General features: G+C 36.7%; 53 protein-coding genes (1 of these 53 only partly in view). 44 read left to right on the plus strand and 9 right to left on the minus strand.

Annotation, left to right across the window (positions count from 1 at the left end):
• From P7D84_RS08560 to P7D84_RS08650, 19 genes are all read left to right on the plus strand, one after another.
• Positions 1-23: the end of a zinc-binding dehydrogenase gene (locus P7D84_RS08560; RefSeq protein WP_311806056.1), read on the plus strand. It extends 1,036 nt beyond the left edge of the window; only the last 23 of its 1,059 coding nucleotides appear in the window; the start codon falls outside the window, past its left edge; the stop codon is at positions 21-23.
• 215 nt (positions 24-238) lie between these two features.
• Complete coding sequence (locus P7D84_RS08565) at positions 239-2,332, plus strand: BglG family transcription antiterminator (protein ID WP_311806058.1); 2,094 nt, start codon at positions 239-241, stop codon at positions 2,330-2,332.
• A gap of 214 nt (positions 2,333-2,546) precedes the next feature.
• On the plus strand, positions 2,547-3,005 hold the full coding sequence (locus P7D84_RS08570; protein ID WP_311806059.1) for a PTS sugar transporter subunit IIA: 459 nt from the start codon (positions 2,547-2,549) through the stop codon (positions 3,003-3,005).
• 19 nt (positions 3,006-3,024) lie between these two features.
• Entirely contained in the window at positions 3,025-3,327 is a 303-nt protein-coding gene (locus P7D84_RS08575) for a PTS sugar transporter subunit IIB (RefSeq protein ID WP_137603650.1), read from the plus strand.
• Between the two features lie 97 nt (positions 3,328-3,424).
• Entirely contained in the window at positions 3,425-4,846 is a 1,422-nt protein-coding gene (locus P7D84_RS08580) for a PTS galactitol transporter subunit IIC (RefSeq protein ID WP_311806061.1), read from the plus strand.
• Between the two features lie 21 nt (positions 4,847-4,867).
• A complete protein-coding gene (locus tag P7D84_RS08585; RefSeq protein WP_311806062.1) occupies positions 4,868-5,929 on the plus strand; it encodes a galactitol-1-phosphate 5-dehydrogenase in 1,062 nt (353 codons plus the stop codon).
• 65 nt (positions 5,930-5,994) lie between these two features.
• Complete coding sequence (locus P7D84_RS08590) at positions 5,995-6,690, plus strand: L-ribulose-5-phosphate 4-epimerase (RefSeq protein WP_311801433.1); 696 nt, start codon at positions 5,995-5,997, stop codon at positions 6,688-6,690.
• Positions 6,691-6,712: 22 nt separating this feature from the next.
• Positions 6,713-6,895 carry a hypothetical protein gene (locus tag P7D84_RS08595; RefSeq protein ID WP_137603646.1) on the plus strand — a complete coding sequence of 61 codons (183 nt, stop codon included), beginning with the start codon at positions 6,713-6,715 and terminating at the stop codon, positions 6,893-6,895.
• A 28-nt stretch (positions 6,896-6,923) separates the two neighbouring features.
• Complete coding sequence (gene rhaD / locus P7D84_RS08600) at positions 6,924-7,769, plus strand: rhamnulose-1-phosphate aldolase (protein ID WP_311806064.1); 846 nt, start codon at positions 6,924-6,926, stop codon at positions 7,767-7,769.
• The gene (locus P7D84_RS08605) at positions 7,762-8,787 is read left to right on the plus strand and encodes an NAD(P)-dependent oxidoreductase (protein ID WP_311806065.1); all 1,026 of its coding nucleotides are present in this window, start codon (positions 7,762-7,764) and stop codon (positions 8,785-8,787) included. The genes rhaD and P7D84_RS08605 overlap by 8 nt, the downstream gene beginning before the upstream one ends.
• Positions 8,788-8,928: 141 nt before the next feature.
• Positions 8,929-9,729: an SDR family oxidoreductase gene (locus P7D84_RS08610; protein ID WP_137603643.1), complete on the plus strand. Its 801-nt coding sequence runs from the start codon at positions 8,929-8,931 to the stop codon at positions 9,727-9,729.
• 19 nt (positions 9,730-9,748) lie between these two features.
• Positions 9,749-11,590, plus strand: coding sequence for a BglG family transcription antiterminator (locus P7D84_RS08615; protein ID WP_311806066.1), 1,842 nt, complete (start codon positions 9,749-9,751; stop codon positions 11,588-11,590).
• A gap of 56 nt (positions 11,591-11,646) precedes the next feature.
• Positions 11,647-12,159 carry a transcriptional regulator GutM gene (locus tag P7D84_RS08620; protein WP_137603641.1) on the plus strand — a complete coding sequence of 171 codons (513 nt, stop codon included), beginning with the start codon at positions 11,647-11,649 and terminating at the stop codon, positions 12,157-12,159.
• 110 nt (positions 12,160-12,269) lie between these two features.
• Positions 12,270-12,830, plus strand: a complete 561-nt coding sequence (gene srlA, locus P7D84_RS08625; RefSeq protein WP_137603640.1) for a PTS glucitol/sorbitol transporter subunit IIC — start codon at positions 12,270-12,272, stop codon at positions 12,828-12,830.
• A 60-nt stretch (positions 12,831-12,890) separates the two neighbouring features.
• Complete coding sequence (gene srlE, locus P7D84_RS08630) at positions 12,891-13,895, plus strand: PTS glucitol/sorbitol transporter subunit IIB (protein ID WP_137603639.1); 1,005 nt, start codon at positions 12,891-12,893, stop codon at positions 13,893-13,895.
• Between the two features lie 21 nt (positions 13,896-13,916).
• Positions 13,917-14,270 (plus strand): PTS glucitol/sorbitol transporter subunit IIA, encoded by a 354-nt coding sequence (locus tag P7D84_RS08635; RefSeq protein WP_137603638.1) that lies wholly within the window; start codon positions 13,917-13,919, stop codon positions 14,268-14,270.
• Between the two features lie 125 nt (positions 14,271-14,395).
• Entirely contained in the window at positions 14,396-15,640 is a 1,245-nt protein-coding gene (gene mtnK, locus P7D84_RS08640; RefSeq protein WP_311806068.1) for an S-methyl-5-thioribose kinase, read from the plus strand.
• A gap of 55 nt (positions 15,641-15,695) precedes the next feature.
• On the plus strand, positions 15,696-16,751 hold the full coding sequence (locus P7D84_RS08645; RefSeq protein WP_311806070.1) for a s-methyl-5-thioribose-1-phosphate isomerase: 1,056 nt from the start codon (positions 15,696-15,698) through the stop codon (positions 16,749-16,751).
• Positions 16,752-16,763: 12 nt separating this feature from the next.
• Positions 16,764-17,405 carry an L-fuculose-phosphate aldolase gene (locus P7D84_RS08650; protein ID WP_311806072.1) on the plus strand — a complete coding sequence of 214 codons (642 nt, stop codon included), beginning with the start codon at positions 16,764-16,766 and terminating at the stop codon, positions 17,403-17,405.
• Positions 17,406-17,472: 67 nt separating this feature from the next.
• Here the strand turns inward: P7D84_RS08650 and P7D84_RS08655 are convergent, their stop codons facing one another.
• Complete coding sequence (locus tag P7D84_RS08655; protein ID WP_311806073.1) at positions 17,473-18,393, minus strand: alpha/beta hydrolase; 921 nt, start codon at positions 18,391-18,393, stop codon at positions 17,473-17,475.
• 252 nt (positions 18,394-18,645) lie between these two features.
• Between P7D84_RS08655 and rbsR the strand changes: the two genes are divergently transcribed.
• The 8 genes from rbsR (at position 18,646) to P7D84_RS08695 (ending at position 23,719) form a co-directional block, all read left to right on the plus strand.
• A complete protein-coding gene (rbsR, locus tag P7D84_RS08660) occupies positions 18,646-19,638 on the plus strand; it encodes a ribose utilization transcriptional repressor RbsR (RefSeq protein ID WP_311806074.1) in 993 nt (330 codons plus the stop codon).
• 104 nt (positions 19,639-19,742) lie between these two features.
• Positions 19,743-20,648 carry a ribokinase gene (gene rbsK / locus P7D84_RS08665; protein ID WP_137603632.1) on the plus strand — a complete coding sequence of 302 codons (906 nt, stop codon included), beginning with the start codon at positions 19,743-19,745 and terminating at the stop codon, positions 20,646-20,648.
• A gap of 16 nt (positions 20,649-20,664) precedes the next feature.
• Positions 20,665-21,060 carry a D-ribose pyranase gene (gene rbsD, locus P7D84_RS08670; RefSeq protein ID WP_137603631.1) on the plus strand — a complete coding sequence of 132 codons (396 nt, stop codon included), beginning with the start codon at positions 20,665-20,667 and terminating at the stop codon, positions 21,058-21,060.
• A gap of 23 nt (positions 21,061-21,083) precedes the next feature.
• Complete coding sequence (gene rbsU, locus P7D84_RS08675) at positions 21,084-21,971, plus strand: ribose/proton symporter RbsU (protein WP_311806075.1); 888 nt, start codon at positions 21,084-21,086, stop codon at positions 21,969-21,971.
• Positions 21,972-22,134: 163 nt separating this feature from the next.
• Positions 22,135-22,536: a hypothetical protein gene (locus P7D84_RS08680; RefSeq protein ID WP_137603629.1), complete on the plus strand. Its 402-nt coding sequence runs from the start codon at positions 22,135-22,137 to the stop codon at positions 22,534-22,536.
• Positions 22,537-22,577: 41 nt separating this feature from the next.
• Complete coding sequence (locus tag P7D84_RS08685) at positions 22,578-22,880, plus strand: DUF5960 family protein (RefSeq protein ID WP_311806076.1); 303 nt, start codon at positions 22,578-22,580, stop codon at positions 22,878-22,880.
• Between the two features lie 188 nt (positions 22,881-23,068).
• Positions 23,069-23,398 carry a hypothetical protein gene (locus P7D84_RS08690; RefSeq protein ID WP_311806077.1) on the plus strand — a complete coding sequence of 110 codons (330 nt, stop codon included), beginning with the start codon at positions 23,069-23,071 and terminating at the stop codon, positions 23,396-23,398.
• 6 nt (positions 23,399-23,404) lie between these two features.
• Positions 23,405-23,719, plus strand: coding sequence for a hypothetical protein (locus tag P7D84_RS08695; RefSeq protein WP_137603626.1), 315 nt, complete (start codon positions 23,405-23,407; stop codon positions 23,717-23,719).
• Between the two features lie 96 nt (positions 23,720-23,815).
• Here the strand turns inward: P7D84_RS08695 and P7D84_RS08700 are convergent, their stop codons facing one another.
• Positions 23,816-24,991, minus strand: a complete 1,176-nt coding sequence (locus tag P7D84_RS08700) for a NupC/NupG family nucleoside CNT transporter (protein WP_137603625.1) — start codon at positions 24,989-24,991, stop codon at positions 23,816-23,818.
• Positions 24,992-25,263: 272 nt separating this feature from the next.
• Here P7D84_RS08700 and P7D84_RS08705 point away from each other — a divergent pair, with 272 nt between their 5' ends.
• From P7D84_RS08705 to P7D84_RS08715, 3 genes are all read left to right on the plus strand, one after another.
• Positions 25,264-25,902 (plus strand): GntR family transcriptional regulator, encoded by a 639-nt coding sequence (locus P7D84_RS08705; protein WP_137603624.1) that lies wholly within the window; start codon positions 25,264-25,266, stop codon positions 25,900-25,902.
• Positions 25,903-26,028: 126 nt separating this feature from the next.
• A complete protein-coding gene (locus P7D84_RS08710) occupies positions 26,029-27,222 on the plus strand; it encodes a quaternary amine ABC transporter ATP-binding protein (protein ID WP_137603623.1) in 1,194 nt (397 codons plus the stop codon).
• Positions 27,215-28,939, plus strand: a complete 1,725-nt coding sequence (locus P7D84_RS08715) for an ABC transporter permease/substrate binding protein (RefSeq protein ID WP_170999772.1) — start codon at positions 27,215-27,217, stop codon at positions 28,937-28,939. The genes P7D84_RS08710 and P7D84_RS08715 overlap by 8 nt, the downstream gene beginning before the upstream one ends.
• Positions 28,940-29,021: 82 nt before the next feature.
• On the opposite strand, the gene proC is transcribed toward P7D84_RS08715, so the two are convergent.
• Positions 29,022-29,834, minus strand: a complete 813-nt coding sequence (gene proC, locus P7D84_RS08720) for a pyrroline-5-carboxylate reductase (RefSeq protein ID WP_311806079.1) — start codon at positions 29,832-29,834, stop codon at positions 29,022-29,024.
• Positions 29,835-30,050: 216 nt separating this feature from the next.
• On the opposite strand from proC, the gene P7D84_RS08725 reads away from it, so the two are divergent.
• The 11 genes from P7D84_RS08725 to P7D84_RS08775 all read left to right on the plus strand — a co-directional run bounded on the left by P7D84_RS08725 (position 30,051) and on the right by P7D84_RS08775 (position 37,333).
• Entirely contained in the window at positions 30,051-31,010 is a 960-nt protein-coding gene (locus P7D84_RS08725) for a helix-turn-helix domain-containing protein (RefSeq protein WP_311806081.1), read from the plus strand.
• On the plus strand, positions 31,003-31,311 hold the full coding sequence (locus P7D84_RS08730) for a hypothetical protein (protein WP_137603620.1): 309 nt from the start codon (positions 31,003-31,005) through the stop codon (positions 31,309-31,311). Before P7D84_RS08725 ends, P7D84_RS08730 begins: the two co-directional genes overlap by 8 nt.
• A gap of 83 nt (positions 31,312-31,394) precedes the next feature.
• Complete coding sequence (locus tag P7D84_RS08735; protein ID WP_137603619.1) at positions 31,395-31,745, plus strand: iron chaperone; 351 nt, start codon at positions 31,395-31,397, stop codon at positions 31,743-31,745.
• On the plus strand, positions 31,738-32,115 hold the full coding sequence (locus P7D84_RS08740; protein WP_311806083.1) for a VOC family protein: 378 nt from the start codon (positions 31,738-31,740) through the stop codon (positions 32,113-32,115). The genes P7D84_RS08735 and P7D84_RS08740 overlap by 8 nt, the downstream gene beginning before the upstream one ends.
• 293 nt (positions 32,116-32,408) lie before the next feature.
• A complete protein-coding gene (locus P7D84_RS08745) occupies positions 32,409-33,275 on the plus strand; it encodes a sulfite exporter TauE/SafE family protein (RefSeq protein WP_137603617.1) in 867 nt (288 codons plus the stop codon).
• A 122-nt stretch (positions 33,276-33,397) separates the two neighbouring features.
• Entirely contained in the window at positions 33,398-34,051 is a 654-nt protein-coding gene (locus P7D84_RS08750) for an HI_0552 family protein (protein ID WP_311806085.1), read from the plus strand.
• Between the two features lie 104 nt (positions 34,052-34,155).
• Positions 34,156-34,386, plus strand: coding sequence for a DUF1858 domain-containing protein (locus P7D84_RS08755; RefSeq protein ID WP_137603615.1), 231 nt, complete (start codon positions 34,156-34,158; stop codon positions 34,384-34,386).
• Positions 34,386-35,714 carry a DUF438 domain-containing protein gene (locus P7D84_RS08760; protein ID WP_137603614.1) on the plus strand — a complete coding sequence of 443 codons (1,329 nt, stop codon included), beginning with the start codon at positions 34,386-34,388 and terminating at the stop codon, positions 35,712-35,714. The genes P7D84_RS08755 and P7D84_RS08760 overlap by 1 nt, the downstream gene beginning before the upstream one ends.
• 161 nt (positions 35,715-35,875) lie before the next feature.
• A complete protein-coding gene (locus P7D84_RS08765) occupies positions 35,876-36,103 on the plus strand; it encodes a heavy-metal-associated domain-containing protein (RefSeq protein ID WP_311806087.1) in 228 nt (75 codons plus the stop codon).
• Between the two features lies 1 nt (position 36,104).
• Complete coding sequence (locus tag P7D84_RS08770) at positions 36,105-36,638, plus strand: ferritin-like domain-containing protein (RefSeq protein WP_311806089.1); 534 nt, start codon at positions 36,105-36,107, stop codon at positions 36,636-36,638.
• Positions 36,639-36,673: 35 nt separating this feature from the next.
• The gene (locus tag P7D84_RS08775; RefSeq protein ID WP_311806090.1) at positions 36,674-37,333 is read left to right on the plus strand and encodes a Crp/Fnr family transcriptional regulator; all 660 of its coding nucleotides are present in this window, start codon (positions 36,674-36,676) and stop codon (positions 37,331-37,333) included.
• A gap of 71 nt (positions 37,334-37,404) precedes the next feature.
• Here the strand turns inward: P7D84_RS08775 and P7D84_RS08780 are convergent, their stop codons facing one another.
• The 4 genes from P7D84_RS08780 to fitA are packed head-to-tail and all read right to left on the minus strand — an operon-like array spanning position 37,405 to position 41,082.
• Positions 37,405-38,361, minus strand: a complete 957-nt coding sequence (locus P7D84_RS08780; RefSeq protein WP_311806091.1) for a siderophore ABC transporter substrate-binding protein — start codon at positions 38,359-38,361, stop codon at positions 37,405-37,407.
• Positions 38,362-38,417: 56 nt separating this feature from the next.
• On the minus strand, positions 38,418-39,176 hold the full coding sequence (locus P7D84_RS08785) for an iron ABC transporter ATP-binding protein (protein ID WP_137603609.1): 759 nt from the start codon (positions 39,174-39,176) through the stop codon (positions 38,418-38,420).
• Complete coding sequence (locus P7D84_RS08790) at positions 39,173-40,138, minus strand: iron chelate uptake ABC transporter family permease subunit (protein ID WP_137603608.1); 966 nt, start codon at positions 40,136-40,138, stop codon at positions 39,173-39,175. Before P7D84_RS08790 ends, P7D84_RS08785 begins: the two co-directional genes overlap by 4 nt.
• The gene (gene fitA, locus P7D84_RS08795; RefSeq protein ID WP_137603607.1) at positions 40,135-41,082 is read right to left on the minus strand and encodes an iron chelate ABC transporter permease FitA; all 948 of its coding nucleotides are present in this window, start codon (positions 41,080-41,082) and stop codon (positions 40,135-40,137) included. The genes P7D84_RS08790 and fitA overlap by 4 nt, the downstream gene beginning before the upstream one ends.
• A 388-nt stretch (positions 41,083-41,470) precedes the next feature.
• Here fitA and P7D84_RS08800 point away from each other — a divergent pair, with 388 nt between their 5' ends.
• Both P7D84_RS08800 and P7D84_RS08805 read left to right on the plus strand, forming a co-directional pair.
• Complete coding sequence (locus tag P7D84_RS08800) at positions 41,471-42,238, plus strand: SDR family NAD(P)-dependent oxidoreductase (RefSeq protein ID WP_137603606.1); 768 nt, start codon at positions 41,471-41,473, stop codon at positions 42,236-42,238.
• A gap of 146 nt (positions 42,239-42,384) precedes the next feature.
• The gene (locus P7D84_RS08805) at positions 42,385-43,929 is read left to right on the plus strand and encodes a zinc ribbon domain-containing protein (protein ID WP_311806093.1); all 1,545 of its coding nucleotides are present in this window, start codon (positions 42,385-42,387) and stop codon (positions 43,927-43,929) included.
• 34 nt (positions 43,930-43,963) lie between these two features.
• On the opposite strand, the gene P7D84_RS08810 is transcribed toward P7D84_RS08805, so the two are convergent.
• Together P7D84_RS08810 and P7D84_RS08815 are read right to left on the minus strand one after the other, a co-directional pair.
• Positions 43,964-44,242, minus strand: a complete 279-nt coding sequence (locus P7D84_RS08810; protein ID WP_311800300.1) for a hypothetical protein — start codon at positions 44,240-44,242, stop codon at positions 43,964-43,966.
• Between the two features lie 149 nt (positions 44,243-44,391).
• Positions 44,392-44,607: a zinc ribbon domain-containing protein gene (locus P7D84_RS08815; RefSeq protein ID WP_137603603.1), complete on the minus strand. Its 216-nt coding sequence runs from the start codon at positions 44,605-44,607 to the stop codon at positions 44,392-44,394.
• Positions 44,608-44,911: 304 nt separating this feature from the next.
• On the opposite strand from P7D84_RS08815, the gene P7D84_RS08820 reads away from it, so the two are divergent.
• Positions 44,912-45,868 (plus strand): cation diffusion facilitator family transporter, encoded by a 957-nt coding sequence (locus tag P7D84_RS08820; protein ID WP_137603602.1) that lies wholly within the window; start codon positions 44,912-44,914, stop codon positions 45,866-45,868.
• The last annotated feature ends 103 nt before the right edge of the window (positions 45,869-45,971 follow it).

A 45,971-nucleotide genomic window follows, 5' to 3' on the forward strand; every position in this document is an offset into this window, starting at 1 on the left:
AGTCTAATCCAGGAGAATTTTAAACAAAATAAGTAAGCTATACCAAAATACTTGGTATAGCTTTTTTAATTTCAGGAGTATTTTTATAGAAATCATTTGAATATGTGGATCCAAACATAAATACAATATTGATTAAATCTTATATAAATGTTATTTTAAATCAACAATATAAAGAAAGCGTTTACTATCATTTTTGTTTGAGCTAGACTGGAAGTAAAATAAAAAAGGAGGAAAATAAATGGATTTAGATAATCGAAGTGTTCAAGTTTTACAACTTATTGCTTCTACAGTAAATATTTCTTCAAAAGAAATTATAGAGAAATATGACTTAACTCGTAATCAATTGGATTATGCATTAAAAAAAATCAATGCTTATTTACAAGAAAATGACTATCGAAAAATCATTCGCTCACGTAATGGTACTTTTGTAGTAGATACAAAAGTAGTTAATTCTTTTTCGGGAATTGAGAATAGTGAGAGTCAGTTGATGGCAGATGAATATAGTTTTTTAGAGGAAGATTATCGTCTTTTAGTTATTTTATTACTAATTTTTTCTGCTGATTATCTTTCACTGTATCATTTTTCTGAGAGTTTAGAAGTTAGTAAAAATACAATTGTTTCTGACATAAAAAAATTAAAAAAACAACTGAAACAGTACAAACTAACGATCGATTATTCCAGAAAGAATGGTTACTATTTTCGAGGAGATGAAGAGACTATTCGGGGACTGATTCTTGTAGTAACAGATCAAGTAATCGACTCAATTTATAATCACCAAATTTTTGAAAAATATTTAGCTATACAATCAAAAGAAATTGAAACACAAAGAAAGCTACTACGTTCAATCGAGAAAGAATTACAAGTTCAATATACTGATAATCGGATACAAACAGCTCCTTATTTTTTAGTACTATTAGATCGTAGAATAAAAAATCATCACTATATTGAGAAATATTTCGGTTTACAAGCAAAAGAAATTATGGATACTAATGAATATGCAGCTGTTGTAAAAGTATTAGCTGGTAAAAAAATGTTGCCAAAGTCGTATACAGATCACCTTTATCTCTGCCTTTATATCCTCTCACTTAAGATAACTGATTTAAGTAATATTTTTTCCCTTAATAAAGAGACATTACGAATACATATCGAAATGTTTATCACCACATTAGAAAAAAATACAATCATCCAACTAAATGATAAGGAACGATTGATTGAAAATTTGATTCTTCATTTGATACCGGCATATTATCGAATTCGATATGGCTTAACTTCTGATTATATGTTAACAGATATTGTTAAAAATCAATTGGACCCGTTATTTTTTATTGTGAAATCATCGATTGCTCCTTTGGAAGTATTTTTTGAAGAGCGGATACCAAATGATGAGATTTATTTGATTACTATGTTTATTGGAGCTTATATGCAAAAAGAAAAACCTATTAATCTTGATAATACGATTGTAAAAGCCGCAGTTGTCTGTCCAAATGGTATTATTAGTTCAAAACTTTTGGAAAATACATTAGACAATTGGTTTCCAATGATTCACTTTAGTACGTCTCTATCGATTCGTGATTTTTATGAAAAGGAGAAAACTTTAGATATTCAATTAATTTTTTCGACTACTCCATTAAAAACAGATCTACCTGTTATCGTTGTTGGCAACGATCTTTCAGATATGAATAAAACTTTGATTGTCAATGAGGTGATTCAGTTAATTTATAAAATTGATAGTTATAAATTACAACCAGATCATATTCTATCAATCATTAAAAAGCACCTTCCAATGAATACTGAAACAGAAGGGAAAATTCGTAAAGAATTGATGATCTCTTATAATTCAATTTTCCAAATTCAAGATCAAGAAATTCTAACAAATGAAACAAAGTTAAATTTGAGTGATTTGATTACGAAGGAAAGTATCATCATTTTGGAGAATAAATTGAGCTGGTCAGAAGTTTTACAGGCAGCAACAAACAATTTAATTGATCGAAATATTGTTGAGGCTCGTTATTTGAAACACTTAGAAAATCAATTTCCTGAAGTGACCCCTAATATTTTATTAGGAAATAAAATTGTTATTCCCCATACAGTTCCTGAAAACGGAGCTAATGAATTAGGAATGTGCTTAGCGAAGGTAACACAAGGGTTTATGAGTCAAGGAAAAACATATCATTATGTCGTTGTTATTTCTGCAACTGATAAAAAAATGCATATCCAACCTATGATGCAATTGTTAAAAATTGCTAGTGATCCTAAGATAATCCGATGTCTAGATAATGCAAATGATAAAGAGTCACTATTAGCAATTATCCAAAAATTTAAAAAAATATAAATTTAGGTCTACTCTAAGTTAGAGTGGCCTTTTTTCTTTTCAATTACTTAATTAATTGAAAAGAAACACTTGATAAATTAATGTTTTCAGCAAGTCATACAAATATTCAGGAATAGGTTCAGTAAAAAATGAGTTCAAAACAAATTCAAAAGAAAGCGTTTGCGTGATATCTTTTGATTAAGCAAGAAGCAAAAAATAGAACAGGAGGGATAAAGTGATTAAACGAGAATTGCTTTTTAGCAAAATGAAACCACAAGATTACGAAGAAATAATTACATTTCTAGGACAAAAGATGGAGGAACTAGGGTATGTTAAATCAACCTACGTTCCAGCGGTTTTAGAAAGAGAAAAGAGTCTCCCAACAGGATTACAGATGGGAGATTATGGTATTGCGATTCCTCATACGGATCGAGAACATGTGCGTCAATCGATTTTGGCAGTGGCTACTCTGAAAGAACCTATTGAAGTTCATTCAATGATTAATCCAGAAGAAAAGGTACGTGTTTCATTAGTCATTTTAATGGCAGTTGAGGATCCTGATGGTCAGGTTAAAATGCTCAGCAAATTAATGGGACTTTTTCAAGATATTGAGACACTAAAACGTTTAGAAAAAGCATCATCTGTAGAGGAAATGTATACCATCATAACAAAAATGGAATTAGAAATTGCGTAAGCAAAAAGGAGGAATAATAATGAAAAGATACAATGTATTGTCAGTTTGTGGTTCAGGAACAGTAACATCATCAATGGTGGCAGAAAAATTGAAAGAAACATTAGGAGAAAAGGGATATGCTATCGATACAACAGAGGCCAATCCCAATGAAGCTTTGTCGTTAGCAAATACAGGTAAATTTGATTTCATTACGTATACTAGTCCGTTACCTGAAGGTGATTATGGAATTCCAGTAGTAAATGCGATCGGTTTCTTAACGGGTTTTGGTGAAGAAGAATTTCTAGAAGAAGTGGATGAAGTTTTACTGACACTAGATAAATAATTTTTTGAGAAAAGGCTGTTTTTGGTTTCTTACAGAAAGTATTGATTTATTTAGCAAAGTAAAAAAATAAATATATTAAAAAAGAAGGAGTAATGAGATGTTAGAAACATTAAAGAGTGTTTTTGATACATTTGGCTCAGCGGTTTTTGTTCCTGTAATGATTTTTGTCGTTGCCAAAGTATTGAAAGTGAAAACTCAAAAAGCATTTTTATCTGGATTATATGCGGGTGTAGGGCTGATGGGTTTCACCTTGATTTTGAACTCATATACACCAATTATTTCCAAAGTGGTTCAACAGATGGTCGATCAAACAGGGATCAATCTCCCAGCCTTTGATGTAGGTTGGCAAGCAACTGCATTAGTTGCCTATTCGACAGAAGCAGGGATGATCTATCTAGTTATCGCATTGGTGCTACAAACAGTACTTTTCTTAGTGAAATGGACCAATGTATTCCAACCTTCAGATTTATGGAATAACTATTCCTATATGGTTTGGGGTTCGATGGTATATCTAGCTACGAAGAATATGATCTTAGCAGTTGTTTTAATGTGTTTATTAAATATGTACAGTTTATTATTGTCAGAAATGTTAGCCAGAAGATGGTCTAGTTATTATCATTATCCAAATTGTACAATTATAGCAATGCATAATATCGAACCAGGCATCTTTGCTTTATTAATGGATCCGATTTGGAACATGATTGGCTTGCATAAAGTTCGTTTAAATCCTCAAGGGTTACAGAAAAAATTAGGCTTTTTAGGTGAACCAATTTCTTTAGGATTGTTTTTAGGTCTATTTTTAGGAATTCTAGGAAATTTAAGTAATTTAGCTGAATTATCTGCTTGGGGACAGATTACAGAGGTTGGAATTGCAACGAGTGCGGTAATGGCAATCTTCCCTAAAGTAGCAGGAATTTTTGCACAGGCATTCAATCCAATATCACAAGCAGCAAGTAAAAATGTTCGTGGCAACAATGAAGGACGCGAGTGGTATCTAGGTGTAAATGATGCAACCGGATATGGTGAACCAGCAACATTGATTTCAGGAATACTTTTAATTCCGATTATGGTTTTCATTGCAATGATTTTACCTGGAAACCAAACGTTACCAGTTGTAGACTTGTTAGCGATTCCGTATATGGTCCAAGCATTAGTATGTTTATCAAATGGAAATATTGCAAAGACATTAATTAACGGTGTGATCTGGTTTAGTCTAGGTTTATATATGTGTACTTACACAGCACCAATGTTTACAGAAATTGCACAAACGGTAGGTGTTACTTTACCAGCTGGTGCATTAATGGTAACAAGTTTTAACATTTTAGGAAAACCGATTTTTGGTTTAATCTTCTTAGCATTTTTAAGTCAGAATCCATTATGGATCGGCTTGACAATCGTTGCATACTTTGTCGTATACTTCTTATTCCGTAAAAATAAAGAAGCGTTTTATGGATATGTTGAACGTGCTGCGGCAAAAAATAGTGTCGAGAGTCCTGAAGCCAAAACTAAGGTAGCTTAATAGAGAAGGATGAAAGATATCATGACAAAAAAAATGAAAGCAAGCGTATTAGTAAAACCTGGCGTATTGGAAGTTAAAGAAGTAGATATTCCGGATATTAGTGAAGAAGAAGTATTAGTTAAAGTTGCTTACGCGGGGATCTGTGGCTCAGATGTACCCCGCGCAAACTTAGAAAAAGGTGCAAGAATGTATCCGCTCATTTTAGGGCATGAATTTAGTGGTACTGTAGATCGGGTAGGATCACAGGTCACAAAATTTCAAGTAGGAGACAAGATCGCTGTTGCACCATTGATCCCAGATCCAAATTCTGAATACACAAAAGAAGGGTCTTATGGGCTCAGTGATAATTATAACATAATCGGTACAGGCAGTAATGGAGCCTTTGCAGAATACGTAAAAGTACCTGAAGAACATTGTGTAATGATGCCAGAAGATTTAGATTTGTTATCAGCTGCTGGAGTGGAACCAGCAACAATTAGTTGGCATGCGATGCAACGCTCAGATATTAAGGTAGGAGATACAGTCGCAGTTCTTGGTTGTGGACCGATTGGACAATTTGCGATTCAAATTGCAAAAATATTTGGTGCGAAAAAAGTAATTGCAGTTGATATTTTTGATGAAAAATTGAACTTGGCAAAACAACTTGGAGCAGATGTAATAATCAATAGTAAAAATCAAGATTTAGAAGAGGCCATCAAGGCAGAAACTGGTCTAGGAGTACATGTAGTAATTGAAACGGCAGGAAGTAAGTTTACTCAAAAACAAGCACTTTTAATTACTCGTAAGCACGGGACAATAGTGCTAGTTGGGATATCGCACCAAGACTTGCCGTTATCTGAACATGAAGCAGAACGAATTATGCGAGCAGAGTTAACAATTAAAGGTTCATGGAATTCTTATACGGCACCTTATCCTGGTCGTGCCTGGGAAGCAACGCTAGATGAAATGTCTAAACATCGTATCAAGTTTAAAGAAATGATAAGTCATGAAATTACATTAGATGATTTACCAGATATATTGCCTAGGATGTTTAAGCGAGAACTTATCTATAACAAAATCGTTGTTGCAATTGATCCAGAATAAAGATCAGACACATTTTTTTGAAGAAAAAGAATAATTCTAATAAAAAGAATAAGGGGTCTTAAACGATGTTAGAACAATTAAAAGAAGAAGTATTTCAAGCAAATTTAGCATTACCTAAACATGGTTTAATTAAATACACTTGGGGAAATGTCAGTGCGTATGATCCTGAGACTAAGTATTTTGTTATCAAACCTAGTGGTGTCAGTTATGAAGAAATGACAGCTGATGACATGGTTGTAGTTGATTTGGATAATAACGTCATTGAAGGGAATTTAAATCCGTCATCTGATACACCGACTCATGCGGTTTTATACAAGGCATTTCCGGAAATTGGTGGTGTTGTTCATACCCATTCAACCTGGGCAGCAGCTTGGGCACAATCTGGCTTGGATGTTCCAGCAATGGGAACTACTCATGCTGATACATTTTATGGCTCAGTCCCTTGCGCTCGTTTCTTAACACAAAATGAAATTGATAAGGGTTACGAACACGAAACTGGGAATGTGATTATTGAAACTTTTCGTGAAAGGGGAATTAAACCTTTAGAAGTTCCAGGAGTTTTGCTACACGGACATGGCCCATTCACTTGGGGAAAAGATGCAAATAGTGCAGTAATGAATGCTGTAGTATTAGAAGAAGTCTGCAAGATGAATTTATTAACACGACAATTAAATTCCTTTGCAGAAGAATTACCACAGCGAGTATTGGATAAGCATTATTTACGGAAACATGGTGCGAATGCTTATTATGGACAAAAATAATTAGTAGTTTAGGAGGATTAAGATGATTAGTAATTTGTTTATTTTGATTGGATTAGCCTTTTTTATCAAAATATTTTTTGATGGTGCTAAAAGACTGGTCATTGGTGCCAATGGTGATGTCGTAAAAAGCAAAACTTATTGGATTCATGGCTTGTTAGGTGTGGCTTTTATGATCGTGGCACGACTAATTACGATCCTCCTTTAATTAAGTATAAATAGTGGAGGATGATGGGATGAAACTGCATGAGATCAATCAAGCTCCTTTTATTCGAGAAATGTGTGAAGCAACTAGTCAGTTGTGGGCCTATGGATGGGCTGAAAGAAATGGAGGAAATATTAGCTATCGATTACCACAAGAGGAAGTTAAGTATTATCTCGATCTTAATCGAGTCAAAAAAATAGTAGCTTTAGATTTTACTGTAAAAAGTTTAGCTGGAGAAATCTTTCTCGTCTCTGGTTCAGGTAAGTATTTCAAAAATATTCAAAAAAATCCGGCAGACAGTCTAGCAATTATTCGAATAAATACAGAAGGAGATTGCTATGAATTATTATGGGGACTAGAAGGTGATGATTTACCAACCAGTGAGTTAGCTTCTCATTTACAATGTCATGCAGTTCGTATTAAACAAGACTCAGAGCATCGAGTTATTTTGCATACACATGCAACAGCAATTTCAGCGATGACATTTATACATGAATTGGATGAAAAGAAATTTACTAAAACGCTATGGCAAATGATTACAGAATGTTTGGTCGTATTTCCTGATGGAGTATCGGTTCTTCCGTGGATGGTGGCTGGTACAAGTAAGTTAGGTGCTGCATCAGCAGAAAAAATGCAGGCCTCTAGAATAGTAATCTGGCCACATCATGGAATTATGGGTGCAGGACAGACGATGGATGATGCTTTTGGTTTAGTAGAAACCGCTGAGAAAGCAGCAAAGATTTATTTACAGATTTGTTCAACTCGACAAGAAATTAAACAACAAATTACTGATCAACAACTTTTAGCTTTGGCTACAGAATTTCATGTGAAACCGAAAGCGGGAATATTAAGGGGAGAAGGTAGACAAGATGACTAACATAGTCGTAATTGGCGATCCTTTTGTTCCAGCAAAAAATCTCGCTTCAGCAGCAAAAGGGTTAATACTCGAACAACCACTCAACATTCAAATGTTTGATTGGTATGCTGAAAAATCTCGTTCAGAATTTCGTGAGATTATTAAAATATTGGAACATGACGGACCGAATGATTTTGAATTATCTACAGATATACTGACTGCAATGGAAACAGCTGATTATCTTTTAGTTCATTTGGCACCAGTTTCACGAAATTTATTAACTCGTGCAAGAAATTTAAAAATCATTGGAACTTGCCGCGGTGGTCTAGAACACATCGATTTAGCAACAGTTAAGGAAATGACTAATCTTTCTGTAATTAATGTTATTCGTAATGCAGAGCCTGTTGCAGACTTTACGATTGGATTGATGTATGCGACCGTCCGTAATATTGCGACCTCTGCAATTCAAGTAAAAAATGGTAAATGGCCACAAAATTTTCCTAATGATGCATATAAAACGTCATTTTCCAATCAAAAAATTGGTTTGGTAGGTTTAGGACATATTGGAAAAATTGTAGCAAAACGTTTAACTGCTTTAGGATTAGAAGTTAGTGCGTATGATGCTTTTATTGATCAAAAAACTCTAAATCAAGAAGGCTATCAGATCAAGTTAAAAAGTTTAAAAGAGATTTTTAGTGATTCAGATGTAGTATCTTTACATTTACGGGTAGTACCAGAAACAAAAAATCTTGTTGATCAATCATTGTTAAAATTAATGAAACCAAGTGCATATCTGATTAATACTGCTCGTCCAGATATCATCAACCAGGCCGACTTTGTTGAGTGTTTAAGAAATAAGCAGATCGCTGGTGCGGGTATCGATGTATTATGGGAAGAACCAATTCGTTTGCAGGAGCCCTTATTGGAACTGGATAATGTAGTGATTACGTCGCATATTGCAGGAGATACGATTGATGCAATCGAACGTTCTCCACAATTACTACAAGCAGAAATGAATAAAGTATTACAAAAAGCTTAAGTAGACGAATCTACTTAAGCTTTTTTTATTGTGTTTCATAAATTAGTGTACCTTTTTAAACTGTTAGAAAAAAAAGTATGTATTAATTATTATCGGAAAGCGCTTTATAATCAATTTGTATTTAAGAGGAGGGAACCAAAGATGTCAGATTGGTTAAATGTTTCAGGAAAAAAAGTGATTGTAACAGGTGGATCTTCAGGAATTGGAGCAAGTATTATTGATGAATTATTGGAGCAAGGAGTGGTTGTAGTAAACTTTGATCTTCAACCAGGAAAGGTAGAGCATGATCGTCTTTACTATTTTCAGACAGATATTTCTGATCGAAAACAAGTAGAAAAAAATGTTGCAGCAGTCATTGAAAAATTAGGTAAAATTGATGGATTAGTTAATAATGCTGGAATCAATGTTCCAGGTTTGTTAGTAGATGAGGCAGATCCACATGGAAAATTCGAATTATCAGATAGTATTTTTGATAAGATGATAGCAATCAATCAAAAAGGATTATTTCTAATGACGCAAGCGGTAGCACGAACAATGCTCAAAACACATGAAGGTGTAATCATCAATATGTCTTCAGAAAGTGGGTTAGAAGGATCTGAGGGACAAAGTCCATATGCTGCAACGAAAGCAGCAGTTAATAGTTTTACACGTTCATGGTCTAAAGAATTAGGTAAACAAGGTATTCGAGTAGTAGGGATTGCTCCTGGAATTATGGAAGAAACTGGCTTGCGAACGGAAGCCTATGAGACTGCATTAGCTTATACACGTGGTATCACTGTTGAAGAGCTTCGTAAAAATTACGATAAAACTACGACAATCCCGTTAGGACGAAGTGGAAAACTCAGTGAAGTTGCTGATTTAGTATGCTATTATTTATCTGATCGGTCTAGTTACATTACTGGGGTTACAACCAACGTTGCTGGAGGAAAAACACGAGGATAAATGAAGGTGGGGTAATAAAATGGCATTAATCAATCGCTGGTATAAATTGCTGCAGAATTTTATTACTTATGACCGCTTGAATTTAGAAGAATTACAAAAAATAACTGATACAAGCGCACAGACCACTAAAAAAGCGATTCAATTGTTAAACGATCAAATGGAAAATATTGCAATAATTGAAGAAAAAGAGAACCTTTATTCATTAAAAGTAAAAGATTCTCATCAATTTTCAAAAATTATGAATGGTAGTTTGAAACAACAAACAGATTTCAATTCAAGTACCAAACGTATGGCTGTTCTAATTGATTGTTTTATAAAGGACAAAGATTATGTCGTTATTGATGACTTATCAGAAGTATTAGGGGTCAGTCGTTCAACAGTCAATAAAGATTTACGGAATTTAAAAAAAATAATGAGCAAGTATCAAATTTCTTTGATTGGTACACCTAATAAAGGGTTGAAGATTTCTGGAACAGAATCTCAGCTACGATTGCTGTATTTATACCATGCGTATGACTATCTTGAACAGCCAACATTAAGTACTGAACTGTTGCAGCAGGTCGATGCAATTGCTTTAAATAAGAAAATGGATTTCCGTACATTGGGTTTATTACAAAAAAACATTATTTTAACAATTCAACGAATTAAAGCTGGAAAACCATTAACACAATCGGTGCCCCATTATATTAATTATTTTTCAGAAGATCAATTATTGGAAGAATTGTTCGTTAGCTTAGCTACGAATTATGGTATAACAATTAGCAAATTTGATTTTGATTTTCTCTGTTTTCCATTGAATATCTTTAATAATAATCTGGTTCCAGAATATAAGGGTAACAATGCAGAAGTAAACACCTTATTTCACTATATGATGAATCAAATTAATTCGGCAGTTATCATCAATTTGGATCAAGAAATATTATTTCAAAATATTCGATCACATTTCATGTTTTTAATTAATCGGATCATTTTTCAAGTCGAAACCTATGATATTTTCCGTAATGAATTTAAGCAAAAACATGCTTTTGCTCATGAGTTAGCAGAAATAGGTATCACGGCATTAGCCAGATTTTTACAAAAGCCAATCCAACAAGCAGAACTTTCTTATTTAGCAATTTATTTTGAATTGGCGTTAAAATCGGATACTCAATCAAATATGAAGGAAATTGCTGTAGTCTGCAACACTGGTAAAGGAACGGCATTAATGATCAAACGTCAATTGGAAACTGTTTTAGGTCCAAATATTCGTATCGCACATTATTCAGAAGAAGAGTACGAAACGAAAGATCTAGATAGATATTTTGCAGTATTTACAACAATTCCATTAAAACATACAAAAGCAACAACAGCCGTAATCAAACTGACGGATCTATTCAATGAGAATTGGTTATTAAGTGAGTGGAAGCGAATTATTGCATCAAAAGCGGCCTCATTTGATCATATTCAATTTTCTTTCGAACAACTAGATGAGCAACTTTCCTATGAAGAAAATTTAGATAATTTATTGACAAATTTACAATCTGAACAATTAATCGATTCTTCTTTTAAAGAGTATATCTTGACAAAAGCACAAGAAGAATCTGCAGTAATCGATAATGGTATTGCTTTTCCTCATGGAATCAATCAACAAAGTGAAGAAATTCTTGTAACGATAGGAAATTATCCAACTGGTCGATCGCTAGAAGATATTGAATTGATTTTTTTAGTAGCTATTCCAGAAAATTTGTCGTTAACGATGGAAGAAGAATTACTGAGTTTTTATGATACGATTTTTATTATTTCTTCCAATAAGGTGTTGCGAGAACAAGTCAAACAGATAAATAGCAAAGAAGAATACCGGCAATTATTAGTAAAAGGCTAGTAATAAGGAAAGGGTACGAAGGACTTTTCTTTGTATCAGAAAGGAGCAAACATCATATGAATATCTTTTTTTTAGGAGCAATTGCAATTATTGCTTATATTCTTCAAATTTTTTTAGGAATGAAGCAGATCAAACATTTTAATTCTGTCTATATTCGTATGAAACGCAAAGGAAAAGTGGCTATTGGTCGCCGTCCCGGAAAAATTACATCAGGTACGATTCTTTTATTGGGTGTAGATAGCACAGGAATCATTCAAGAAGCTGAAATGATGCAAGGAACATCTATCCTAGCACGTTTCAAAACACGTCCACAATTTATCGGTATCGATATTCATCAACTAACAGATTCGGCAATGTTAGTTAAAGAAAATCGACTGACACGTCAAGCAGCAGCAAATGCACAAAAAATTTATTTAGAAGTCGAGCAAGGCAACCATCAAGAGGAACGTCCAGTCTCTCCAATTTTCAATTTTGGAAATCAATTATCATTAATAAAAACATCGATTCAAAGAAAATTAACGAAAAAAAATACTGATTCTACGATTCATAATTTTTCTCATGAAAAATAAATTATTTACTATGCAAGGATTCAAGAATTTTCAAAAAGATAGCTTAAAAATAGGACTGATTTTTTCCTTAGAAAAATGAATTCCTCAATATGAAAAGGGAGTGTTTAAGAATGGATTATATTACAAAATTTGCGGAAGGCTTCATGAGTCTTTTCCAAACAGGTGCCGAAACGTTTATCAGTTGGATGACAGGAATTGTTCCAGTTGTTTTGATGTTGATGGTAGCAATGAATACCTTGATTGCCTTTTTAGGAGAAGAAAGAGTGACAAAAGTAGCCAAAGTTTCTTCTAAAAATCCTTTTACACGATATTTAGTTTTACCATTTATCTCTGCTTTTATGTTAGGAAATCCAATGTCGTTTACAATGGCACGTTTCTTACCAGAATTTTATAAGCCAAGTTATTATGCATCAAATGCACAATTTTGCCATACAAGTAATGGTGTATTCCCGCATATTAATCCAGGAGAATTATTTGTTTGGATGGGGATTGCACAAGGGATTACACAATTAGGCTTGAACTCAATGGAATTAGCTATTCGTTATATGTTTGTTGGATTAGTCATGAATTTCATTGGTGGTTGGACAACCGATTTCACTACCGCTTTTGTTTGCAAACAACAAGGAATTCAATTGAGTAAAACAGTCGATGAAGTTGCGGTACCAGAATAATATATGCATGAGAATAGTATAGAAAAATAATTACTTTAAAATGAATTAGGAGGAGCGGAAATGGCTTATAATAGTATTAAGATCGTAAAAGGTTCTGGTGGGTATGGTGGACCTTTAGTAATTACTCCCACAGATGAGAAGCATAAATTTGTTTATGTGACTGGTGGCGGAGACAAGCCAAGTATCGTTGATAAAATTGAAGAATTGACAGGAATGGAATCAGTTAATGGGTTTAAAACATCGATTCCTGATAATGAAATCGCTTTAGCTATTATTGATTGTGGTGGAACTTTGCGTTGTGGGATTTATCCAAAGAAAAATATCCCAACAGTAAATATCGTACCAACCGGTAAAAGTGGTCCATTGGCACAATATATTCATGAAGATATCTATGTTTCAGCTGTTGGAGAAAAACAAATCATGTTAGCCGATGAGACAGAAGTAACTGAGAAGCCAGCATTTATAACTGAAGAAAAGCCAGAACGTGAATTTAAGTATTCAACAGATAAGAAAATCACCGAACAAAGAGCTGAACAAAAAAGTTTCATCGCTAAAATTGGCATGGGTGCCGGAAAAGTTGTAGCAACCTTCAATCAATCTGCTCGTGAAGGTGTACAAACCATGATCAATACGGTGATTCCTTTTATGGCCTTTGTATCTTTATTAATCGGGATTATTCAAGGTTCAGGAATTGGAACTGTTTTTGCTAATTTAATGAAACCATTAGCCGGAAATGTTTTTGGTTTGATCATTATTGGATTTATCTGTTCGTTGCCATTTTTGTCACCATTATTAGGTCCTGGTGCAGTTATTAGTCAGATTTTGGGAACTTTGATTGGGGTAGAAATTGGAAAAGGGAATATCCCACCACAATTAGCGTTGCCAGCACTATTTGCGATAAATACACAAAATGCTTGTGATTTCATTCCTGTTGGTTTGGGATTAGAAGAAGCTGAAGCAGAAACTGTCGAAGTTGGAGTACCATCAGTCTTATATTCACGCTTCTTAAATGGTGTACCACGGGTAGTTGTTGCATGGTTAGCAAGTTTTGGATTATATAGTTAAAAATGTTTGGAGAGATGGAAAATGATTTTTGAGACGCAAGTTACTAATATTGGACCTGAAGCAGAGATGTTTCGACAAGAAAAAATGCTGATTTTCTTTGGAAATGAAGCACCAGAAACATTAGCTGATTATTGTTACAATATCCAGCTAACACCCTCAACCGACGAGATCACTACGGGAATGGATTTTTTATTTGATAATCAAGCCTATAAGATCACTGCGGTCGGTGACGTGGTAAAGAAAAATCTAGATGATCTGGGGCATATCACATTGCGTTTTGATGGATCAGAAACAGCGGAACTTCCAGGAACACTTTATGTGGAAGACAAAGAATTGCCAGTGATTACTGTAGGGACAAAAATTATGATTAAATAAGAACATTCACCTAAAAGTTGCATTTGATTTGTTTAAATGTAGACTTTTAGGTGGATGTTTTTTTATTTTGAGATGGATCAAGTTACTACAGATAGCTGAAAAATAAAATGAATGAAGGTGATAGCATGAGACTTGTCCCGAAAAACTTAGCAGCGTATCAAGAACATTTTTTAATGGATACCCGAACAGTTAAACAATATGTTGTAGAACGATTAGGTGCTTTTTCTAGTGATGCGCCCCTTACTGTTACTGAAATCGGTGATGGCAACATCAATTATATTTTTCGTGTGATGGATCAGGCGACACAAGAGAGTTTAATCATCAAACAAGCAGATGTTTTGTTGCGTTCTTCTGGTCGTCCGTTAGATATTGATCGCAATCGAATCGAAGCAGAGATTTTACGATTGCAAAATGATCTGGCTCCGCAATTTGTTCCGAAAGTGTATCATTATGATCAAAAAATGTATGCATTGACGATGGAAGATATTTCAGATTATCAAAATATGCGGTATGAATTGATCAAGAAGAAAACTTTTCCTGATTTTAGTGAAGAGATAACAGAATACTTGGTACGTACAGTGCTTTTTACGAGCGATCTTGTTTTGGCTCGTAAGATGAAAAAATTACGGGTCAAAGAATTCATTAATCCTGAGATGTGTGACATCAGTGAGGATTTGGTATTTACAGAACCTTATAATGATTACAAGCAACAGAATATTTTGACGCCGGGAAATGAGCGGTTTGTCACAGAAAATCTGTATGAAAATGAACCATTGCATGTAGAAGTTGCGTTATTACGTAATAGATTTATGAATAATGCTCAATCTTTGATACACGGAGATCTTCATACCGGCTCTATTTTTATTAATCCAACAGGGTTGAAAGTGATCGATCCGGAGTTTGCTTTTTACGGTCCTGCAGGGTATGACATTGGAAATGTTTTGGCGCATCTGTATTTTCCAATGGTTAAAAATTTGTTTGACCCAACATTTGATGCATCCTTCCACCGTTGGATCAAACAAACAATCGGAGCTGTTTATGATCAAGTCCAAGAAAAATTAGCTAGATACTACAATGAAGCTGTGACTGTTTCACTTTATCGTAACCCAGCGTTTAAAAAGACAATCCTGCGAGAAATGATGAGTGATGCGGCAGGATATGCAGGAACTGAGATTATTCGGCGAGTTGTAGGAGATTCAAAGGTCAAAGAATTGTCATTGATTCCATGTAAACAGAAAGTAGAAGCAGAGCGAGTATTACTAAAATTAGGGATTCAGTTAATCATCAACCGTGCCCATATTACAAATGGCAGCCAATTAATCGATGCTATCGATGAATTAGAAGAGCAGTTTGCCTTACTTCGTTTGTAAAGACGGCACGACAATAGAATAATTTTTTTGAAAATTAAATTAGAAGGTGACTACGTTGGAAAGACAAGATTATACGATGCCAACCTTGTTGCAATATGAAAATGTCGCATGGTACGAAAAAGGAAAAGTTCGTATTTTGGATCGACGAATTTATCCGACACAGGTGGCATTTGTGGAATGCGAGACTCATCAAGCAGTGGCGCAAGCAATCACAGACATGGTGACACAAAGCGCGGGGCCATATACTGCAGCAGGTATGGGAATGGCGTTAGCAGCAGAAGAAAGTAATTCATTAGAACCTGCTGCGCAACTAGCTTATTTAAAAAAAGCGTCGTCTACAATCGCCAATGCACGTCCAACGACGGCTAATCGGATGGCATTGATTACTGAGAAATGTATCGCTGTCGCCAAAACAGCATTAGAAAAAGGCGAGGATCCCACTGAAGCGATTAAACAAACGACGATCGATTCTTTAAATCGCCGTTATTCTACAATGGATCAAGTGGCGAAATACTTAATCGCAAAAATCCCCGACAACGGGACTGTCTTAACTCAATGTTTTGGCGAAACGATCATCGGAATGTTGCTAAGAGAAGCGCTTGAACAGAAAAAAACGCTGCGCTTTTTCTGTGCAGAGACACGACCATATTTACAAGGAGCGCGATTGACTGCAAGTTGTTGCGCCGAAATGGGTTTTGATACGACGGTAGTTTCGGATAATATGATTGCTTATCTAATGGAACACGAATCAATTGATCTGTTCACTTCAGCGGCTGATACGATTGCGCAAGACGGTTATATCGCTAATAAAGTTGGAACGTACCAACTAGCGATTTTAGCACAACGTTTTGGGATTCCTTATTTTGTCACAGGGATTCCGGATACGAATAAAAAAACGCATAAAAGTATTCAGATCGAGATGCGAGATCCTGAACAAGTTATGGAATTAAATGGAATCAAACATACGCTGACAGGTGTCAAAGCTATTTACCCATCTTTTGATATCACACCACCTGAGCTGATTGGAGCGGTCGTGACAGATCGCGGGATTTTCTCTCCGTATGATTTGTCTCGCTATTTAGAAGAACAACCTGAGAATAATTTTTATTAAGAGGAGCGACTGATGGATTATTTAAAAGAACGTGAATTAATAGTGGCATATGGCAAGCAGCTGATCACAGAAAAATTAACGACTGGAACAGGCGGCAATCTCAGTGTTTACTTGCCAGAAGCACACGCTATGCTGATCAGTCCAAGTGGGATTCCCTATTTTGAGACACGACCAGAAGACATTGTTTTGATGGATCTTCAAGGCAATATTTTAGAAGGAAATCGCAAACCTTCAAGTGAGTATGATCTTCATAGTATTTTTTACAGGAATCGCCCAGAGGTCCGTTCAGTCGTCCATACTCATTCAGAATACGCGACAACATTTGCTTGTTTGCAGCAACCAATTGAACCGCTGCATTACATCATTGGTTCTGTCGGTGAAAAAGTTCGTTGTTGTGAATACAAAACATTCGGTACTCGTGAATTAGCTGAAGAAGCCTTTCATTTCATACATGAAGATAAAGGTATTTTGCTAGGCAATCATGGAGTATTGACGATTGGCTCAGATCTAGCTAGTGCTTTTAGTGTCGCTAAAGATATCGAATTTTTGGCAAAATTAGATTACCGCGCCCGTTGTATCGGGACCCCTAAACTATTAAACCAAGCACAAATGAAAGAAGTCTTGGCAAAATTTGATACTTACGGACAACAATAAATACACGCTACTTTGTTTTTGGGCAAAGTGGCGTGTATTTATATTTAAAGAAGATTATTCAAAAGAATCAAGGAATATATTTCTGGATGAACTCCGTGATTTTTTTCTGATACAGGGTAGGATCACTACTTAATGCCTCCGCATGCTTGGCTCCATGGACGACATATTTTTCTTTGGGTCCTTTAGTGGCATGATAGACTTTATCAAGCATTGAAAATGGGACAAAATCATCTTTGTCTCCGTGAATAAAAAGCATAGGCCGGTTATTTTTACGTAACTGTTTAATCGTATCAGCTTCGCCCCAGAAATATCCTGCACGGATTTTTGTAATTAAACTAGTGACCGGGATCAATGGGAACGCTGGCAGATTGAATAGTTGTTTTAATTGATAGCTCAACTCATCGTTGACTGAGCTGTAACCACAATCTTCGACAAAGGCTTTGACATTGTCTGGAAGTTTTTCACCGCTAGTCATCATAATGGTCGCTGCGCCCATACTGACCCCATGCAGGATGATTTCAGTACGAGGCTCTTTTTTGTTGACGTATTTGATCCATTGAAGATAATCTTTTCGTTCGGGCCAGCCAAAGCCGATATAATTTCCTTCACTTTTTCCATGACCGCGAGTATCAGGCAGCAAAACATTGTACCCAAGGTCATGATAGATCTTAGCGTATTGTGACATGTCGGCTGCTTGCCCCATATACCCATGGGCGATGATGGCTGTTTTATGTTGATTTGTTTTGGCAGGGAGATAATAGGCCGACAATTCTAATCCGTCCTTTGAAGTAATCTGCCAATTACTATGGTTAGCATCAAACCATTTTTCAGCTGCGATTAACTGTGTAGATTTTTTTGAGGAACTAGCTGCTAAAAACTCTTTTTTGGCTGGAACTACAGCATAAGAATAAAAATAATTCCCTGCGGCACCCAGTCCAATTATTATAAGTAGAATAATACTGATAATGATTTTTCCTGTTTTACTCATTGACCCATCTCTTTCTCAAAAAAATTATCTATTTCAGCGCTACAATGATCGAACCATCAAATCCCGCTGCTTTTTTGTATCTGTGTTATGTTATTAGTATATTGAAAAATCAAATTGCTAGTGGTTTGCTGTCAAATAGATCATTAGCAGTATAAAAAAGTTTTGGCCCCATAGCAAGTTTATCAATGAGCATATTTACAGAGAAGTTCATTCATGAGAAAATGTAGCAGGATTTGAGGTAGGAGAGAGCAGATGAAAAATAAAAAGATTACCATCAAAGATGTTGCTAAACAATCAGGAGTATCCATCGCAACGGTCTCCCAGATTTTAAACGGAAATGATCAAAAATTTAGTCCAAAAACGGTTGAAAAAGTATTGGCAGCCAAAGTTGCCTTGAATTATGAGCCGGATTATTTTGCTCGCCGAATGATTATGAAAAAAAGTAAAACGATTGGTGTCTTGGTACCAGATATCACCAATCCGTTTTTTAGTACATTGGTTCGTGGGATCGAAGGTATTTTATATCGTGAAAACTTTGTGACGATGTTATGCAATGCAGATCTAGACACAAAAAAAGAAATCGATTATTTAGAGGAATTGAGTCGTCGTGGGGTTGATGGCTATATTATTGCTAGTTCAGCAATTTCCAATCAAGCGATCAATGAGACTTTGCGAAAAAAGAATTTTCCCTACATCGTTTTGGATCAAAAAAAAGCAGAAGGTTTTAGTGATGCGGTCTTGACGGATGATTTTTCAGGTGGAAAAATGGCTGCTGAGCATTTTAAACAGTTAAACCATCAAAAAGTAGCGGTCGTTTTACCAAAAGATGCGACAGAAAATATTCAGACGCGACTGATTGGTTTTCAGACCATCTATCCTGAAGTACAGCTGATTTATGCAGAATTATCTAAAACAGGCGGACGTCAAGCCGCTAGTGTCATTGTAAAAACAGATGTGACTGCCATTTTTGCGATCAATGACGAATTGGCTTTCGGTTTGTATTTAGGTTTAGCAGATATGGGAAAAAAAATCCCTCAAGATTATAGCGTGATTGGTTACGATAATATTGATATGTGTGAATATGTTACGCCACAATTAACAACAATTGCCCAACCCATCTATGAATTAGGACAGATAACAGCGGGATTATTATTGGAAAGAGTGGCGCAGCCTGAGAAGGATTGGGAAGAAAAAACTTTGCCCGTTCAATTAGTTCAACGTTTTTCAACTGCACACTTGAAATAGCTTTCAAGCTGTGCTATATTTTTGGTGTCGAATTAAAACGTTTTAATAAAACGTTTTAATTCATCCGAATGAAAATCTAAAGAACAAGAGATGGAGTGAATAAAATGAATACGATTACAGTCATTGGAAGTATCAATCTAGATCGCACGATTCGTGTAAAACAAATGCCAAAACCCGGTGAAACAATGCATACAAAAGAAATTTTCTCTGCTGGCGGAGGCAAAGGTGCAAATCAAGCAGTTGCAGCAAAACGTTCTGAAGCAGCAACAAATTTCATTGGAGCAGTGGGAAATGATGCTGCAGGTGAAATGATGCGCGGACTTTTATCAGATGAAGGCATTGAGCTAGCTGGCGTGCAGACATTAGAAAAACAAGCGACTGGTCAAGCGTATATCATTGTTGATGATCAAGGTGAAAACAGCATCATGATCCACTCTGGAGCTAATAATGTGTTCACCCCGCAACAAGTCCAAGAACAGGCGAACATGATCAAGGCAAGTGATTTTGTTATCGCACAATTTGAAAGCACTTTAGAAAGCACTGTTGAAGCGTTTAAAATCGCTCGTTCTGCTGGTGTAAAAACTATTTTAAATCCTGCACCGGCTTTGGAAAATGTTCCTGAAGAATTACTAAAGGTTACAGATATGATTATTCCAAATGAAACAGAAACAGAAATCTTAACAGGGATCGAAGTTACTGATGAGGATAGTTTAAAAGCTGCGGCGGATCATTTGCATCAATTAGGAATTGAAGCTGTAATCATTACAATCGGCAGCAAAGGTGCTTATTATGATGTACAAGGTCGTAATGGGATCATCCCAGCATTTAAAGTAGACGCTGTAGATACAACCGCTGCTGGTGATACTTTTATTGGCGCAATGAGCAGTGTCTTAATGAAAGATTTCAGTAATTTAGAACAGGCTATCAAATACGGAAACAAAGCGTCATCAGTAACGGTTCAACGTTTTGGTGCACAGCCTTCGATTCCCTACAAAAATGAATTGAATTAATGGAAGGAAGTTTATAATGAAAAAAAGTAAAGTTATTAACTCAGATATTTCACGGGTCATTGCGCAAATGGGGCACTTCGATCAATTAAGTATTGGTGATGCCGGGATGCCGGTTCCAATGACCACAGAAAAAATCGATTTAGCAGTAGATAATGGTATTCCTAGTTTTATGGATGTTTTGAATAATGTATTGGAAGAGTTAGAAGTTCAACGAATCTATTTAGCAGAGGAAATCAAAACTGAGAATCCAGAAATGTTGAAAAAAATCCAAGAACGTTTGCCTGAAACACCGGTAACTTTTATCCCGCATAGTGAAATGAAAGCTGCTTTACATGATAGCCATGCGTTTATCCGCACAGGAGAAATGACTCCTTATGCCAATATTTTATTGGAAAGCGGCGTCGTATTTTAAGCTAGGAAGAAGGAGAGAAAAACATGAATGCAACAGCACTTTTAATCGGATTAGGACCTTTGCTTGGTTGGGGCCTGTATCCTACGATCGCATCAAAAATCGGTGGTCGACCAGTTAATCAAATTTTAGGATCTACTTTAGGTACATTGATTTTTGCTTTGGTTTTTGCGGCAATCAATGGAATGGGACTTCCAACAGGAATGGATCTAGTTTTCTCGATTCTTTCAGGTGTTGGCTGGGCGACTGCACAAATCATTACGTTTCAATCATTTACGATGGTTGGTTCATCACGGGCGATGCCAATCACGACAGCTTTTCAATTATTAGGTGCTTCACTTTGGGGAGTACTTGCATTAGGAAACTGGCCAGGTGTGAATGCTAAGTTATTAGGTGGATTTGCTTTGATTTTAATTATCTTAGGCGCTTGGATGACCGTTTGGGCAGAAGAAAAAACGCAAGAAAAAGCTAGCATCTTGAAAAAAGCTGTAATTTTATTAGCCGTTGGTGAAATTGGTTATTGGGCCTATTCAGCCGCTCCGCAAGCAACAAGTATCGATGGTATGCATGCTTTCTTACCGCAAGCAATCGGGATGTTATTAGTTGCTGTCGTTTATTCAGTCTTTTTAGGCATAAAAAACAAAGAAAAATCTGCTTTTGCAGAAGCAGTCTCCTATAAACATATCTTTTCAGGATTCTTTTTTGCCTTTGCTGCATTGACGTATTTGATCTCTGCACAACCAGATATGAATGGGTTAGCTACTGGTTTTATTTTGTCACAAACTTCAGTGGTGTTAGCAACCTTGACTGGTATTTGGTTCTTAGGACAAAAGAAAACAAAAAAAGAAATGACGATCACAATCATTGGTTTAGTGCTGATTCTAGCCGCTGCCACGATTACAGTAATGATTTAAGCTGCCGTTTATCGGCGGCTTTTTTTGTTTGAGGTAAATCAAGGTAAAAACTCTTTCGTCAATGCTATAATCAAATTATAAAAAGAGGTAATTGTTTTTCGAGTGAATGGGTAGGATCAGCAACGGCCTTGTTAAAATAGTTTTTATTGGAAAAGGAGAAATTATGAAACTGACAATTTCATTAGATATTTTGGAAGAAGCTTTTTATTATGTATCACCGATGAAACCAGTATCGACAGTACCATTGATTTATGCGACTTTTTTGGCAGAAAAGGGACAAGTAGCCTATACGACAGAAAATGAAGCAAAATTTACACGAAAAATTGAACGGACATTCAAAACTGCTTTTCATGAGATTGTTCAAGCAAATCAAAAATATCAAGAGATTCTCGATCAGGATAAGCTTTTGTCTTTGCAAGAGCATAGCACTTTGCAAGGACAACTAATCAACTCTGTGATTGATACAATCCAAAAATATCCTGAACTGCAGTTGATTCGTGTAGAACTTACTGGGAGCTGGCCCGTTTATCAAACAGAAGCAGGGCATCTGGACTTGTCTGAATAAGCAAGTCTTTAACATAAATGCAGATAGAAAGGGTGGATAAAATGGATAGAACCTATTTTGAAGGACAAGCGGCATTTTTAGAAGATTATCAACAAGTGGCAAAAGCAACTAAAATCGATCATCAACAAGTGATCAATGAAGTAATGGATCAACTGAACAAACCGACACCTGATGACAAACTGCTCTACATTTTACCTGGCAATCAAACGGTCCATGGACAGGCGGTCAGATTTCCGTTTCGGAAAGAGCTGATTGCACTGGATAATGAAGCGACCGTTTCGACCCAATTTTTCTATGAAGGATCACCTTACGAATATAAAGTTGTAGAAGATGAACAACTGTAATAAGAAAGACTTTCGAGTTTTAAACTTGAAAGTCTTTTTAACTTGCTTTAAAACTAGAACCTGATATGATGGATATAATACGGTTTGTTATTTTTTGCGAGAATGGGAGGTGATGGTCTTGCATGATTTACCAGCAGCAGGGCTATTTCCTGCAGGCGATAAATTAAAACCGAGAGGAAGATAATAAATTGTTTATTCTTGAAAAGAAAACGGAACCAGAACAGCAGATGTGGAATCATATCAAACGTCAATACCAAGGGGAGAAAGTAGCCGTTGTTGGTGTGAAAAAACAATTGCCCCAAACTTTTTTACGAAACAAACAAGTTATTTTTTACGAGAGTCTGACAGAGGAATCCTTACTAGCTGAGGGCAGACAATTTTTAGCAAGATTTGCAAAAAATTATACAGCTTTTGTCTTTTATTTAGATTGTTCAGCGGATGTAGCCGAGCAACTAATCGATAGTGGCCGCTCTTTAGGTGTCAGAGTAACTGTTACTGTTACAGAAAAGGCTGCGTAGTCAATCATGTGGAAAGAAGTCATTCAACAAAAAACAGTTCAAAATACAATTTTGCGTAACGGTCTGCGCTTGTTACGTCAAAAAAATTGGTGTCACAGTAAAGATAAAGAAGCTTTGCTAGAAATCTCGAGCCAGTTACAGCATGTGATGCAATTACATTTAGAGACTGAAAATTTAGTCGTAGGAGTTCCCGGATTTGGGAAAGAAGTAACTTTATTGGAGATAGATGAACCGCAATTTGTTCCTCATTATCAAATAGAGCAAGTGATTGAATCTGCTGCTGGGCATTTTATCAAACTAAAATTAATAAAAACAGTATAAAATCATAAACTATGACAGAAGGATAACTGTGTTCTGCTACTATAAAAAAATAACTGCCAAGATCCTTTTATTTAGGATTTTGGCAGTTATTTTTGTTTAAAAGATCAAACCTGTGATAATCGCGCTTAGAAAACTGACGAGACTGGCACTTAATAAGATTTTCAATCCATGTTTGGCGATTAGATTGCCTTTTTCTTCGTTCAATCCTTTCATGGCACCGGAAATAATTCCGATAGAAGAGAAGTTTGCGAAAGAGACTAAGAAAACAGAGACGATAGCAGTTGTTCGGGCTGAAAAATCCCAATTTCCTTTGGCTAATTCAGTCATAGCAACAAATTCATTTGTTACTAATTTTGTAGCCATCAAACTGCCGGCATCAACAGCTTCGTTCCAAGGAATCCCTGTAATAAACGCTAACGGCGCAAAAACGTAGCCTAAAAGTTCTTGGAAAGTCAGTCCAGTAATCTTAGCGAAAATAAAATTAATCATCGCAATCAACGCGACAAATCCAATCAACATGGCAGCGACAGTTACAGCCACATGAAACCCATCTAAAATGTATTCTCCAAGCATTTGAAAGAAAGTCTGTTCTTTATCTTCTTCGATCACCAGTTCATCATCTTCCAATTGGTAAGGATTGATGATCGAAGCGATAAGGAAGCCGCCAAATAAATTTAAAACTAAGGCGGTAATCACGTAACGTGGTTGGATCAATGCCATATAGGAACCAACGATCGACATGGAGACTGTAGACATCGCTGAGATTCCCATAGTAGTCAAACGCTGTTCAGAAAGAGCAGGAAGTTCTTTTTTAATAGAAATGAACACTTCTGATTGTCCTAAAATTGCTGAGGCGATCCCGTTATAAGATTCCAACTTTCCCATGCCGTTGACCTTGCTGAGTGCTAGTCCAATTCCTTTCATAAAAAGCGGTAAAATCTTGATATAACGCAAAATTCCAATGATGGCAGAAATAAAAATGATCGGCATCAAGACGTTTAGGAAAAAAGGAAAACTTCCTTTATTAGCAATGCCGCCAAAAACAAATTCTACTCCAGAATTTGCAAAGTCCAACAAGGCATCGAAGCCACCGGCTAAACTACTAACGATTGTTGTTCCGACAGTAGTTCGTAATAAAATAAACCCTAATAAAAATTGCAATCCCAACATGACCAAAATCGGCGCATACCGAATTTTTTTGCGATCATTACTGATCAAAAAACTTAATGCTAAAACAATTACTAACCCAATAATACCTATCAAAAAATGCAAATAATCACTCCTAGTTTCTAATAATGACTCCTTTGATACATCGATTATCCCTAATTTGGTAATACAAAAAACAAACAGAATAGACAATCTGAGTTAGCGTAACTTTTTTTAGAAAAAAATGCGAAAGAAAACCTTGAAAAAATTACTTCTATGATTAAATTCTAAAGACGAAAACACTAACAAATTCATTTTTGCTACTCATGATGAATACAGCTTTTCTGAAAAAAATATGCTATGCTTGGAAAGAATTCTGCAGAAAAAGAGGGATCGGAATGGAAGGGGAAAACAAGAAGCGGATTTTACTGCCGCGTTACCAGCAAGTAGCGGTAGAAATCGCGGAAAGAATCGCGGATAAACGGTATCAAGTAGGAGAAAAAATCCATGCACGCTCAACATTGGCTAGTAATTTCAATGTTTCACCTGAGACAGCACGCAAGGCGATCAATGTTTTAGTAGATTTAGGGATTATGGAAGTCCGACATGGCAGCGGTGCATATGTGCGTTCGCGGGAAAAAGCACAAGTTTATTTTGAGAAGTATCAGGATGTGCAATCGATTCAAGAAATAAACAACGAGATTCAAGCTAGTGTCGAAAAACAAAAACAGGAACTAGATTCTGTTAGTAAGTTATTGAACCAATTGTTGTTACAAACAAAGCGTGTACATAATGTGGCGCCCTTTGTTCCCTATGAGCTGACGTTGACTGATGAAGCGGCTCATTTAGAAGAAACGGTCAATGAATTGAATATTTGGCATGAAACAGGTGCTACAATCGTCGCAATCCAGCAAAAAAATGAATTGTTGCTGTCCCCTGGTCCTTACGCTAAAATTTGTGCAGGAGACACGTTGTTTTTTGTCGGTAATGAATTGGTTCTGCAACGTATGCAACATTTGTTTTATCCAGGTAACTGATCTCAAAAGAAAGAAGCGATTGCTTCTTTCTTTTTTTATTTACTGAAAATTTTCAGCAGCTTTTTTGACAAAGTGACCACATGATGTTAAGGTTATATGGTCACTTTTCAAGAGGAGGATATATTTTTGAGTAAAGTTAAGGTAGAACATCTGACTAAAATCTTTGGTAAGAAACAGCAACAAGCCCTTGCGATGATTCAAGAAAATCGCGATAAAACTGAAATTTTAGAACAAACAGGCGCGACTGTTGGTGTGTATGATGCAAATTTTGAAGTCAATGAAGGTGAGATTTTTGTTATTATGGGTCTTTCTGGCAGTGGGAAATCAACGATGATCCGTTTATTAAATCGCTTGATTGATCCAACATCAGGTGAGATCTATATCGATGGGGAAAATATTGCCAAAATGGACAAAGAAGCACTGCGAGAAGTCCGGCGTCATAAAATCAATATGGTTTTTCAAAATTTTGGTTTATTTCCTCACCGTACGATTTTAGAAAATACAGAATATGGACTCGAAGTACGTGGAGTACCAAAAGCAGAACGACAAGCAAAGGCAGAACAAGCATTGGAAAATTCTGGCTTATTGAGTTTTAAAGACCAATATCCTAATCAATTATCCGGTGGGATGCAGCAGCGGGTCGGTCTAGCACGAGCATTAGCAAATGATCCGGAAATATTATTGATGGATGAAGCTTTCTCAGCACTTGATCCATTGATTCGTCGTGAGATGCAAGATGAATTGTTAGATCTGCAATCGAATGTCCAAAAAACGATCATTTTTATCACGCATGATTTGAACGAAGCGTTGCGAATTGGAGATCGAATCGCTTTGATGAAAGATGGTCAGATTATGCAGATCGGCACAGGGGAAGAAATCTTGACCCATCCAGCTAATCAATACGTTCGTGATTTTGTAGAAGATGTAGATCGCTCGAAAGTCTTAACGGCACAAAATATCATGGTACCTGCTTTGACGACGAATATCGAAGTTGATGGTCCGAATGTCGCATTAAATCGAATGCGAAAAGAAGAAGTCAGTATGCTTTTAGCAGTCGATCGAAAACGTAAATTAAAAGGGAGTCTGACAGCAGAAAAAGCTTTGGAAGCTCGCAAAAATAATTTGACCTTAAAAGAGGTCATTGATAAAAATGTTCGACGGATCCCGAAGGATATGCTGGTCACTGATATTTTCAATCTGATTTTTGATTCACCAGCACCATTAGCAGTAGTTGAAGGGGATCGTTTAGTCGGGGTCGTTATTCGCGGCAGCGTGTTGGAAGCATTAGCAAATACAGAAGAGGTGGCAGAACATGTTTAATATTTTACAACAAGCCTTACCTGTTGCAGATTGGGTCGAGGCATTTACAAATTGGTTAACAGGAACTTTTGCGGGACTATTCTCTGTATTGCAACACGCAGGACAATTTTTGATGGACGGTATGACCAATCTTCTAACGATGATTCCACCATTATTGTTTATTCTTGTTCTAACGATTGTCGCCTTTTTTATCTCGAATAAAAAATGGGGGCTGACAAGTTTCACCTTGATTGGTCTGCTTTTTATTTACAATCAAGGATTGTGGGCAGATCTTATGAGCACTGTTACCTTAGTGCTTTTATCAAGTCTTTTGTCAATCATCATCGGTGTACCACTAGGGATTTTAATGGCTAAAAATGAAACAGCTAAAAAAATCATCACACCGATTTTAGACTTTATGCAGACAATGCCAGGATTTGTCTATTTGATTCCAGCGGTTGCCTTTTTTGGAATCGGAATGGTACCAGGAGTGTTTGCTTCTGTGATCTTTGCATTGCCGCCAACCGTTCGTTTTACGAATTTGGGGATTCGTCAAATTCCTAAAGAACTAATAGAAGCTTCCGATTCATTTGGCGGAACGGGTAAACAAAAATTGTTTAAATTGGAATTGCCGCTAGCTAAAAGCACGATTTTAGCAGGGATCAATCAAACGACGATGTTGGCTTTGTCAATGGTCGTTATCGCGTCAATGATTGGAGCTCCCGGTCTTGGTCGCGGCGTTTTGTCCGCTTTACAACGAGCACAAGTGGGAAATGGCTTTGTTAATGGTTTAGCGCTAGTAATTCTAGCTATTATTATTGATCGCTTTACACAAAATATTAATAAACCAAAACAGCATGCAACCGAAAAAATACCAAAAACTAAAAAGAAAAAAATCGGTATCACAGTAGCAGTAGTGGCTGTGGTCGCCTTGCTCGCTTCGTTTAGTCTAGGCGGGATGTCTAAAGAAAACAAAGGAACAATCAATCTGACATACGTTGAGTGGGATACAGAAGTTGCTTCTACTCATGTCATTGGGGAAGTTTTAAAAGAGATGGGCTACAATGTCAATCTGACACCTTTGGATAATGCAATCATGTGGGAATCTGTCACAAAAGGTGAGTCCGATGCAATGGTGGCTGCTTGGTTGCCAAATACCCATAAATCACAATTTGCTCAATACAAAGATCAAGTTGAGGACTTAGGCGTTAATTTAACAGGCGCGCGAGTCGGCATCGTTGTACCAGATTATATGGCAGTTGATTCGATTGAAGATTTGACAGATCAAGCAGATAAGACCATTACTGGGATCGAACCTGGTGCAGGGGTCGTCAATGCAGCTGAAGATACACTAAAAGCTTATCCAAACTTAGCAGATTGGAAAGTCTCAACGTCTTCATCAGGTGCGATGACTGTAGCATTGGGTCAAGCAATCAAAAAGAAAGAACCAATTGTTATTACAGGTTGGTCGCCTCATTGGATGTTTGCTAAATACGGTTTGAAATATTTAGAAGATCCAAAAGGTGCAATGGGAACAGAAGAAGCAATCCATACGATAGCCCGTAAAGATTTGAAAAATGATCAACCGGAAGCGTATCAAGTGCTGGACAATTTCCACTGGAACCAAAAAGATATGGAAAGTGTCATGTTAGCGATTAATGAAGGAACAGATCCTTCCAAGGCCGCTCAAGACTGGATTAAAGACCATCAAAAAGAAGTTGCAAGCTGGAAGAAATAAATAAATGCCCCAACGCTCAACTTAAAAGTTGAGTGTTGGGGCATTTTTGGTTACTGGCAATGTATTCAGTGATAATCGCTAACTATTTTTTCCCTAATTCTTCATCTTTACGAATCGTGGCATCGATGCCTTTGATCACAGTCGAGATAAAGGCGTTGTCTTCTAATTCGACGATTCCTGCCACGGTTGTCCCACCAGGAGAACTAACACGATCGATAAGTGTCCAAGGATTTTCTTTGCTGTGAGCCAAGGTCTCAGCGCTACCTAGAATTGCTTGTGTAGCCATTTCTAAGGCCAAGTCTTTTGGAAGGCCATTTTTTACTGCGGCTCGAGCGATAGAATCGATAAATAAAAAGGCATAAGCAGGTGAGCTTCCTGCGATTGCAGTAAAAATAGAAAAATATTTTTCTTCTAGCGGCCAAGCTTTGCCTACAGCGTTAAACAGATCGATGATCAGTGACACATCTTCTTTTGTGGCAGCTGCATTTCCACAAACGGCAGCTGCGCCTTCACCGACCATTACATTCATATTTGGCATCACACGTACTATTCGAATCGGCTGATCTGTTTCAAAGACTTCATAGATTGTTTCTGTGCTAGTTCCAGCTGCGATGGAAACGATCAATGGATTATTTTGTAAGATTGCTTCTTTTGCTTCTAGTAAGACTCCTTTAATAACATTCGGTTTGACTGCTAAAATCAAAGCGTCCACTGTTTGAATTACTTCTTGGGGATCTGTTGAAACGTGCGCACCAACTTTTTTTGCAAAGGCCTGTACTTTTTCAGTTGAGATATCGTATAAATAAAGATCTTCTGGTTGGCTAAAACCATTTTGAATCATTCCTTCAACGATTGCAGAAGCCATATTACCGGCACCGATGAATCCAATTTTCATGCTATTTCCTCCTAATTTTGTTTGCGAGATTACAATCAGCTGCTATTCAATGAAACATTCATAAGATGAATCTGAATAGTTATGTTTTAGTGTTTGAATCAAATGTCGAGACTTTAAAAACATGGTACAATCAATAAAGTAAGTATATGCTGACAGATAAGTATTTGGAATAGTTTAGATAAAGAAGAAAGTGTTCGATTTTAAGGTGGTGGCGCAGTGGATGTAACGACGGGGCAGTATACAGATTTTTATCGATTTTTAAAAACGCTGGATTGTTATCTAGTGAATGAGGGTCAGATGAAGGATGAGGTTCATCGTTTTAAGGAAGATCCTCAGCGAGAGATCGCTGCTTTTGTGACCAAAAAAACGTGTGACCAGTTGAAGGTAACAACGGGTTTTCTTCGGATTTTATATGTGATCAATGGATCTGTAACAGCCAAGCTTGATGACTCAGAGATATGTTTGACTGCTGGCGGGCTGGTTATAACCAATACGGCGACGGATTTTAGTTATAGTGGTGAATCGACTTCTGAAATCATCGTTTTTTATTTTAAACCTAGTTATTTTACAGCATCATTATTAGGACAATTTTTTGAAGAGCCGCTGCTTTATCGATTTTTTATCGAAGCGTTGAGTGATGAATTTATAGGTATCAGCCGGTATCTAGTGTATGATTTTGCCAAAACGACAGATGTCCATTTTTACGCGTTGTTGTTGTTAAAACAAATCGTTAAAATGGCCTATTTCAATAATAAAGTGACTAAGTCAGCCTTTGTACTTCTTGTCGTTGAGATCAGTCAAGCGTCCCCGGAACGATTGATCGCCAAAGATGATTTTGTCTCCAATGGACAACTGACCGAAGAGCTATTGGCTTATATCGATGCGCGTTTGGAACAAGTGACTTTAGAAGAAGTCGCACAGAAATTTCATTTTCATCCTAATTATTTATCGAGTTTATTGAAAGAAAAAACGGGTCATTCTTTTACAGAGATTGTTTTATTGCACAGAATCGAGCGCTGCAAAAATTATTTGATCCAAACAGAATTGACGGTACAAACAATCGTAGAGCGTTTAGGCTATAAAGATAAAGCATTTTTTTATAAACGTTTTAAACAGATCGAAGGCATCACACCGCGTCAATATCGGAAAAATGAAAGGAAGAAACTAAATGTATGAAGAGATTTTTGCTGAAGTCCAATTAACAGTCGTGGAACAGCCAATCGAATGGGTGGATGAGTTGCCCCTTTATCGGGGACATATCAAAGAGTTGCCGTTCATTACTGGAACAGGAGCTTCTAAAAAAGCGATGTATCGCCAATTGGCTGAACAATATCAGGAATATGCAGTATTGAATCAAGTCGAGGATAAGGATGAAGAAATGACCTCTTCTTTATTAACAGCAGATCAATTATTAAAGTATTATGATGGTGAAACGTTTGACGGCTTTTCATTGGGAGATTTGCTCAAGGATGAGTAGAGCAAATATGTATCACTTTTCTGTCATTTTCGCTAAGATGAAAAGAGAGATTCTCTAATCAACTTGAAAAAGGAGAGAAAATCATGACACCGATTGAAACGTATATCAATGAGGCCGATAAGAAACAACAGCCAATGTTGAAGGAGCTTTACCAACTTATCAAAGAATTGGTCCCAGCAGAAACAGTTGAAAAAATTTCTTACGGAATGCCGACTTTCCATTTGAAAGAAAATCTAGTTCATTTTGGTGCAATGAAAAAACATGTAGGATTTTACCCGACGCCAAGTGTGATTGAAGCATTCAAAGAACAATTGAAAGACTATCAAACGTCAAAAGGCGCTGTACAAATTCCTTATGAACAAAAAATACCGACAGAGTTAATCAAAGAGATGATTCATTTTCGTTTAGAGGAAGTGGTGGCTAAAAATGCTTAAAGGAATCGAGATTATGCTGTATGTTGATGATGTCGCAACTTGTGCTGCATTTTGGCAAGAAGGATTGGATGGAAAAATTCTTTCACAACAAACGATGATCGACGACTCTTTACAAGTGACCATAGAATTATTTGATGTGGTACAGTTAGTTTTATTTGAGCGACGATTTATTGAAAAATACTCTCCAGAAGTGCTAGATAATTTCCCATCTTTATTATTAAAAGTAGCAGATCTGACTGCGTATCATGAACGCTTGCAAAAAATCAGCCCAAAAGTCAATCCAATCGTCGAACAAGCAGGCAGACGATTATTCAATTTTTCTGATCCAGAGAATAATTATTTTGTATTAAGTGAAGCGCCTGACGAATAAGAATTTCACATTGAATTTTGGCAACAATCAGCTAATTTTTAAGTATATTTAACTTATTTTCTAAAAAAATCCTTTTAAGAATATTTATTTGAGATCAAGAGGCTGTGACAGCGCATTGTTGCAGCTTTTTTTTAATTTAAATTGATTTGACAGGTTTCTTTGAATAATGTACTGTTTATTGGACGAATATCATCAAACTGTTATTTGATTTAAGTCAAACCTCATGTGAACTGTTGTATTATCTTAAAAGGAAAAGCGCTTTTATCTATTAAATTATCAAAGGAGAAAAAATTATGGTACAAATTTTGTTGGGACTGCTCGGCGTCCTATTGGTTTATTATCTTTTTTATTTTGTTCGCGATTTAGTTGCAGAACGAGGAAACTGGGGTGGAGGAAACTCTTTAGTCTCAGGTCTGATCGGTCTAGTAACAGATGCGATGGATACGTTAGGAATTGGGAGTTTCGCACCGACGACGATGTTGTTGGAAATGACGAAGCAATTAGACAACGATCGCAAGTTACCGGGAACATTGAATGTTGCCCATACTGTTCCAGTAATTATTGAAGCATTTATTTTTATTACCGTAGTAAAAGTCGCACCTTTAACGCTGTTCTCACTAGTAATTGCAGCGATCGTTGGTTCATATGTAGGTTCTAAAACTGTAAGTAAATTGCCAGAGAAAAAGGTTCAATTTTACATGGGGATTGCCTTGATCGTTACGGCAGGTTTGATGGCCTTGAAACAATTAGGATTGCTTGACTTACTAGGAACAGGAAATTCATTGACTGGTTTGACAGGAATCAAATTGATCATCGGGATTGTTGGGAACTTCATCTTAGGCGCTTTGATGACAATCGGTGTAGGATTGTATGCACCGTGTATGGCTTTGGTTTATATGTTAGGTTTGAATCCATTGGTAGCCTTTCCAATCATGATGGCTTCTTGTGCAGGTTTGATGCCTGTTGCCGGCGTGAACTTCATTAAAACTGGGGATTATGCACGCAAAGTTAGTTTGGCGATTACAATTGGTGGGGTCATTGGGGTCATTATTGCGACCAAATTCGTTACTGGTCTAAACATGAATGTCTTAACATGGATCGTTATTGCCGTAGTAATCTATTCTGGTATCACTTATATCCGCAAAGGATTGCGCAAATAACAGTTAGTTGAAAAAGTTCCTTTCTTATTTTTGGAAAGGGACTTTTTTTGTGCAGAAATTTTGTTTGAATAAATAATTTGGAATGATTACAATAAGGATGATTCAAGGAAAGAGGCGATTTCATGGAATTAACGATCGATGACTTTCAATTGTTTGAGCGTGATTTTTTTGCCTTCAAGCAGTTAAAGGAATTTCATTCACTAGACGAAATAGAGCAAATAAAACAAAATTATAAAGAACACTGGCAAAAATGGAAGACAATACAACAAACGGTAGCAAAATCATTGCCAGAAAATTACCATATGAGCAAACCTAAAATTGAAAGTTGGACCAACGGCTGGAATCTAAGAAATCATTTTTGGTGTGCCTATCGCAATCCGCAACATAGAAACCAAAATGCGTGCTTAGCAACACTGTTGAATAAAAAACAATTTCAAGTTTATTTGATGTTTCAACATTATAAAAGTGATGAACGTGCAGGAAGTTTAGCAGAATACAACGAACTGTTGTCTACGTTGCAGTCGTGGAGCAAACAAGTTGCTGATATTGAATCATACTATATTTGGCCTCAAGTAGAGCACGAGCTGACAGATCATCTGCCGCTTACAGAGTTTTTAGCTGATCACAACCAACCGGAGAAATTAAAAACGGCGATGCAAGATAGAAGTTTTCAACTAGGGAAACTAACGTTTAAAACGGAGAATGCACCAGATATCGTGCAGGAAACGTTGAAAGCATTAGAAGAACTCGCACCATTATATTTTGCATTGAATTGATGTTTTTTAAGATAGAAGTATTTTTGTAAAAATTTTTATCAAGTGCTATGAAATGCCTAAGTTATGCGTATAATAAATAAGCAACATGTAAAGGAGAGCGGCATATGAAGGAACTAGACTTATCTAAATCTTTGTTCGAATTAGTTACTCTTTATCCTGAAGTCAAGGATTTAATGTATAAATTAGGTTTTGATGCAATCACAAAACCAGGAATGTTACAAACGGCAGGGCGATATGTGACGATTCCTAAAGGGGCCAAAATGAAACATATCCCGATGGAGAAAATTATTGAGACATTTGAAGCAAACGGATTTACTGTGAAAGGAGCAAACTGATGGAACGAACAAGAGAACAGCGCCAAGAAAGAATCGTGGAGATCTTGTCACTGCTGCACAAAGGCGGTTCATTTGAAGAAGCCAAAGATCTATTTAATCAAGAATTTGAAGGTGTGGATGTCACGGAGATTACAGCGGCAGAAAAAGCGTTGATTCAAGGTGGGTTGAATCCGCAAGAAATCCAAAAATTGTGTAATATCCATGCGGCGGTCTTCAAAGGATCGATCAATGAAATCCATCGTTCGAATTTGGAACACGAACAGCCTGGACATCCGATTCACACGTTGAAATTAGAGAACCAAGTACTGCAATCTTTACTGACAGATGAGATTGATGGTCTTTTAGTAAAGATGAAAACAGGTGATTGGTCGCAAAAAGATCGTTTGCTCCATGCGTTAGAAGATCTTATGCAAATTGATAAACATTATGCCCGAAAAGAGACTTTGATTTTTTCTTATATGGAAAAATATGGAATCACAGCACCGCCAAAAGTAATGTGGGGTGTGGATGACGATGTGCGCGATCAAGTAAAAGCACTGATCCAATTAGTCAGCTCTGAAAAAGTTGCCTACAATCCCTTGTCTGAAAAATGGGAGCAGGCTAAAAATGAGATTGAAGAGATGATCTTTAAAGAAGAAGAGATCATGGCGCCTATGACGCTAGATGTCTTCAGCTTGAAAGACTGGGAGAAAATCGCAGAAGATAGTTTTGATATTGGATTTGCCTTCATTCCAGAACCGCTTCCTTGGAAAGCGAGCCAATCTGCCTTAGAAAAAGAACAAGAACGGGAGCCTGCGCGACAATTAGCTATCCAGCAAGCCAAAGAAACCACTGAAGGAATCGCTGCTGGCCTAGCTGAAACGGCAGAAAGCACTGCGGAAGAACATTATGATTGGGAAACACAAACTTCAGCCGAAACCATTGTCTTGCCGACTGGGACAATGAAGATGGAAGAGATGATTGCGATGTTCCAAGTTTTACCCGTCGATCTGACTTTTGTAGACAAAGATGACCGCGTACGCTTTTTCTCAGAAGGAAAAAACCGCGTCTTTCCACGGACAAAATCAGTTGTTGGCCGAGAAGTCGTCAATTGTCATCCACCAAAGAGTATGCATATCGTTCAAAAAATCTTAGATGATTTTCGTTCAGGTGCTCGTTCTGAAGCAGACTTTTGGATTGATCTGCATGGGAAAAAAGTATATATTCGCTACTTCGCCTTGAAAAATGAACAAGGAGAGTATCTAGGCTGTTTAGAAGCCACACAGGATATAACTGAAATCCAAGCTATCAAAGGACAAAATCGTTTATTAGATGGAAAAACCGAATAAATAAAAAGAGTTCTCGAAAAAACGAGAACTCTTTTTTTGTCATGATACTGCTAGATTAAATAAATACCTCGTACAAAAGAGGAAAACTTGATAGTAATCAATTAGTTTTTCTAACGGAGTCAGTAAAATAAGGGTATCAAATAAACAAGGAGGAAACAGTCATGCAAAAAGTGATTATCCAATTAGGAACACTGACTTGCCCATCATGTATGCAAAAAATCGAGCATGCGGTAAGTCAACAACCCGGTGTTGAACAAGTCAAAGTTTTATTCAATGCCAGCAAGGTCAAAGTCAATGTTCAATCGGGGACTGATTCAGCCACCTTGAAACAAGCCATTGAACATTTAGGGTATGAAGTAGAAGCCATCAAAGTGAAGGAGCTAGTATAATATGAACGTAGAAGAAAAATATCAAGCAGAACAAATCCAAAGTGATAAAGATCATCATACGCCGACAGCAGGAGCGATGATTAGCCATATCTTGTCTAATCTATTTGTTCACCGAGTGAAATTACGTCAAGCCAACTACTATTTGAAAGGATCTATCCGTGGTTTTGCTGAACCGAGACTAGCAGCGATGATTGCTGAAGAAGACCAGTTATTTGACGAATTAAGTCAGAAGGTGTTAGATGAAGGAGAACTAGTCCCCACAACATTGGAAGAGTTTACTAATTATGCCATGATCAAAGATAGCGGCAAGTTAAAATATGAAGATGCAGAAACGATCCTCAACGAATTAGTAGCGGATTTAGCTACACAAAATCTATTTATCACTCGTGGGATCGCCTTAGCTGAAAAAGAAGAAAAATTTGGTTTAGCAGAATTTCTCAAAAAACTTTATGCTTGGATCAAACATCAATTATTGATTTGGCAACGATATTTAGGAAATGATGTAAATGACGGATTAGAAGAGGACGACGAATAACTACGAATAAGTAAGAAAAAACAAGGAGGATTTCCATGAGTCAAGAACACCTATGCGTTTCTTTAGTACCGTTATTTAACCATCTAGAAGTAGCCGATCAAAGAAAAATCCATGCTTTGGTCACACATCGGATGGTTGATAAAGGCGAGCAGATTTTGACGCCAAATGGCGAGAAACAGCTGGTCATTGTTGCTCGTGGAAATATGAAAGTGTATCAACTTTCTTCAAATGGTAAAGAGCAAGTCTTACGGGTCGTAGAACCTGGTGAATACGAAGGCGAAAATCAATTGTTTGGAGTGAAAAATGATGCGCTGTTTGGTGAAGCACTAGAACCCACCGAAGTATGTATCTTAAGACAGCAAGATTTTTCAAACTTATTGCTGAAATATCCTCAGTTAAGTCTTAAATTATTAGAGATTAATGCGACCAAGATGGTGAAGACTGAACAACAAACTCAGTTTTTGATGATGGAAAAAGTAGAAGAACGTTTAGCGACTTATTTACTTGATCTAGCTAAGGTTGCCGAATCTGATAATCTGGTCTTACCTATGAAGATGAAAGAATTGGCGCTCTTTTTAGGAACGACACCAGAAACACTATCAAGAAAATTTAAATTATTGGAAAGCAAACAGTTGATCAGCCGTCAAAGACGAAAGGTCACTTTGCTTGATCCTGAGGGATTAGAAGACATCTAAATTTGCCAAAAAGAGTTGCGACAATTTTGTCGCAACTCTTTTTTTTGACAATGTGTATGTGTGCAAGCTATTTATTTGAAGGCGTTATTGACATCATCTAACATTAGTTTAACTGATTCTAGACCACCACCGCTTAAATACCAAGTATCCGACTGCAGCGGGATTACTTTTTTATTTTTCCCCGCGGTTGTTTGTGCGACTAATTCATTAGCAGCGACATCGTTGAGACTAGTGTCGCCACCGATTGCTTTTGTACGATCGATGACAAAGAGGACATCCGGATTTTTATCTAAGATATATTCGTAAGAGACGCTTTGGCCGTGAGTCGAAGCTTTGATTGTGTCATCTGATTCTGCAAAACCAAAGGTATCGTAAATGATTCCAAAGCGTGAATCTTTTCCGTAGGTAGATAACTGACCTTCATTAACTAAAACAGTTAAGGCATGATTATTACTTTCTAGCGCTTTTGCTTTCGTTTTTTTGATGCTCGTTTCCAGTGCAGCTAATTGTTTTTGTGCGACGTTTTCTTTGTCGAAGATCTGACCTAATGTTTTAACATTTTGTTTAATCGAATTCCAAGTATTGGAAGGATCAACGGCTAGATATATTGTAGGTGCGATAGCATTTAATTGCTCTAAAAAATCACGTTGCCGGCCAGAAATGATAATCAGATCTGGCTTCATTTGATTGATTTTTTCTAAATCTGGCTCTTTGATTCCACCAGCAGAATCCACATTTTTATAAGTTTTTAGATAAGCGGGTAAGTTATCTGTTGCAGCTGCTGCCACTTTATTTCCTACGCCTAGAGCATCTAAAGTATCAAGTGATCCGTTATCAAAAACGACGACTTTTTCTGGATTTTTAGGAACAGTCACCTGACCGTCAGCATCGGTTACCTCAATTGTTTTTACATTGTTTGTTGCTGTTTTTTCCGTTGAACTTTGGGTTTCAGCATTGTTTGTCGAACCGCAACCACCCAAACTGAAACTTAGCAGCACCATAGATAATCCAACAATATATTTTTTCATTTTATCTCCTCCTGATCTAATTTAAAAATTTCTTTTGAATCTAGCGTTAACAAAATTTAGTTAAAATACATACAAAAACGTTTCCCCTCCAGTTCGCAGATTTTAATGTCCATATCGTATAGCGCATTCAAAATTTGCGGTTGGATCATCTCATTTGTTGTTCCGTGAGCAAAAAGTTGCCCTGCTTTCATCGCGACGATCTCATCTGCGTAACTTGCTGCGAAATTGATGTCATGAATAACTAAAAGAATCGTTTTATGTTCTTCTTCCACTAGTTGACGTAAGGTCTGCATCAAGTGGACGGCGTGGTTCATATCCAGATTATTCAGCGGTTCATCTAGCAGGATATAATCAGTATCTTGTGCCAAAATCATGGCGATATAAGCTCGTTGCAGTTGGCCACCAGATAATGTATCAATCCGTTCTTCTGCCATGTCCATCAATCCCAATTTTTCTAAAGCATAGTCAATCTGAGTTTGATCTTCTGCAGTTAAGCGGCCTTTTGAATAAGGAAAGCGACCAAAACTCACCAACTCACGAACAGTAATCCGTAGATTGACTCCGTTACTTTGTTTTAAGATTGCCAATTTTTTGGCTAATTCGCCAGAGCGCCAAGCCTTTACCTCATGATGGTCGAGATAAATCTGTCCAACGTCGATTGTAATCAATCGACTGATCATTGAAAGCAGGGTACTTTTTCCTGCACCATTTGGACCGATAAAAGCAGTCAACTGTCCTTTTTTGATCGGCAAACAGATTTCAGAGAGCACGTTTTTGATTCCATAATTTTTTGAGACGTCTTTGATATCGATCATTTTTGTCGACTCCTTTCATAAATAATTTTCCAGATAAAATACAAACCACCGATGAATTGAGTGACGACACTGACAGTTGTTTTTAATTGAAAGACTTGTTCGACTAAAAATTGGCTGCCGACTAGAAAAATGATTCCGAGTAAAATCGCTGTTGGAAATAAATAGCGATGCCGATAGGTCGGCATCAATTGGTAGCTGATATTGGCGACGATAAAACCTAAAAATGTGATTGGTCCGACAAGTGCTGTGGCTGTTCCTGTCAATAGACTGATTAAAAACAAAAGCAAAATCTGAAATCTATTGAGTGAGATTCCTAGATTTGTCGCCTGATCGCTGCCTAGATGCAAGACATCTAGATAGCGATTTGCCGCAAATAAGAAAAAAGAACCCAATAAAATAATACCAGCAGCCCAACTTAGATGAAGTGTGTTGATATTGCTAAAACTGGCAAAAAGTCGTCCTTGCAGCAAGTCATATTCGTTAGGATCCATCAACACTTGTAAGAAATTACTAGTACTACTGAACAAAGTTCCTAAGATCATGCCTAACATTAGTAAAATAAATAAATCATGCTGTTGTTTCAATAAAAGTTTAGCCAGCAGCAGACTTAAGAATGCCATCATTAAAATACTGATCAGAAAGACCGCTGTCTGTTTTTGAGCCAACATATTGACACCGCCCAGGATAAAAAAAAGTATGGTTTGGATCAAAACATATAAAGAATCCAAGCCAAGGATATTAGGCGTCAAAAATTGATTTTGAGTCATAGTTTGAAAACTTACGGTGGCCGTTCCAGTCGCTAAAGCGACCAGTAAAAAAGCCATAATCTTTTTTCCACGCAACAGCCAAGCAAATTGAAAATTACCATAGGTGTGATAGGTCAAATAAAGACCGCATAAAAGTAATGCAAGCAACAGCAATCCAAGCAACAGTAGCCCATTTTTTGAGAAGGAGCGTTTCATCCTTGTTTCCTCCTTACTAATAAGTAAATAAAGATCAGGCTGCCTAAGATCCCTACAGTTAGACTGACTGGTACTTCATAAGGAGCGATGACAACACGTGACAAAATATCACAGGTCATTAAAAATAGACTGCCGCTCAATGCAGTAATCCATAAATTTTGTTTTACGTGATCACCATAAATCAGTGAAACAATATTTGGTACGATCACTCCTAAAAAGGGAACGCTTCCTACCATAATCAAAACCAATCCACTAGCAGCAGCAACTAAACCAATTCCTGCTAGTTGAGTCAACTGATAGTGAATTCCTAAACTGATTGCTACATCTTCACCCAAGCCGACAATCGTGAAAAAATAAGCAAAAAAATAAATAATAAAAAATAATGGAATTGTCAGATAGAGCAGTTCATAGCTGCCTTTAGTCACTAATGAAAAATTTCCTTGCAACCAAGAAGACATGTTTTGAATCAATTGAAATTGATAAGCAAAAAAAGTAGCAACAGAGCCAACAATATTACCGAACATCACACCTAATAAAGGTAAAAAAATTGGATCTTTTGTTGGTAATAAACGACTCAATCCTAAAAAGACCATCGTTCCTAAAAAAGCAAAGACAAACGCAGAAAAAGTTCTTACGGTGGTAGAAGCATTAGGTAAAAAAAGCATGACGAGTAAAATTCCCAAGCGAGCACTATCCATCGTTCCAGCCGTGGTTGGAGAAACAAATTTATTTTGAGTGAGATGCTGCATAATCAGCCCGCAAATGCTCATTGTCGCCCCAGCTAAAATCAAACTGATCGTTCGCGGAAGACGTGTAGTCAAAAGAATCAGCCATTGTTGAGCATCTCCTTGCAGCAGAGCTTGCAACATCAAATCTTTTACTCCAATAAAAAGAGAGAGAGCGCTTAACAAAAACAATGTAAAAAAAATTCCTCTTTTTCTCAATAATTCACCTCGTTTATAAATGATAATGATTCTCATTCTCTATATTCATAAAGTTTAGGGGATTAGTAAAATAAATGCAAGTTGTTTTTAGCAAAAAATTTTTTCTTTTTCATAACAGAATGTGTTGAGAAAAAGAAGCAGCAGCATTAATTAAAGTGGATATTTTTCAAATATACTTAGGATGATGCGATAAAATACAACGGATTAAGTGACAAGTAAAAAAGATTTCTTTTTTGTAAATTAATAAAAATTTGTTATTTATTATTGATTTATCGTGAAACAAAATGCTTTTTTATGAATAGGCATTTTGCATAAACTATTGACAGAGCTGGTCCATTTTAGGTACGGTTAGATGTGAATGCGTTATCATGAAGCGGAGGAATGTTCAATGTTCGATTTGAATGGAAAAGTAGCAGTGGTAACAGGTGCCAGTAGTGGCTTGGGAAGAGATGCGGCGATTGCATACGCAGAAGCTGGTGCGAAGGTAGTTTTGTTAGCTAGACGTTTGGAACGTTTGGAAGAATTGGCCGCAGAGATTAAAAAAATGGGTCGCGACGTGTTGGCAATCAAAATGGATGTGACCGATGAGGAAAACGTTAAAGCAGGCATTCAACAAGCTTATGAGCATTTTGGCCACTTGGATATTTTATTAAATAATGCTGGAATCGCCGTGCGCGGCGGAGTGGATTCTTTGACGGTTGAAGACTTCGACAAATCAATGGATGTCAACGTAAAAGGAATTTTCTTGGTCAGTAAATATGTTGTCACGCACATGATAGCTAATAATTACGGTAAGATCGTCAACATTGCTTCAGTCAATGCTGTTATTGCTGATAAAGAAGAGTTGTTTATTCGACATTCATACAATGCTAGTAAAGCAGCTGTTTTAGGACTGACCAAAGGGATGGCGGCTAGTTATGGGAAATATAATATCACCACCAATGCGATTGGACCTGGTTTGTTTGAATCAGAGATGACCGAAGAAACATTGTTCAAATCAAAAGATTTTTTGAATCTCTATCAAAGCTTGAATCCAATGAATCGTCCTGGCAAACACAAAGAATTAAATGGTACGATTCTTTATTTTTCAAGTGATGCATCAAGTTATACCAATGGTCAATTCATTGTCGTTGATGGCGGCATGTCGATTGTCTAAAAATTTTTAGGCACTTTCTCTGCCAGAGAAAGTGCCTATTTTAGAAAAACTATCCTTTTTTTACGTTATATTTGCTACAATTAACAAAGATTTTTAAATTATTGTTGATGTAAAATAAGGTTGGAAGAAGAACAGGGTGGATATAAATGAAAGAGTGTCTCCAATGTGGTCATAAAAATCCGGAAAATGCTCATTTTTGCGAAGAGTGTGGAAATGCATTTAAAATGGATGACCTTAATGAAACAATCGAGTTGAAAAAAGAGTCTTCAGAAAATAATTCTACAAATAAACAATTTTGTCCTAATTGCGGAACAATCATCCCGCCAGACAGCCAATTTTGTACTAGTTGCGGCTATGCATTAAAAGATACACTGGGACCAATTCGCCCAGTCAAACGATCGTTATCAAAAAAACAAAAAAATGGACTTATAGCAGGTTTGCTTTTGTTGGTGTTGTTCGTCGGTGGCTTTTTATTTGGTCGTTACTATTACAGTTACCCACAACAATTAAATCGTTTTGAACAAGTTTTTGAGACGCAAGATCCAAGTAAAATCGCAGAAATCGTCACGTCAGAAGATCCTAACTATAAAGTATCAGCAGGAAATCTTAAAAAATTTATCAGCTATTATCAAGCAGATTCCCATAAGAAAGATTTTTCCGAATTTCTGGCTGATTTAAAAAATGATCCCAGTCAATTAGCCGATTTCTCCGTTCAGGAAAAAGGCCGATTTTGGGGCTTATTTCCACGCTATCAATTGGTCATTCAACCAGTCTATTTGACGATTGCTACTGATCAAGCCGATATGGAGCTATTATTAGATAATAAAAAGCTGGCAACATCTAAAGGGCATGATTATCAAACGACTTGGGGCCCGCTAACACCGGGAAATTATCAAGTTATAGGAAAGTTAGATAATGAAAAAGCAGTGGCTACTCAACAATTGATTCGTTATCATAATCCAAAATTTGAAACAGATAGTCATGTCACAATCAACTTGCACAAGATTTCTTTCAAAGTCACGTCGAATATTGACGGAGCGAAAGTTTTACTGAATGATAAAGAGGTCGGGACGATCCAAAATGGTCAGGCAGAAATCAAAGATGTCGTCTGGCATCAAGGATTAGCAGTACAATTAGCCTATGAAACAGCAAATGATCAGTTAAAAACTGATACGTATCAACTCTCAGCTGATGAATATTTGGCAGATGATTATGATGCAGATAGTTATGCTTCAGAAATCAGTCTAGATTTTGATGCGATTCAAACAAAAGCAGATGTTCAAAGTTATTTAGATGATTTGTATAGTGAGTTATCATCGTATACTTCAACCTACAGTGATTTTGAGACAACAGAAAGAAGAGATTTGGCTGAGTATTTTGTCAATGGATTGGATAATACTGATGAAAAAGACTTTGAGAAATTCATCAATGATATCAAGACAAGTGATAAAAAATTACGAGTCGATGCTCAAGCCAAAGTAGAGACAGTCAGCCTAACAGGTAAAAATACTTATACTGTTCAATATTTAATCTACTACGATACGATCTACAAAGATGATACCCCAGATGTAAATCAAGTGTTCCGCTATAAAAAAGCTACGCTGTATTATAACGAAGACGAAGCCAAGTTTCAGATTGATAATCTCGGCGGCGTCGAAAACTTCGAGACAGTCGATAGCGGGGATGCTTAAAAAAAGGAATGCCTCATGAGGCATTCCTTTTTGTTTATGATAATTTTTCTGACCAATGTAAGGCAAGGTAATAACCAGCAATACCCATACCAATTACGAAACAAGCGGCATCAAAACTGTTCACATCTGGTTTGAAGAGTGCATAGATCATCACTGCCACGAGCCAATTTGTAACGCCCCATAAAACATTTGTCGGCGCAGAAGCCAGTTTTTTCCAAGGGACAGCCCATTTTTCAGCAGTGATTCCTTTAATAAAGTGTGGGACCCCGTTTGCAAATAACATGCCCAGAACGATACAAATAATTGAATCCATCGTATTTTTCTCCTTCATTTGTGTTCAATCTGTAGTATACCGCTTTTTCTCAAATTTTTCTTGCTTATTTTGTAAGAGATTCAGATAACTTGAAAAAAGGGAGCGGATTACTCCACCCCCAAAAGCCACTGTCTAAAAACCGTTTATTTCTAGTTTCCACCCATTAGAAAATCAAGAATATTCCATCCATCAGACGTTGTGTCACGATAAAGCTCAGTATAGCCGCAACGGGTGCAGCTGATCGTAGTAAATTTTTTGTTTTGGACATCAAAAATTTTTGCGAAATTTCCACCAGTTGCTTGGAACTGATCAGAAGTGTAGTGTTGTCCGCCACATTTAGTACAAATATATTGTTTCCGTTCCATCTTTTTCACGCTCCTCTTGGTTGATTCGATTATAGCAAATCTCTGACTGGATTCATCCGACTTTAGGCGTATCTATATTGATACCGTCAGTAAATATTTCATAAAGAGAAGGATCAGTTAAATGACAGATACAAATTTTTGGCTAAAATGATGTGATTTAAAAAGTTAATAATCGAAACGATGACGCTGAAAATCTTTTATTTTTTATTCCATCCATTAAATGACTTATTTAAAGGGCTTTGCTTTTAAGATTTCTCTTTTCTGTTTTATAATAGAGGGCATAAGTAGGAAGTGAGTGAACAACATGGAAGAGAAAAAAACGCAAGGATCGGTGGCGGTGCTGGCAGCGTTGTTAGCCAATGTACTAGTGGCGATCAGCAAATTCATCGGATATATGCTTAGCGGCAGTGCTGCGATGATGAACGAAAGTATCCACAGTGTCGTGGATTGCAGCAATCAAATTTTATTATTATTCGGCAATCGCCGGGCAGCCAGAGGGCAAAGTGAACTGCATCAATTTGGCGAAGGACGAGCAAAATATTTTTTTAGTACAATCGTAGCGACCATGCTATTTTTTGGTGGGGGCGCGTTAGGAATCTGGGAAGCGTTGGAAAAGTTGTTTCATCCTAGCCACGAAGTCACAAATCCGTGGATTATACTGGGGATTTTGCTTTTTGGGATCTTAGTTGAAAGTAGCTCTTTACGAGTGGCAATCAAAGAGATTCGGGAATTAAATACGGAAAAATTATCATTGGTTCGTTTTTTACATGAAAGTCGTCACAGTGAGATCTTGATTATTTTTACAGAAGATTTCTGTGCGGTGATTGGTTTAGTCTTGGCAGTGATCGGGACAGTGTTGACGATGGTGACGGGAAATCCAATGTTTGATGCATTAAGTGGGTTATTGATTGGGTTGATGTTATTGTTTGCGTCAATCTTCTTAGCGCGTGAATTTTATAGCTTGATCATCGGCGAAAGTGTTTCTAAAAATGATTTGTTGAAAATCGAAAATGCCTTTAAACGGGTTGAAGTGAAGAAAGTGATTGATATTAAAACAGTTCATTTAGGCCCGACTGAAGTCATGATCGCAGCTAAGATCGATATTGCAGATTCGTATGAAGGTGTTAGTTATGACGTAGTCAATCAGATTGAACGGGTGATTCGTCGAGCGTTGCCAGATAAAAAGGCGTATATTTATATCGAGACCGACGAGTTCGATCCTGACTATGATCGGAAACGGCAAAATCAATCGGACACATAATTTTTGTGTCCGATTTTTGTTCATTTGAAAGACTAACTATATAGAGTCAAGTGAAAATTAGCTAAATCAAAAAAATATTTTATAACAGTTAATTCCAAAAAAT

This window comes from Enterococcus dongliensis, assembly GCF_031927985.1.
GTDB classification, from domain to species: domain Bacteria; phylum Bacillota; class Bacilli; order Lactobacillales; family Enterococcaceae; genus Enterococcus_A; species Enterococcus_A dongliensis.

Coding starts and splice junctions, on each gene's coding strand:
- P7D84_RS08740 (WP_311806083.1), top strand. CDS start 31,738: ATGCTTAAAGGAATCGAGATTATGCTGTATGTTGATGATGTCGCAACT.
- P7D84_RS08610 (WP_137603643.1), top strand. CDS start 8,929: ATGTCAGATTGGTTAAATGTTTCAGGAAAAAAAGTGATTGTAACAGGT.
- P7D84_RS08635 (WP_137603638.1), top strand. CDS start 13,917: ATGATTTTTGAGACGCAAGTTACTAATATTGGACCTGAAGCAGAGATG.
- rhaD (WP_311806064.1), top strand. CDS start 6,924: ATGAAACTGCATGAGATCAATCAAGCTCCTTTTATTCGAGAAATGTGT.
- P7D84_RS08765 (WP_311806087.1), top strand. CDS start 35,876: ATGCAAAAAGTGATTATCCAATTAGGAACACTGACTTGCCCATCATGT.
- P7D84_RS08755 (WP_137603615.1), top strand. CDS start 34,156: ATGAAGGAACTAGACTTATCTAAATCTTTGTTCGAATTAGTTACTCTT.
- P7D84_RS08585 (WP_311806062.1), top strand. CDS start 4,868: ATGACAAAAAAAATGAAAGCAAGCGTATTAGTAAAACCTGGCGTATTG.
- rbsD (WP_137603631.1), top strand. CDS start 20,665: ATGAAAAAAAGTAAAGTTATTAACTCAGATATTTCACGGGTCATTGCG.
- P7D84_RS08590 (WP_311801433.1), top strand. CDS start 5,995: ATGTTAGAACAATTAAAAGAAGAAGTATTTCAAGCAAATTTAGCATTA.
- P7D84_RS08750 (WP_311806085.1), top strand. CDS start 33,398: ATGGAATTAACGATCGATGACTTTCAATTGTTTGAGCGTGATTTTTTT.
- P7D84_RS08810 (WP_311800300.1), bottom strand. CDS start 44,242: ATGGATTCAATTATTTGTATCGTTCTGGGCATGTTATTTGCAAACGGG.
- proC (WP_311806079.1), bottom strand. CDS start 29,834: ATGAAAATTGGATTCATCGGTGCCGGTAATATGGCTTCTGCAATCGTT.
- P7D84_RS08715 (WP_170999772.1), top strand. CDS start 27,215: ATGTTTAATATTTTACAACAAGCCTTACCTGTTGCAGATTGGGTCGAG.
- rbsU (WP_311806075.1), top strand. CDS start 21,084: ATGAATGCAACAGCACTTTTAATCGGATTAGGACCTTTGCTTGGTTGG.
- P7D84_RS08650 (WP_311806072.1), top strand. CDS start 16,764: ATGGATTATTTAAAAGAACGTGAATTAATAGTGGCATATGGCAAGCAG.
- rbsR (WP_311806074.1), top strand. CDS start 18,646: ATGAAAAATAAAAAGATTACCATCAAAGATGTTGCTAAACAATCAGGA.
- P7D84_RS08620 (WP_137603641.1), top strand. CDS start 11,647: ATGAATATCTTTTTTTTAGGAGCAATTGCAATTATTGCTTATATTCTT.
- P7D84_RS08820 (WP_137603602.1), top strand. CDS start 44,912: ATGGAAGAGAAAAAAACGCAAGGATCGGTGGCGGTGCTGGCAGCGTTG.
- P7D84_RS08730 (WP_137603620.1), top strand. CDS start 31,003: ATGTATGAAGAGATTTTTGCTGAAGTCCAATTAACAGTCGTGGAACAG.
- P7D84_RS08790 (WP_137603608.1), bottom strand. CDS start 40,138: ATGAAACGCTCCTTCTCAAAAAATGGGCTACTGTTGCTTGGATTGCTG.
- rbsK (WP_137603632.1), top strand. CDS start 19,743: ATGAATACGATTACAGTCATTGGAAGTATCAATCTAGATCGCACGATT.
- srlA (WP_137603640.1), top strand. CDS start 12,270: ATGGATTATATTACAAAATTTGCGGAAGGCTTCATGAGTCTTTTCCAA.
- P7D84_RS08580 (WP_311806061.1), top strand. CDS start 3,425: ATGTTAGAAACATTAAAGAGTGTTTTTGATACATTTGGCTCAGCGGTT.
- P7D84_RS08615 (WP_311806066.1), top strand. CDS start 9,749: ATGGCATTAATCAATCGCTGGTATAAATTGCTGCAGAATTTTATTACT.
- mtnK (WP_311806068.1), top strand. CDS start 14,396: ATGAGACTTGTCCCGAAAAACTTAGCAGCGTATCAAGAACATTTTTTA.
- P7D84_RS08805 (WP_311806093.1), top strand. CDS start 42,385: ATGAAAGAGTGTCTCCAATGTGGTCATAAAAATCCGGAAAATGCTCAT.
- P7D84_RS08815 (WP_137603603.1), bottom strand. CDS start 44,607: ATGGAACGGAAACAATATATTTGTACTAAATGTGGCGGACAACACTAC.
- P7D84_RS08695 (WP_137603626.1), top strand. CDS start 23,405: ATGTGGAAAGAAGTCATTCAACAAAAAACAGTTCAAAATACAATTTTG.
- srlE (WP_137603639.1), top strand. CDS start 12,891: ATGGCTTATAATAGTATTAAGATCGTAAAAGGTTCTGGTGGGTATGGT.
- P7D84_RS08780 (WP_311806091.1), bottom strand. CDS start 38,361: ATGAAAAAATATATTGTTGGATTATCTATGGTGCTGCTAAGTTTCAGT.
- P7D84_RS08705 (WP_137603624.1), top strand. CDS start 25,264: ATGGAAGGGGAAAACAAGAAGCGGATTTTACTGCCGCGTTACCAGCAA.
- P7D84_RS08605 (WP_311806065.1), top strand. CDS start 7,762: ATGACTAACATAGTCGTAATTGGCGATCCTTTTGTTCCAGCAAAAAAT.
- P7D84_RS08785 (WP_137603609.1), bottom strand. CDS start 39,176: ATGATCGATATCAAAGACGTCTCAAAAAATTATGGAATCAAAAACGTG.
- P7D84_RS08655 (WP_311806073.1), bottom strand. CDS start 18,393: ATGAGTAAAACAGGAAAAATCATTATCAGTATTATTCTACTTATAATA.
- P7D84_RS08775 (WP_311806090.1), top strand. CDS start 36,674: ATGAGTCAAGAACACCTATGCGTTTCTTTAGTACCGTTATTTAACCAT.
- P7D84_RS08595 (WP_137603646.1), top strand. CDS start 6,713: ATGATTAGTAATTTGTTTATTTTGATTGGATTAGCCTTTTTTATCAAA.
- P7D84_RS08685 (WP_311806076.1), top strand. CDS start 22,578: ATGGATAGAACCTATTTTGAAGGACAAGCGGCATTTTTAGAAGATTAT.
- P7D84_RS08680 (WP_137603629.1), top strand. CDS start 22,135: ATGAAACTGACAATTTCATTAGATATTTTGGAAGAAGCTTTTTATTAT.
- P7D84_RS08760 (WP_137603614.1), top strand. CDS start 34,386: ATGGAACGAACAAGAGAACAGCGCCAAGAAAGAATCGTGGAGATCTTG.
- P7D84_RS08745 (WP_137603617.1), top strand. CDS start 32,409: ATGGTACAAATTTTGTTGGGACTGCTCGGCGTCCTATTGGTTTATTAT.
- P7D84_RS08575 (WP_137603650.1), top strand. CDS start 3,025: ATGAAAAGATACAATGTATTGTCAGTTTGTGGTTCAGGAACAGTAACA.
- P7D84_RS08770 (WP_311806089.1), top strand. CDS start 36,105: ATGAACGTAGAAGAAAAATATCAAGCAGAACAAATCCAAAGTGATAAA.
- P7D84_RS08565 (WP_311806058.1), top strand. CDS start 239: ATGGATTTAGATAATCGAAGTGTTCAAGTTTTACAACTTATTGCTTCT.
- P7D84_RS08800 (WP_137603606.1), top strand. CDS start 41,471: ATGTTCGATTTGAATGGAAAAGTAGCAGTGGTAACAGGTGCCAGTAGT.
- P7D84_RS08735 (WP_137603619.1), top strand. CDS start 31,395: ATGACACCGATTGAAACGTATATCAATGAGGCCGATAAGAAACAACAG.